Here is a 57,671-nt window from a genome sequence, read left to right as displayed (position 1 = left end):
GCAAGAATAAAAACTACAATATTTTAAATTATGTAGCATTATTCAGTGCAATTCAATGTAAGTTATTAAATATAATGTGGTTAAATCATATTTCGTCCTGCATCGATATACCAATTTTCTATAATCAGCTTACTTATACATATTATATGCTTTTTTGTTTACTACTACAAATAAAGTAGACACAGTATAAATTGCAATTACAAAAGATGAATAAGTAAATTTGATTGGTAAAAATAAAAATATCAAATTCAATTTATGATTATTATTGTAACTTAACAAAAAGCAAAAATTCTATAAGCTAGGATGTAGATATAAGCTTATGGTTTTTGTTATAATTGTTTAACTGATAATTTATGAGAGGGTGTAATATGAATCCAATAGTTGAGTTCTGCATTTCGAATTTAGCGAAGGGCGGAGATTATGTATATAATCAACTTGAAAATGATCCAGGCGTAGACGTGTTAGAATATGGATGTTTACAAAATTGTGGTATGTGTTCTAGTGGCTTGTATGCATTAGTGAATGGTGATACCGTTGAAGGTGAATCTCCAGATGATTTATTACAAAATATATATGCACATATAGAAGAAACATGGATTTTTTAAGGAGGTAAAATAATGGCTATAATTAATATGACAGAAGCTGCAGCATATGAAGTAAAAGATATGTTACAACAAAATGATATGCCAGATGGCTATCTTAAAGTTAAGGTGAATGGTGGAGGCTGTACAGGATTGACGTATGGTATGTCAGCAGAAGAAACACCTAGCGATAATGATGAAGTTTTCGAGTTTTATGGGTTAAAAGTTTTAGTAGATAAGTATGATAAGCCAGTGCTAGAAGGCACAACGATAGATTTCAAACAATCTTTAATGGGTGGCGGCTTCCAAATCGATAATCCAAATGCTATTGCAGCCTGTGGTTGTGGTAGTTCATTTAGAACAGCTAAAGTTGCTGGTTCACCAGAAGATTGTTAGAAAAAATATATTAAAATAAAAGACTATAGTGCACTCAAATATAAGTGTAAACTATAGTCTTTTAATTGTTTATGTGAAATAATAAACAATATGGTCGTTAGCGCTTGAAAATCAACCATAAAAACTTTAAAATTAGTATTGGATGAAAAATGTCTTTTTTGTGAATTACAATTTTGAATATTGGGTAACGCAAAAGACTATCGCAACAAAAAAATTATGAAAGCTTAGGTGAATGAAATGGCTCAAGATCGTAAAAAAGTATTAGTTCTAGGCGCTGGTTACGCTGGTTTACAAACTATTACAAAATTACAAAAGCAAATTTCAGCAGATGAGGCTGAGATTACATTAATTAATAAAAATGATTATCACTATGAAGCAACTTGGTTACATGAAGCTTCTGCAGGTACTATCAGCTATGAAGATTTATTATATCCAGTACAAAGTGTTGTTGACAAAGATAAAGTTAACTTTGTTAAAGCAGAAGTGACTAAAATCGATCGCAATGCTAAAAAAGTAGAAACTGATGCTGGTATTTTTGATTTTGATATATTAGTAGTTTCATTAGGCTTTGAAAGTGAAACATTCGGTATCAAAGGTATGAAAGACCATGCTTTCCAAATTGAAAACGTATTAACTGCTCGTAGATTATCTCGTCATATCGAAGATAAATTTGCTAATTATGCGTCTTCAAAACAAAAAGATGATAAAGACTTAGCGATTCTTGTTGGTGGCGCAGGGTTCACTGGTGTTGAATTCTTAGGTGAATTAACAGACCGTATCCCAGAGTTATGTAATAAATATGGCGTCGAACAAAGCAAAGTGAAAATCACTTGCGTTGAAGCTGCTCCAAAAATGTTACCAATGTTCTCTGATGAATTAGTTAACCATGCAGTAAGTTATTTAGAAGACAAAGGCGTAGAATTCAAAATTGGTACACCAATCGTTGCTGCTAATGAAAAAGGTTTCGTCGTGAAAGTAAATGATGAAGAACAACAATTAGAAGCTAATACATCTGTTTGGGCTGCGGGTGTTCGTGGTAGCAAACTAATGGAAGAATCATTTGAAGGCGTTAAACGTGGTCGTATTGTCACTAAACAAGATTTAACTATCGAAGGATATGATGATATCTTTGTTATTGGTGACTGTTCTGCGTTTATCCCAGCTGGCGAAGAGCGTCCATTACCAACTACAGCACAAATTGCTATGCAACAAGGTGAACACACTGCTAAAAATGTTAAAAATATTTTAGAAGGTCAACCAACAAGTGAGTTTGAATATGTTGATCGTGGTACCGTATGTTCATTAGGCGCTAACGACGGTGTTGGTGTTGTTTATGGTAGAGATATTCAAGGCAAAAAAGCTGCCTTTATGAAAAAAGTTATCGATACACGTGCGGTATTTAAACTTGGCGGAATCGGTTTAGCATTCAAAAAAGGTAAGTTTTAATAGATGAATCAATGACACATGGTTTATGGATGTGTTGTTAGAAACAAGGAGGCTGAGACAATTCATTTGTCCCAGCCTCCTTGTCACTTTATTAGACAGTAGTTTAACGGATTGAAAGTTAATACATCGCTTTTAATTATATTGAGTTAGTCATACTTATGCATGTGCTACGGCTCAGGTAAACCTTTATCCAAGGTGAAGACCGCGAAATTTTTTAAATAGGTTAAATTTCTGTTGCACAACCTATTTAATAACCTATAAATGCCAGAAAATTTTAAAAGTTATTAAGCATTTTAAGAAATTAGTAGAAAAGAGGAGAGATTGTATGAAAGTTCATATTCATGATAATAAAAAAATAGAAAATGATACGTTGATCATAGGTGTACCAGAGCATTTAAATCAACTTGAAACAATTGAGGTTGTAAATGAGAACATTAACGAAAAACTTAAAACGTTAAAACAAAATCACATTATTAGTACGAATATTGGCACAGTTTCTACTACCTTGTTCAGTCTGAAGGAAAAATATGTAAAATTAGTTACTGTAGGGTTAGGTAACGTGAAATTAACAAATCATAGTGATTATTTAAAAGTATTTGGCAATTTATTCCAATATTTAAAGCAGGAACGTATTACAAAAGCCTCATTATTATTTGATACTTTTCAAGCACATGAATTAACAAGAGAAGCCATTGCTGAAATATTAGGACAACAGAGCATACAATCCATTTATCAATTTGATAACTATAAAACGAACAAATCGGCGCCCTATCACATTGATTTAGATTTAAGTACTGAAAAGACAGATGATATTTTACGTTCTGTTGAACAAGGACAATCCATAGCATCGGCAATTAATTTAGCTAGAGATTTTAGTCAAATGCCACCTAATATACTGACACCAAGTTATTATGGCGAAATGGTACAAAAACATTTCGAAGGAACACAAGTAAGTGTAGATATCAAAGATAGTGAAACACTTCAGTCAGAGGGCTTTGGGTTAATACATGCAGTAGGGAAAGGTTCTCATAATGGCCCTAGTGTGATTACAATTACATATAATGGAGGAAAAGCAGAAGACGCGCCTATTGCATTAGTAGGTAAAGGTATAACTTACGATTCTGGTGGCTATTCTATTAAATCAAAAACGGGTATGCAAACGATGAAATATGATATGTGCGGTTCTGCCAATGTTATAGCTATGATAGAGGCAGCACGTAAACTTGAATTGAAAATTAATATAGTTGGTGTCATAGCTGCCGCAGAGAATATGGTTAACGAAGCAGCGATGAAACCTGATGATGTATTCACTGCACTAAGTGGAGAGTCAGTTGAAGTATTAAATACAGATGCTGAAGGACGCTTAGTTTTAGGTGATGCTGTATTTTATGCGAATCAATTTCAACCGAAGCTGATTCTTGACTTTGCTACTTTGACTGGTGCTGCAGTTGCTGCATTGGGAGATGATAAAGCGGCAGTATTTAACCATAATGCAGATACAACATTGCAACATATACTGGAATACGCACGTCAAATGGATGAATTTGTCTTTGAATTACCAATGACATCCACTGAACAAAGCTTGATTAGAAACAGTGATGTTGCGGATCTTGTTAACCATACAAATGGTCAAGGTAAAGCCTTGTTTGCTGCAACGTTTATCAATCATTTTGCAGGTGAAACACCACATATGCACTTTGATATAGCTGGTCCAGCAACGACGAACAAAGCATCACATAAAGGTCCTAAAGGGCCCACAGGTTATCTCATACCTACAATTGTGTCATGGATGCGCCATTTGAAATAGTAAGGGTCAATGACAAATAAATAGCGAAAAAAGGATAACATTCAATGTTATCCTTTTTTTGTTTTGAAGGAAGCTCAGGCAAGAAATAAAAAATTTGCTAGATGATTGGTTGTTGAAATATATAGTAAAGACGTCATGCTTTATTTTATATTTTTAAAATATAACAAATGTATTTGACAAGTGGTATAGTTATTGATATTATAATTCTCATGATGCTTTAGTTCGATAACGTGATAAAGGAGTTATGCTTTGTGATAAATGCAGTAGTTATAGCAGTTGTACTGATGATTATATTATGTTTATGTAGGTTAAACGTGGTAATCAGTTTATTTATCAGTGCGCTTGTTGGAGGGTTAATAGCGGGTATGAGTGTTTCTGAAATTGTATCCGTATTTGGTAAAAATATTGTAGATGGTGCGGAGGTTGCACTTAGCTATGCATTACTGGGTGGATTCGCAGCGCTTATTTCTTATAGTGGTATTACAGATTATTTAGTAAATAAAATTATAAACGGTATTCATGCAGAAAACAGTAAAATGTCACGAATTAAAGTGAAAGTAATTATAATTATTGCCTTACTTGTCATGAGTATCATGAGTCAGAATTTAATTCCAGTTCATATTGCATTTATTCCAATCGTCATACCGCCATTAATTAGTTTATTTAATGAACTTAATGTGGACAGAAGGCAAATTGCAATCATTATTGGATTTGGGTTATGTTGGCCATATGTTTTATTACCATTTGGTTTTGGACAAATTTTCCACCAAATCATTCAGAATGGTTTTACCAAGGCACATCATCCTATTGAGATGGGCATGATTTGGAAAGCGATGCTAATCCCATCTTTAGGCTATATTGTCGGATTAATATTAGGTATTTATTATTATAGAAAGCCTAGAAAATATATCCAACATGAAGAAATTGATAATAATACTCAAATTGTTATTAAGCCTTATGTCCTTATTGTCACTATAATTTCAATACTAGCTACATTTTTTGTGCAACTCGGCACAGATTCAATGATATTTGGCGCACTTGCAGGTGTACTTGTATTCTTTGTTTCAAGAGCTTACAAATGGACAGAATTAGATAAACAATTTGTTGATGGCATCAAGATTATGTCATTCATAGGTGTTGTGATTTTATCTGCGAATGGCTTTGCAGGTGTAATGAATGAAACTGGGGACATTGGTAATTTAGTGAATAGTTTAAGTGGTGTCGTAGGGGAAAATAAATTATTAAGTATTATTGTTATGTATATCATTGGATTAATTGTCACATTAGGTATAGGTTCGTCATTTGCAACAATTCCTATTATTGCGACGCTATTTGTACCATTAGGCGAGTCATTAGGGTTAAGTACGATGGCACTCATTGCTTTAATTGGTACTGCAAGTGCATTAGGTGATTCAGGGTCACCAGCTAGTGACTCAACGCTTGGACCAACAGCGGGATTAGATATTGATGGTCAACATGATCATATTAGAGATACATGTATACCGAACTTTGTATTCTATAATATACCATTAATCATTTTTGGAACAATTGCTGCTATGATACTATAGAAACAAATTGATGTAAGAGGGGTGTCCGTATTGGTTAATATGTTAGATGCATTAGATATTAAAGTGGAAAAGCAAGAACCTGGGTTGATGATAATGTCCATGCCAGTTACAGATAAAGTGAAACAGCCATTTGGCTATTTGCACGGTGGTGCGAGTCTTGCACTTGGAGAGTCTGCTTGTTCAATGGGAGCGGCAGATTTAATTGATACTGAAAACTTTGTCCCACTTGGTTTAGAAATGAATGGAAATCATATCGGTTCAACTACCAAGGGTACAATTTATGCAACTGCAACCATTATTCATGAAGGTAAAACGACACAAGTATGGAACATTGATATAAAAGATGATACAGATAGATTGATTTGTGTCATGCGTGGCACAATCGCCATTAAGCCGCGTAAACGTTAAGTGATATAAAGTAAAGACAGTCGAACATGGATATACGCTGTTAAAGTTTTCATTTTTAAATGTTTATTTTTAGGGTTATCGCGTCCTGTTCGACTGTCTTTTTATATGTAGTCATTTTTATGAATTATTATAGGGTCAGTTATATAAGCTTAAGTAGCTATGTCTGTATGTGTTAACACAGTGTTATATGCCACTGATATTCTTAATGCTGCTTCTCTTCCTCACGTAATATTTCTGGCAAAAGGGCTTAATTCTAAAGCAGATAGGCCGTCGCTCTTTTTAAAACATAATTAATGTAATTAAATACATCGTGAAATTGACATCATGACAGCAGCGCTGTAAAACTTTGGATAGCATGATTTAAAAGTAGCATAAAATACATAGGTATATATAAAGAAGCTGAGACAACCCATTTGTCTCAGCTTCTTAACATGTTATTGATAGTTCATGTAAACCTGTAGAACCACTTTTCAATTTATTGAGTTAGTGGGTCTTATGCGTGAACGTGAACCTATTTATAATAGACGGAACGGGGCGAGAAATTTTTTTACATAAGTTTCTCGCCCCAAAATTCTATATTCTAAATTTTATAATTTTGTATCTTTTAAATCTTTTTTGATTTCATCATGTTTTGTTCTTTTTGAAGCGGGTGTATTCAAATTATATGCAGATTTAATGATAAGGTGACTGGCTAACGGACCAGTGATTAATATGAATAAGATACCAATGATTAACTGCATATTGACGTAACCTTCACGCCCGATAAAGAATAAGAATACGCCGCTGATAAGTAACATTGCACCTAATGTTGCAGCTTTACCAGCTGCATGCGCTCTTGCATAGACATCATCCAGTCGTAAAATACCAATTGCTGCTAAGGCACTGATGAGTGAGCCTAATATAACTAAGATAAGCGCTAAACTAATGACGATCGTTGTTATCATGTTCAATCACCTTACCTTTATCCATGTATTTGGCAAATACAGCGGTACCAAGAAATGCAAGTATACCTATTAATAAAATAGCAACCATCATATATTTAGTGCCCAAGAAGATACTAAATAATGCCACAATAGCCATTAATTGAATTCCCATAGCATCAAGTGCAACAACTCTGTCAGCTAAAGAAGGGCCAATAATGACACGAACTAACATGCCTAGCATTGATAGCGCAACGATTACTAAAGCAATTACTAATATAATATTATAGTTCATTCATTTTCTCCTACCTCTCTGACTACTTTTTCAAGGGAAGACTTGATGCTTTCGACTTCTTCTTCTTTACTACTAAAATCGATACTATGAATATAAATTTTTGATCGATCATCACTAATACCTAAGACGATTGTGCCTGGTGTTAAGGTGATTAAATTTGAGAGTAATACGATTTGCCAATCTTTTTTCAAATCTGTGTTGTAGGTAAAGAATGCTGGTTCATTATCAATGTTAGGCTTTATCACAATACGAATAACATCGATATTCGCTTTTACTAGTTCTATTATAAATACGAGGAAAAGTTTAATGATTTTATATACTGTGATGATATAAAAACGGCCTGGCAATATCCCTCGCATTACATACACTAAAAGTAATGCGAACAGATAGCCTAAAATGAAGTTATTAAAATTATAACTCCCTGTGACGAATAGCCAAAACACGGATAAAATCAAATTCACTAATATTTGTATAGCCATATTATTTTCCCCCCAATACACTGTCAGTATATACACTTGGATTGTAAAATGTTTCTGCTGCATCTTTAATAATTGGTTGTAACCAATCTGCAGAAAGTCCAAATATTACAGAAATAACGACAGCAATAATGGATACTGTTAGGATCCCTTTATATTGCAACTTAGCATTTACTTGATAACCTTCTGACTTACCGAAAAATCCTTGTAAAAAGATTCTAATGACAGAATATAGTACAACAAGGCTTGATAGTAAAACAACGATACCGCTTAAATAAAATCCCTTTTCAAAAGTAGCTTGGACAATATAGTACTTACCATAAAATCCGCTAAGTGGGGGAATACCAGCTAGACTAAGTGCTGCAATAAAGAAAGTCCAACCTAATACGGGATAGTCTTTAATAAGACCGCCATATTTCCGTAAATCATGTGTTTTCGTAATTTTATACATGACACCGATAAGGAAGAATAGAGCTGCTTTGATTAACATATCATGTAGTGTGTAGTAAATAGCACCCATCATACCAGCTTGATTCATCATCGCAACACCAACTAGTATGACGCCTACTGCAATCATGATATTATATAGAATAATTTTCTTAGTATCAAAGTAACTTACAGCACCAACACAACCGAAGATAATTGTGAGTAGGGCAAGAAACAATATTGTATAGAATGAAAAGTTTGATGTATCCCTAAAGAATAGGCTAGCTGTTCTAGCTATTGCATAAATACCTACCTTTGTTAACAAGGCACCGAAAAATGCAATAATTGCAATTGGTGGCGCATAATAAGCACCAGGTAACCAAATATACATTGGAAATGCCCCAGCTTTTGTAGCAAATACAAAGATAAATAGTATGAATATAATCGTTACAATACCGCTATCTTGATGAGATAACTGACTTAGTTTCTCACTGATATCAGCAAGGTTTAAAGTCCCTACAACGGAATAGAGCATAGCTACGGCAATAACGAAGAATGCAGATGAAGTCACATTGACTAGTACGTATTTAATTGTTTCGCTCAACTGTATTTTTGTGCCGCCAATAACTAGTAAAATATAAGATGCCATCAAGAACACTTCAAAGAATACAAATAAATTAAATATATCGCCTGTAATAAATGATCCAATGACACCCGTAAGCATAAACATTACGGCGAAATAATAATAATATGTCTCACGCTCAATACCTACAGATTGATAGGAATATAAGATAATAAGCATTGTGACGATTAAACTTGTGATGACAAGTAATGCACTAAATATATCAAGTACAAAGACAATACTATATGGCGCGTCCCATGAACCAAGTTCTAAAGTTATAGGACCATCTTTTAAGACATTTTTTAAATTAATAAAAGCAAAAATCAATGTTAGTGCAGTACCTGATAAGGCAACATAGCGTTTAATCTTTGGACGCTTACCAATGAAAATGAGTGCGATAATAGTAATCATTGGTATGACGAGTAATGATATGATTAGGTTACTCTCTATCATCTTCTAGCACTCCTTTCATACTTTCTACGTTGTCTGTACCTAATTCTTTATAGCTTCTAAAAGCAAGTACTAAGAAAAAAGCTGTGACTGAAAATGAAATAACAATAGCAGTTAAAATTAAAGCCTGTGGTATAGGATCAACGTATGAAGTGATACCTTTTTCATAAATAGGTACTTCTCCTTTTTTTAATCCACCCATAGTAATTAAAAACAAGTTGGCAGTATGTGTTTGTAATGTAGTACCAATAATGATGCGTATCAAACTCTTAGAAAGAATGAGATAGACGCTCATTGCAGTGAGAATACCACATACGAAAATCATTAATATTTCCATTACTCATTCTCCCCAATCGATAAGATTATAGTCATTACAGTCCCTACAACAGCACACATAACGCCTAAATCAAAGAAAGTAGCTGTGTGCATCTCCATAGGTGATAAGATACCTAACGGGATTTCAAATGGTGTATGCGTAAAGAAGTTCTTATGATAAAACCAGCTTGCCATTGGTGTCGCTAAACAAAATAGTAAGCCAATACCAATTAATATTTTAAAGTCCCACGGGAAAATCTTTCGCATTGTTTTAATATCAAAAGCCACTGTAATAATGACTAAAGCACTTGATAATAATAGGCCACCAACGAAACCGCCACCTGGTGTATAATGTCCCGCTAAGAATAACGATAAACCAAACATGACGATAAGGAAGAAGATAACAACTGCTGAATATTGAAAAATTAAATTATTCTTCTGTCTGTTCAACGTTTTTACCTCCTTCATCATGTTTACTATTTTTTGTACGTAATTTAATCATTGTATATACACCTAAGCCAGCAATACCTAATACAGATGATTCGAATAAAGTATCGGTACCACGAAAGTCAACAAGTATGACGTTGACCATATTTGTACCATGTGCTAAATCATAAACATTTTCTTTATAAAAGGCTGCGATAGAACCGAAGTGCCTATTACCATAAGCAATTAACCCAAGCACAGTAACGACAATACCAGCACCTACAGCAATAACAACATTAACTAATTTAAATGATCGTGTTTCTTTATGTCTATTCAAATTAGGTAAATGATAGAAACATAATAAGAACAAGGCAGTAGAAATAGATTCAACTACAAATTGTGTGAGTGCTAAATCTGGTGCGCCAAAGAATATGAAGAATATAGCAACAGCATAGCCTACTGCACTAGCCATAATAATACTGAACAGTCTCGATTTAGCGAAGATAATCATTGATGCAGCTGTAATGATTAGCACCACAATAATTAATTCGAAAGGTCGAATAGCACTGACATCTTTGAAATCAATGTTAAAAGGTGTCACTAAAAGAGTGACTAACGCAATTACAATTAATGATGCAAAGATAATGACTAAATTATTACGTGTGAAGCCTGTTACATATGCATTTGTAAATTTACTTGCATAATCAGGTGAGACAGCGCCCAATTTGTTGTACCAGTAATTAATCGTCAATTTAGTCGGTTGTTTGCGTAATAAATGAATCCAATAACTAAATGTAATGATTAGTATAAGACCGACAATATAAATACCCAGTGTAGAGAAAAATGCTGGCGTAAAGCCATGGAACATGTGAAACTCTGCGGTTACATTTGTCGTTTGACTAATCGCATTGACTGCTGGTTCAATCACTGTTCCTGTTAGTATGGAAGGAAAGAACCCAAATACAATTACAAGAATGGCTAAAATGGCTGGAGATACGAGCATTAATGCTGAAACCTCATGTGCTTTCTTAGGCAATTTGTCTGATTTATGACTACCCAAGAAAATTTGTCCAATAAATCTTACAGAATAAACGAATGTAAAAATACTACCAATAATCGCAATTACAGGTATGAAAATACCTAATGTATTTAAGCTAAATAAATTTGCATTCGTAATATCAATCATGCTCTCTAAAAATTTCTCCTTAGATAAAAAACCATTAAATGGTGGTATACCTGCCATACTTAATGAAGTAATGATAGTGATGGTAAAAGAGATAGGCATGATTGTTAATAATCCACCAAGTTTATTGACGTCACGTGTGCCTGTTGAATGGTCAATAGCACCAGTAATCATAAACAATGCGCCTTTAAAGGTAGCATGGTTAATCAAATGGAAGATTGCTGCAGTAAATGCGGCGATATAAATTTGACTTTCGGAACCTTCAAAGTGATAGCTTACTGCTCCGATACCAAGCATTGACATAATCATACCTAATTGAGACACGGTAGAAAATGCTAGGATACCTTTTAAATCCTGTTGTTTTGTCGCATTGAGTGATGCCCAAAATAGTGTAATGAGACCAACAGCAGTAACTGTCCAAATCCATCCTTGAGACACCGCAAATATCGGTGTCATACGCGCTACGAGATAAAGTCCTGCTTTAACCATAGTAGCAGAATGCAAATAGGCACTGACAGGTGTTGGTGCTTCCATTGCATCAGGTAGCCAAACATAGAATGGAAACTGTGCAGATTTGGTCATTGCACCAATTAAAACAAGAATCATAGACAAAACAAAAAATGGACTTGTTTGAATCTCAGAGACATTTCTAATTAATTCTTGAATACTTGTTGATCCACCGGCGATAGAAAGTAAGATAATACCGCCTAACAATGATAGACCACCAAATACGGTAACAAGCATTGATTTTTGTGCACCGTAGATTGAGGCTTGTTTATCACGCCAAAATGAAATAAGTAGGAAACTAGAAAATGATGTTAATTCCCAGAATAAATATAAGATAATTAAATTATCTGATAATACAACACCTAACATGGCTCCCATAAATAGCAATAGGTAACAATAAAAGTTGCCTAATTGCTCTTGTCGACTTAAATAACTTATAGAATACAGTACAATTAAACTTCCAATGCCAGTGATAAGTAAACTGAATAATAAGCCTAGGCCATCCACATATAAATTGAAATTCATTCCAAAATGTGGCATCCAGTTTGCTTTTTCCATAAGGGTATTTCCTGACATGGTAGTCGAAATATATGATAGGAAATATATAAATAAGACGACGGGGATAGGTAACACAAACCATCCTAAATGTACTCGTTTAGAAAACCGATATACAAATGGAATAATGAGTGCAAATATTAACGGTAGTAAAACCGCTATATGTAACAAACTCATTATTTATCCTCCTTTTAAAATTTAGTATAAAGTCATTATACATGAATTGAGGGGTTCTGAAAAACGTGTTTAACCCTTGATTTACTTGTGATTCATGTTTTGTTAAATAAGAAGAAACACGGTATTTTTATTCAAAATTTTGTTTATATTGCCGTGAATAATCTGTTTTAAGACGCTGTAAATTATCGAGTGACAAGGTTGCGTGCAATGAATCTTGTGATTTTAATTTTTCCTCTAAATTTGTGATGGCTAGTTGTAGAGAATCAATATAAGGTAATGGTTCAACATTGAATGCTCTTAAGTGTGATTTTGTAGTGTAACGTTTTTCATATTGACTCAATGCTTTTCTTTCATGGAAAAAAACATTTTCAGTTTCTGTTGGATTATGTAAATCTCCTTGTTTAGGGTGTTTAATGACTTGCTCAACTTGAACAAGCACTTGATTTTCATCTTCTTCCTTAATCGTTACGCCATAACTGCCAGTTTTATGTGAAAAACGGTATAACATCATTCATTCCATCCCTTCTTTTATGTTAGAATACATATATCATCTTAACATGAAATGGAGAATAAAAATGACGAACTATCCTCAATTAAATACGGAAATTAACGGTAATGAAATTAAATTAGTAATGCATACGAATAAAGGCGATATGACTTTCAAACTATTTCCTGACGTAGCACCAAAAACAGTGGAGAATTTTGTAACACATGCGAGAAATGGTTATTATAATGGTGTTACATTCCATCGTGTCATCAATGACTTTATGGTACAAGGTGGCGATCCAACAGCTACAGGAATGGGTGGAGAAAGTATTTATGGTGAACCATTTGAAGATGAATTTTCAAAAGAAGCCTTTAATATTTATGGTGCATTATCAATGGCGAATTCTGGCCCACATACTAATGGTTCGCAATTCTTTATTGTGCAAATGAATGAAGTGCCTGAATCAATGCTTAGTCAATTAGCAGATGGTGGTTGGCCTGAACCGATTGTTAAAGCTTATGCTGAAACAGGTGGTACACCTTGGTTAGATCAAAAACATACAGTGTTTGGTCAATTAATAGAAGGTAAGACGACATTAGAAGATATTGCCAATACGAAAGTAGGACCGCAAGACAAACCATTACATGATGTAACAATTGATTCAATTGATATAGTTGAATAAATAATATAAAAGCTCAAGCACGCTCTATGTTGTAGAGGATGCTTGAGCTTTTCTTTTTATGTTATAAATATAACGCATATTTAGAGGGTGAATGTGTAGTTTCATATTTATAAACGAATAATCACTTGAATTATTGCTACATTTAAATAAATAGTAGAATTTTTCTACTATAATATTAGTGCCATTCTGTAATGTATGCTATTATAATATTGTTAAGTAAAACGAAATAAGGGGTTATCACGTTGAATAATCACTATAAAGTAGGTCAACATATCAAAGTTCGTGTGACTGGTATTCAACCGTATGGCGCTTTTGTAGAAACCCCTGACAATGCTGAAGGTTTAATTCATATTTCTGAAATTATGGATGATTACGTCCATAATTTGAAAAAGTTTTTATCGGAAGGGCAAATTGTAAGAGCGAAAGTGATTTCAATTGATGATGAAGGTAAACTGAATCTTTCTTTAAAAGATAATGACTATTTTAAAAATTATGAACGTAAGAAGGAAAAACAGTCAGTATTAGATGAAATTAAAGAAACCGAAAGATATGGGTTTCAAACAATTAAAGAACGCTTACCGGTTTGGATAAAGCAGTCCAAAAACGCGATTAAAGATGATTAATTTATCTTTGTGATAAAACTGACATTTCATTATTGAAATGTCAGTTTTTGTATACACATATATTTAGATGGTATTTTTATCTAATCCGATAAATTTTGTGAAAAGCCCCAACCGTATTTATTGTAAAATGTGATGTTTGGAAGTGCTTTTGTTTTAATGACATAAAAGAAGGATACACTAAAATATATGCGTGAGCATATTTATTTTAATTTGATTCTAAGATAGCTAAAATGAAAAAGTATTATAATTATTAAAACTTTTAAAAGATGTATTTAGGAGGAACAGTAAACATGAATAAGAAATTTCAGCCACTATTTGAAAAATTGAAGTTACCGAATAAAGTTGAATTAGATAATCGATTTGTATTAGCACCATTGACGCACATTTCTTCTAATGACGACGGATCTATTTCAAATGAAGAAATCGTATATATGGAACAACGTTCTAAGGACGTGGGCTTAGCTATTTCTGCAGCAAGTAATGTAACAGACTTAGGAAAAGCATTCCCTGGACAACCATCAGTCGCTCATGATTCAAATTTGGAAGGGTTAAAACGTTTAGCACAAGCAATGAAGAAAAATGGTGCTAAAGCAATTGTTCAAATTCATCATGGTGGTGCTCAAGCATTGCCTAATTTAACACCAGATGGTGATGTAGCTGGACCTAGTCCTATTTCATTGAAAAGTTTTGGTGAGCAAGAAGAACATCATGCTCGCGAAATCACAGTAGAAGAAATTGAAGAAACAATTAAAGCTTTTGGAGAGGCAACGAAAAGAGTCATTGAAGCTGGATTCGATGGTGTTGAAATTCATGGTGCCAATCACTATTTAATCCATCAATTTGTGTCGCCTTATTATAATCGTCGTGATGATGAATGGGGAGAGGACCGTTTGAAATTCGCTTTAGCGGTTGTTGATGAAGTTACTAAAACAGTGAAAAAATATGGAGACAAAGATTTTATTATTGGCTATAGATTTTCACCAGAAGAAGCAGAATCCCCTGGTATCAGCATGGAAATTACTGAAACATTAGTTAAACAATTAATTGAGAAACCGTTAGATTACCTCCATGTCTCATTAATGGATATACATTCTAAAACACGTGATGGCAAATATAAAGATCAAGAACGTGTTCAATTACTGTTAGAATGGATAGATGGACGCATGCCTTTAATCGGAATCGGTTCAATATTTACAGCCGATCAAGCCATTGAAGCGATTGAATCTACACAAGTTGAGCTTATTGCTTTAGGTAGAGAAATTCTATTGGATCATAATTTTATTAGTAAAATTAAAGATGGTAAAGAAGATGAAATCATTTCGTACTTTGATCCTGAACGAAAAGATAGACATCATTTACCACCGAAACTATGGGAACAATTTAATAGAGGCTTTTATCCATTACCAAGAACGGATAACCAATAACTCATACGTATTGGCGTGTAAATTTTCTGATGAATAAAATCAGTAGATTTATACGCCTTTTTAGTTAATTTATGCTTGAATATGCAATTATATGTAAAAATAATACTAGTCAATTTAATTTTTAATTTTAAGGAAATTTTCTTGTAATAATTACTAGAGTTATGTCATTATATATGTAAGGGCTTACATTTATTTTAGCCGCATTATTTTTGAAATAAGTGATGCAAAAATAATGCGTTATAAAGGCGTTTACAAGTTATCACTCAAGCTGTTTTAGAAAATAGTTTCAGTTAACGAGCAAATGCGTTATGCTATGGATAAGTATTGCTTAGGAGTCATTTTTACTCTTAAATAATTACAAAGGGGAGATATCATGTCAAGATCAGAAGAAATCATTGAAGTAACAAACCACTATGGAGCTCATAACTATGTACCACTGCCAATCGTTATTTCAGAAGCAGAGGGTGTATGGGTAAAAGACCCTGAAGGTAATAAATATATGGATATGTTGTCTGCATATTCAGCTGTAAATCAAGGTCACAGACACCCTAAAATTATTCAAGCTTTGAAAGAACAAGCCGATAAGGTTACATTAGTTTCACGTGCTTTCCATAGTGAAAATTTAGGTGAATGGTATGAAAAAATTTGTAAGCTCTCTGGCAAAGCGAAAGCTTTACCAATGAACACGGGTGCTGAAGCAGTTGAAACTGCTTTGAAAGCAGCACGTCGTTGGGCTTATGATGTTAAAAATATAGAGCCAGATAAAGCAGAAATTATTGCGTTCAATGGTAACTTCCACGGTCGAACAATGGCACCTGTATCCTTATCATCTGAACCTGAATATCAACGCGGATATGGTCCGTTATTAGATGGTTTTCGTAAAGTTGATTTTGGAGATATTAATGCTGTTAAAGCGGCTATTAATGAAAATACTGCAGCTATTCTAATTGAACCTATTCAAGGTGAAGCGGGTATTAACGTTCCTCCAGAAGGTTATTTAAAAGAAATTAGAGAACTATGTGATGAACATAATGTATTATTTATTGCTGATGAAATTCAAGCTGGTTTAGGCCGCTCAGGTAAATTATTCGCGACTGACTGGGATGATGTTAAACCTGATGTATATATTTTAGGCAAAGCTTTAGGTGGCGGTGTATTGCCAATTTCAGTAGTATTAGCTGATGAGGAAGTACTTGATGTATTTACACCTGGGTCTCATGGTTCAACATTTGGTGGTAACCCACTAGCTTGTGCAGTTTCAAATGCTGCTTTAGATGTAATTATCGATGAGGACTTACCAGGACGTTCTTTAGAACTAGGAAACTATTTTAAATCAGAATTAGAAAAAATTGACCATCCAGCAATTAAAGAAGTACGTGGACGTGGATTATTTATTGGTATTGAGTTGAATGAAAATGCTAGACCATACTGTGAAGCGTTAAAAGAGCAAGGATTATTATGTAAAGAAACGCATGATACTGTAATTAGATTTGCTCCGCCACTTATTATTTCAAAAGAAGAATTAGACTTTGCGTTAGACAAAGTTAGAAGCGTTTTTGAATAAATTCACAATTCTGTAACATATGTTTTGAAAACCCTTTAAAAAGGTAAATCTTATGTTACAATTATCATGAAAGCGAAATCATTAGTAACGAAAAAGAGGCGAAATGAATCATGACTGAGAATAATAATTTAGTTACTTCTACGCAACAAATTATTAAGGAAGCATTGCACAAATTGGGATTTGACGACGGGATGTATGATTTGGTAAAGGAACCTTTACGTTTTCTACAAGTTAGGATTCCTGTCCGTATGGATGATGGTACTGTACAAACATTTACTGGTTATCGTGCACAGCATAATGATGCTGTTGGACCAACAAAAGGTGGGGTGCGTTTCCATCCAGATGTAGATGAAGAGGAAGTAAAAGCGTTGTCAATGTGGATGACATTAAAATGCGGCATTGTGGATTTACCATACGGTGGTGGTAAAGGCGGTATCGTTTGTGATCCACGTCAAATGAGTATACATGAAGTAGAACGTTTATCTCGTGGATATGTTCGTTCAATTTCTCAATTCGTTGGACCAACCAAAGATATTCCAGCGCCTGACGTGTTTACAAACTCTCAAATTATGGCATGGATGATGGACGAATATAGTTCATTAGATAAATTCAATTCTCCAGGTTTTATCACTGGTAAACCGATTGTATTAGGTGGTTCACAAGGTCGTGATCGCGCTACAGCATTAGGTGTTGTTATTGCAATCGAACAAGCTGCACAAAGAAGAGGCTTAAATCTTAAAGGTTCTCGTATCGTAATCCAAGGGTTTGGTAATGCTGGGAGTTTCTTAGCTAAATTCTTGTATGATATGGGGGCAACAATTGTTGGTATCTCAGATGCTTATGGTGCATTACATGACCCAGAAGGTTTAGATATTGATTATTTATTAGATAGAAGAGACAGTTTTGGTACTGTAACAAATTTATTTGATGAAACAATCTCAAATAAAGAATTGTTCGAAATCGACTGTGATATTCTTGTTCCTGCAGCTATCGCAAATCAAATCACGGAAGAGAATGCACACGATATTAAAGCAGGTATCGTAGTCGAAGCTGCAAATGGACCAACTACACCAGCTGCGACACGTATTTTAACTGAACGTGATATTCTATTAGTACCGGATGTATTAGCTAGTGCTGGTGGCGTAACAGTTTCATATTTCGAATGGGTACAAAATAACCAAGGTTATTATTGGACGGAAGAAGAAGTTAATACAAAAATGCGTGAAAAGCTTACAACTGCATTTGATACAATTTATGAATTGTCACAAAACAGAAAAATTGATATGCGTTTAGCAGCATATATTGTAGGTATTAAACGTACTGCTGAAGCAGCACGTTACCGTGGTTGGGCATAAGTTAATATAGAAAGAAGTAAAAAGAAGTTGAGACACGTCGTCTCAACTTCTTTTTTTATTAATATTTGGTTTACATTTTGAAGAAAATGAATAAGAATTAAATTTTATTTTTTTCACCATCACTAATTACTTGTTTATATACATCAGGATAATTCGTAAATACGCCGTCGACACCGTAGTTATTTAAACGTTTCATATCTACTGAATTATTGACAGTAAATGGATGAACAAGTAAGCCTGCGTTTTTAAGATTTTTTACATTTTGTTTTGTTAAATCCGTAGCTTCAGGACCCACACCAATGGCATACTTACGAATATCATTAAAATCTTGTTGAGATAAATTCAATAGTTCACCTTTATCAAGTAAACGTATTAGTGGGACGTTTGTGTTTAAGTTTTGCATTTTAAGTAAACTCTCTTTTGAAAAAGATTGGACCAAAACGTGCCCATTTTGTAACGATTGATTAGTTAGCATATGATGCTTATTAAGTGTAGCTAGTAATTTTTCTTCCATACCTGGATACACGTCTGGAGATTTTGTTTCAATGTAATAATTGGCATCTGTGCCATAGCGTTCTAGAATCTCATCTAGCGTTGGGATTTTAGCACCTTCGTAACTTGAATTCGCATACTGTGGATTTTGGCTATTAAATTTACTACCAGCATCTAATTGTTTTAATTCCTTTAATGAGTATTGATCAACTCTGCCTGTTCCGTTTGTAGTTCGATCTACAGTTTCATCATGCATGGCAACTAAATGTCCATCCTTTGTCATTTGTAAATCAATTTCTATGTATGATGCACCAATGACATTATGACTTTTATCATATGAAAAAAAGGTGTGTTCTGGCGCATATCCGCTTGCACCTCTGTGGGCAATTGTCGTGAATTTTTCGCCTGTCAAATTATGTATTTCATTTTGATTATCAGATTGAGTACTTGTGTTAGTATTTTGTTGTTTAAGTGTAGTGTCATGATGTTCAGCATTGCTATTTCCTAATCCCGCAGCTTCAGTAAATGAAGTAGTACTTAAACTGGATAATGTTAAAGCGGCAATACTGGAAATAATTATTTTATTAGCTTGTTTCATAATGTTGTCACTCCTTAATAGGTACTATAATTTCACAGTACAGAAAAAAGGAGGGGATGAGAATATAATTTACAGTTTTATAATTCAAATTAAATAAAATTAATTTGAACCTTACAATTTTAAAAGTAATATTAAAGTCCCACTTCTCAATTTATTGAGTTAGTGGGACTTATACATGAGCAACAGCTCAGGTAAACCGCTAAAGCCACTTCTCAATTTATTGAGTTAGTGGGACTTATACATGAGCAACAGCTCAGGTAAACCGCTAAAGCCACTTCTCAATTTATTGAGTTAGTGGGACTTATACATGAGCAACAGCTCAGGTAAACCTTTATACATTTTACAATTATAGTCATTCTTGGTGGAGTAGGTAGTCGAAAGCTTTTAAATAAAATAAGGTTTCGTCATTCTAATCTCACTATATTGATTTATGTTCAGTTGTTCAGTTGTTTATGAATTACCGACAGTTGTTGTTCAACAGAAGTTTGACCTGTAGAACCATAACTAATTCTTCTGCTTACGCAATTTTCTGGTTTCAAATAATCATAGATGTCAGATTCAATAAGTTCATGTGCACTTTGATATTGTGATAAGGGTACATCTAATAAATATACGTTATGTTGAATAGACCAAAGTACCAATTTACCTACGATTTCGTGTGCGTTTCTGAAAGGCACGCCTTTATTTACTAGGTAGTCTGCTAATTCAGTAGCATTTGAGAAATCATTATATACAGTTTGTTGTAAATGCTCGACATTAATAGTCATTGAAGCAACCATGCCCTCAAATATACGTAGAGAACCTTTTAAAGTGTGAACGGCATCAAATAGTCCTTCTTTATCTTCTTGCATATCTTTATTGTATGCTAAAGGTAGGCCTTTGAGCGTCATTAACATGCTCATTAAATTGCCTGTCGTACGTCCAACCTTACCTCTTATGAGTTCTGCCATATCTGGATTCTTTTTTTGTGGCATAATCGATGAGCCAGTTGAAAATGCATCAGATAAGGTAATAAAATTTGCCTCAGCAGAAGACCAGAAAATCATTTCTTCTGCAAAACGAGATAAATGAACCATGGTTAAAGAAATATTATGCAACGTTTCTACTATATAATCTCTGTCACTAACAGCATCCATACTATTTTCATAGATTGCATTGAAACCTAATAATGATTGCGTTTCATGACGATCAATTGGATAAGTTGTACCACTTAATGCAGCTGCACCTAAAGGTGAAACGTCAATACGTTTTAAACTATCTTTAAAACGTGATTTATCTCTATCTAACATCCAATAATATGTCAAAATATGATGTGCGAATGAAATAGGTTGAGCTCTTTGCAAATGCGTGTAGCCAGGCATAATCGTGTTGACATGTGCTTCGGCCGTTTCTACAATCGTATGTTGAAAATGCGTGATTAAATCAATTAAAGCGTTAACTTCTGCTTTTGTATAGAGATGCATATCTGTAGCTACCTGATCATTTCTACTACGTCCGGTGTGTAATCTACCACCAGCATCACCAATTCGCTTAATTAATTCATGTTCTATATTTAAGTGAATATCTTCTAAAGAAGTATCTAAGTTTAAGTTGTCTTGTTCATAATCAGTTAAGATGTCTTTTAAACCTTTGATAATTTGCTCACAGTCAGAATCTGAAATGCAACCTTGTTTAGCTAACATGGTTGCATGTGCAATGCTACCTTGTATATCGTACTGAATTAATGTTTTATCAAAATGTATTGAGGCGTTGAATTCATCAACCCAATCTTCGGGTTGTTCGCTAAATCTTCCACCCCATGCTTTATTGCTCATCTATATAGCCTCCATGAAGCATGGAATTTACTTTTGTAGGTAAACCAAAGATATCAATGAAACCGACTGCTGAATCTTGATTAAATGCATCTTCTTTAGTATAAGTTGCTAATTGTTCATTATATAACGTGTAAGGTGATTTTCTACCATTAACAATAGCGTTACCTTTGTATAATTTAAGACGAACATCGCCTGTGACATGTGATTGCGTACTATCAACAAATACTTTCAAACTATCTGTAAGTGGCGAGAACCACAGTCCATTATATATTTGCTCTGAAAATTGTTTTTCAATTATAGGTTTAAAATGTGCAACATCTTTGGTCAGTGTAATTGTTTCTAGTGCTTTATGTGCGTTAACGATAACTTCAGCTGCTGGTGTTTCATATACTTCTCTTGATTTAATACCAACTAATCTATTTTCTACATGATCTATTCTACCAATACCATGCTTACCAGCGATTTTGTTTAATTCAAGAATGAGTTCATTTAATTTTAAAGGTGTGCCATTTAATGCCACTGGTATCCCTTTTTCAAAAGAAAGTAAAATTTCTTCAGCTTCATCCGGAGCATCTTCTAATTCGTTAGTTAAATCAAATGCGTCTTTTGGAGGTGCGGCATATGGATCTTCAAGAATACCACACTCATTACTTCTGCCCCATAGATTTTGATCAATTGAATAAGGAGAATCATGTTGGATAGGGACTGGAATATTATGTTTGAGTGCATAATCGATTTCTTCTTCACGACTCCATGCCCATTCTCTTACTGGTGCAAAAACCTTCAATTCAGGATCTAATGCTTTAATAGCTACTTCGAAACGAACTTGGTCATTTCCTTTACCAGTACAGCCGTGAGCAATACCAACTGAATTTGTTTTGCTAGCGATTTCAACTAATTTTTTTGAAATTAATGGTCTGGACAAGGCTGAAACTAATGGATATGTGCCTTCATACATTAAATTGCCTTTGATTGCATAAGATACATAATCTTGGCTGAATTCTTCTGTAGCATCTATAATATGGTATTCTATTGCGCCCATGTCCAATGCCTTTTGATGTACTAATTCTAAATCTTTGCCTTCACCAACGTCTAAGCAACAGGCTACAACATCATAGCCTTTATCTAATAACCATTTAACTGCAACACTTGTGTCTAAACCGCCTGAATATGCTAATACTATTTTCTCTTTCATAATGCCACCTCATTTAAGTTGATTGAATTTGTATTTTTTATGAATTTGTTATTGATAGTATAGCAGATTATAAATGAAAATAAAACCACTTTTTTACATAATTATACATAAATAATTTTGTCTCTTTATTGCTGATTCTTTTTAATGGGCTTTTAATTAGTGCTGTTAGTAATATACAAATTTAAAATTTGCATATTAAAATGAATATAAAAATTATTTTGAATCTATTAATCATAAGTAGGTTTGATTATTTTTTGATAAACTATAGGCTAGTTGTTTGAATACTCAAAATAAACTTAGTAAAATAATAATTAAATTAAAAACACTGGAGGCAATTCAATATGACTCATATTCAATTAGATTATGGTAAAACTTTAGAATTTTTTGGCGAGCATGAATTACAACAACAAAAAGATATAGTTAAATCAATTCATAATACTATCCATAAAGGTACAGGCGCTGGCAGCGACTTTCTTGGTTGGATTGATCTTCCTGTTGATTATGATAAAGAAGAATTCTCGCGCATTCTAGAAGCTTCAAAACGTGTCAAAGATAATTCAGAAGTATTTGTAGTTATTGGCATCGGTGGTTCATACCTAGGTGCTCGTGCTGCAATTGAAATGCTAACTTCTTCTTTTAGAAATAGCGATGAATTTCCAGAAATCGTGTTTGTAGGTAATCATTTATCTTCTACTTATACACAAGAATTAATTGATTATTTAGATGGTAAAGATTTCTCAGTGAATGTCATTTCTAAATCTGGTACGACTACTGAACCAGCAGTCGCATTTAGATTATTTAAACAGCTGTTAGAAAATAAATATGGTAAAGAAGAAGCGAAAAAACGTATCTTTGCAACAACAGATAAAGAAAAAGGGGCCTTGAAACAATTAGCTACGAATGAAGGTTATGAAACATTTGTTGTTCCAGATGATATTGGCGGTCGTTATTCCGTATTAACGGCAGTAGGCTTACTACCAATCGCTGTTGCAGGTATTGATGTGAAAGCGATGATGGCAGGCGCTGCAAAAGCACGTGAAGAATTGTCTTCAGAAGAACTAGAAGAAAATATTGCATATCAATATGCAACAATTCGTAACGTATTATATGCAAAAGGTTATGACACTGAAATGTTAATTAACTATGAACCGTCTATGCAATATTTCAATGAATGGTGGAAACAATTATTTGGCGAATCTGAAGGTAAAGATTACAAAGGTATTTACCCTTCAAGTGCAAACTATACAACTGATTTACATTCACTTGGTCAATATGTACAAGAAGGCCGTCGTTTCTTATTCGAAACAGTCGTTAAAGTTAATAATCCAAAACATAATATTACTATTGAAGAGGATAGTGATAATTTAGATGGCTTAAATTATTTAGCTGGAAAAACAATCGACGAAGTAAACACAAAAGCATTTGAAGGAACGTTATTAGCACATACGGATGGTGGTGTACCTAACATAGTTTTAAATATACCTCGTCTTGATGAAGAAACATTTGGCTATGTTGTTTATTTCTTTGAATTAGCTTGTTCGATGAGTGGATATCAACTAGGTGTGAATCCATTTAACCAACCTGGTGTAGAAGCCTATAAACAAAATATGTTCGCGCTATTAGGCAAACCAGGATTTGAAGATAAAAAAGAAGAATTAGAGAAACGTTTATAATTCATGAATTGATTATATAAAGTAAAAGCATTGTAGTATTTTTAAAACATATGGTTATGATTCAGACTACCAACAAAAGTTACTTTTGTTGGTAGTCTTTTTCTAGTGTATTGGCTTCAAAACTTTATACGACAGTCATATGTTATAGCATGATCGCGATAAGAAATACTAGTCTAAATAGTAGTATTTGTAGTGAAATTTACACGAAGAAAGCATATCGTTCCTAAGACTGATTTATAGTAAGTTGAACGCATTATAGTTTTAAAAAGACGCGTTTAGACTTATAATTATGTATAATAGCAATGATAAGGATGGATATGATGACGGAGGAACAAGTGCAGCATTGGTTTGATATGTTTGGTAGTTTAGGTTATATCGCAGGTTTTTTATTACCTTTTATTGAAGCATTTATTCCAATATTACCAATCATTGTATTTGTGATTGTTAATGTGAATGCATTTGGATGGTTTAACGGAACGTTATTAGCGTGGTCAGGTACTGTTGCCGGCAGTTATATAGTGTTTTTGTTTTTCAGAAGGTTAACACACACGAAATATATGAAAAAGATCCAAGAACGTAGATCTGTACAGCGCTTGATACACTATATTGATAGGAGAGGCGTTATACCAATCTTTATTTTGATGTGTTTTCCCTTTACGCCGAGTGCGCTTGTTAATATTGTAGCAAGTTTATCTCATATAAAGGCTCATGCTTATTTAATCGTACTCATTGCATCTAAATTCATCATGATTGGTCTAGTAGGATGGTTAGGTAACGATATTACAACGTTATTCACAAGCCCAACCCGACTTATTATGATAATAGCTATAATTGCGATTGTATGGTTTGCCGGTAGAACATTAGAGAAACATTTTATGCATTCGTCAGAGGAGTGACAACTTGCGAAAAATATTAAAACATTTGATTTCCATTATATTTGCGATTATTATAGTACTATTGATTCAGGCTTTTGTTGTTACAGGATCAGTGGTCAAAGATGACGCAATGTCTCCTAATCTAAAGCAAGACGATCGAATAATTGTTAATAAAATAAAGACAATATTTAATTTTTTAGACAATAATGATATGATTATGTATCGTAACGGAGATGATATTCAATTCAGTAGAATTATAGGGAAACCTGGACAGTCTATTGAATATAAGCACGGGTCATTATATAGAGATGATCATGAGATTGACGAAACGTATACAAATAATACTATCGAAAACTTGTCACTTAGAAATATTAAGGATTCTGAGGGAGATATCATTCCACCAAATGCTTATTTTGTGCTTAATGATCATCGTTCGAATAAGCAAGATTCTAGAACATTGGGCTATATTAAGAAAGAAGATATTATCGGTAATGTAAGTTTGAGATATTACCCGTTTGAAAAATTCGCAGTGAACTTCAATTAAATAGACGAGGTGTAAAAATTGAGAAAAGAGATAATCGAGTGGATTGTATCCATTGCTGTTGCAGTAGCGTTGGTATTGCTCATTGTTAACTTTGTAGCTAAACCATACACAGTTAAAGGTGATTCTATGGATCCTACATTAAAAGACGGAGAACGTGTGATTGTAAATTTGTTTGGGCATAAATTGGGCGATATTGATAAAGGTAATGTAATTGTATTCCATGCTACAAAAGAAAATGATTACGTTAAACGTGTAATAGGGACATCTGGTGATAATGTTGAATATAAAGATGACCAATTGTTTGTTAATGGTAAGAAGGTTAAAGAACCTTATTTAGATTATAATAAGAAAAACAAACAATATAATTACATTACAGGCAGTTTTAAAACAAAAGACATCAACCAAATAGATGAAAAAAATAAAATTCCTAAAGGTAAATTATTAGTATTAGGCGATAATCGTGAAGTAAGTAAAGATAGCCGTTCATTTGGTTTAATTGATGAAGATCAAGTTGTTGGTAAAGTATCATTCAGTTTCTGGCCGCTAAATGAAATGAAATTTGGATTTAATCCGGATACAGACTATGGAAAATAAAATAGTACTGAGATAGCACAGTATGCTTTCACAGTCTCATATAAAATTCAAAAAAATGAACCGAAGCACAATGTGTCTTCGGTTCATTTTATTTTAAAGTTGAAACATATTAATTATAAATTTTCTGGAAAGAAAATTGGCATTTATATATATGGTATATTTGTGTCCAAAATATTGTGAAAGTCATCATAAAAGTAATCTTTCCAATTAATAAATAATGGTAGGTATATGGATACTATAACAAGCTACTTTATATGTTAAAATGTGGGTCAAAGGAGTTGGCGCGAATGATGGAATTAAATGCTTATATCGGTAGAGCTGGTACTGGAAAATCAAAAGCGATTATAGAAGAAATTAAAGATAAAATGAAACAAGATCCATTAGGAAATCCTATTGTACTAATTGCGCCTACGCAGAATACTTTCCAACTTGAGCAAGCATTTGTAAACGACAAAGAGTTAAATGGTAGTTTGAGAACAGAAGTACTTCATTTTGAACGATTAAGCTATCGTATATTTCAAGAAGTTGGCGGTTTGATTGAGCAACAATTATCTAAAGCAGGCACTGAAATGATGATATACGATATCATACAACAACATCAATCTGAGTTGAAGTTATATCGTTCTCAGGTGAAATATTATGGCTTTAGTGAGAAACTATATGAACAAATACAAGATTTTAAAAAATATGCTGTATCACCCCAACAATTAGAATCATATATCGCGGAAAATGATTTACAAACTAGAACAAAACATAAGTTACAAGATATCGCACTAGTATATAAACATTTAGAAGATAGAATCAATGGAGAATATGTATCAACAGAAGATAGTTTACAACGTTTTATAACAATGATGGATCGATCAGAATGGCTTAAACACGCAGAAATTTACATAGATGGCTTCCACAACTTTTCAACGTTAGAATATCAAATTATCCAAAGTCTAGTAAAATACGCGAAACGTGTAACAGTTGTATTAACGACTGATGGTGATAAAGATCTTTTTAGTTTATTTAGAAAACCATCAGAATCACTTACACATATAGAAGAAATTGCGGATAATTTAAATATACAACTACATACGAAACAATTTAAGGAAGTACAACGTTTCACTCACTCTGACTTAAAGCATTTGGAGAAAAATTTTAATGCATTACAATTTGAACCAGTTCCGACAGAAGGAAATATTGAGATTTTAGAAGCTTCAGGCATGCGTGAGGAAATTAATGAAATTGCCCGACGCATTTTAAGAGAAAATCGAGAGCTAGGTCGCCGTTTTCAAGATATTGCCATTTTATATAGAGATGAAACCTATGCTTATTTGATGGAATCGATACTACCTCAATACGATATTCCCTATAGCATAGATGTGAAGTCGTCCATGACACACCATCCCATCATGGAAATGATACGTTCATTAATAGAAGTGATTCAAACAGGGTGGCAATTTGATCCATTAATGCGGTTGTTTAAAACCAATATATTGTCCCAAAAATTTAAAGATAGTCAGTATCTTATTGATATATTAGAAAATTTTGTTTTAGAGCGTGGTATTTACGGTAAACGATGGATTGATGACAAATATTTCGATATAGAGCAATTTAGAAAAATGGGCTTAAAACGTCAACCCTTAACAGATGAAGAGCGAGAAACTTTTGAACGTGTTATTCAAATGAAATCAGATGTTATTGCTAAAGTGATGCGATTTGAAGAACGAATGAACCATGCTGAAACAGCGAGAGCATTTGCCACGGCATTTTATGAAGCTATAGAATCATTTGATTTACCAAGTAAATTGATGACAGATAGAGACACGTTAGATGTTAATGGTCAACATAGAAAAGCAGAAGAAATAGATCAAATATGGAATGGTTTCATCCAAACTCTGGATGATTTGGTGACAGTGTTTGGTGATCAATCAATGTCTCAAACGCGTTTCTTAGAACTTTTTGATATTGGCTTGGAACAACTTGAATTTGTCATGATTCCACAAACCCTTGATCAAGTAAGCGTTGGAACAATGGATTTAGCGAAGGTAGACAATAAGCAACATGTTTACCTCGTAGGGGTCAATGATGGCGTTATTCCACAAACAGTTTCTGCTTCTAGTTTAATAACAGATGAAGAGAAGAAATATTTTCAACAACAGTCGGCCATTGAATTAAGTCCAACTGCTGATATATTACAAATGGATGAAGCTTTTGTTTGTTATATCGCTATGACAAGAAGTCGGTCAAATGTAACATTTTCTTACTCATTAATGGGAACTAATGGTGATGTGAAAGAACCGAGTCCATTTTTAAATCAAATTCAGCAATTGTATACGAATTTGGAAATACAAAATATTCATCACCAACACCAAGCTGAGCCTTTGAGGTTGATGGAACATCCACACCAAACTAAAATTGCGCTATTTGAATCTTTGAAGGCATGGTTAGATGATGAATTGGTAGCTGAGACATGGTTGGATACGTATCAAGTGATAAGGGATGATGAGCAATTAAACGATGGATTAACTTATTTACTTTCCGCACTCACATATGATAATGAAACGGTTCAACTGAGTGAATCATTGTCTAAAGATTTATATGGCTCAACAATTAACGCAAGTGTATCAAGATTTGAAGGGTATCAAGCGTGTCCGTTCAAACACTTTGCTTCACATGGTTTAAGGCTGAATGAGCGTACAAAATATAAATTAGAGAACTTTGATCTCGGAGATATATTCCACCGTGTTTTAAAATTCATTTCAGAAAAAGTTAACGGTGATTTTAAAAATTTGAATCCTAAAACAATCCATAAATTAACGGCAGAAGCCTTGAGCGAAATACTGCCAGAAGTACAATTTAATTTACTAGATTCAACAGCGTATTATCGCTATTTGTCACAACGTATTGGTGCGATTGTAGAAACGACATTGACAGCACTCAAATACCAAGGTAGCCATACTAAGTTTACACCACAACGATTTGAAGCAAGCTTCAGAAGAAAACCAAAAGATCAAAGTGAGTTATTGGCAGCGCCTTTACAAACGAAGCAAGGTATCCCAATCAATATTCGTGGTCAAATAGATCGCATAGATACCTATCAACATGGCGAAGAAAGCTTTGTAAATATAATTGATTATAAGTCTTCAAAGTATAGTGGAACATTAGATTTAACTAAGGTTTATTATGGTATGCAAATGCAAATGATGACATATATGGATATCGTTTTACAGAATAAATCACGACTAGGATTAACAGATATGACCAAACCTGGTGGATTACTGTATTTTCATGTACATGAGCCAAGAATTAAATTAGCTTGGAATCAATTAAGTGAAGAGAAAAGAGACACTGAATTTATTAATTCATTTAAGCTCAGCGGCTTATTAAATAGCGATAAATCTGTATTAGATGCTTTTGATACACGATTAGAACCAAGTTACAATTCAGATATTGTGCCGCTTGGATTGAAAAAAGATAGTGAAATTAAAAGCAATAGTAATGTTGCTGATGAAAACACTATTTATAAATTAATTAAGCATAACAAACAGAATTTTATTGAAACTGCCTCAAATATTATGGATGGTCATACAGAAGTTGCGCCAATGAAATATAATCAAACATTGCCATGTGATTTTTGCAGTTATAAACCGGTATGTCATGTAGATGGCATGATTGATAGCAAAAGGTATCGAACAGTTGATGAATCTATTAATCCTATAGAGTCAATTCAAGATGTGGATTTAGAAAGTGAGGGGGATGAGTGATGAGTGAAATTCCAGTGAAACCAATAGATACGAGATGGACAGATAATCAGTGGAAGAGTATCTATGCAAAAGGTCAAGACGTGCTTGTTGCAGCTGCTGCCGGTTCAGGCAAAACAGCAGTACTAGTTGAGCGTATTATTCAGCGCATCATCAACGATGAAATTGATGTAGATAAATTATTAGTCGTGACTTTCACGAATGCAAGTGCACGTGAAATGAAACATCGTGTAGACCAACGGATACAAGAAGCTTCAATAGAAGATCCCGAAAATGCACATTTGAAAAACCAACGTGTGAAGATTCATCAGGCACAGATATCTACGTTACATAGTTTTTGTTTGAAATTGATTCAACAACATTATGATGTCTTGGATATTGACCCTAATTTTAGAACAAGTAGTGAAGCGGAGAATATCTTATTACTGGAACAGACAATAGATGAAGTATTAGAACAGCATTATGATATTTTAGATCCTCATTTTGTAGATTTAACGGAACAATTATCGTCAGACCGTAATGATGATAAATTAAGAAATACGATTAAAGCAATGTATTACTTTAGTATAGCGAATCCAGATCCTTTAAACTGGTTACAATACTTGTCGAAGCCTTACCGTGAAGAATCGCAACAAGAAGTGTTATTAACGTTACTCAATGATTTAGCAATGATATTTATGAATTCAGCGCTAGAAGCTTTAAATAAAAGTTACGATTTATTTATGATGCTTGATGAAGTGGACAAACAAGTTGCCGTATTAGATAAAGAGCGGCGATTTTTAGAAGAAGCGATGGATGGCGGTTTATTAAATACTCAAAAAATTGCAGAGCATCAATTTGAAGCACGTTTCCCAGCTAAAAACAAAAAGATTAAAGAAGCGAATGAAATGATGATGGATGCATATGATGATGGTAAAAAGCATTATGATCATTACAAATCATTAGTTACAAAAGTGCAAGAGGATTATTTTTCACGCGAAGCCAATGATTTGAAAGCAGACATGCAACGCTTAGCGCCAAGAGTAGCTTATTTGGCACAGGTAACGGCAGATGTTATTGCGCAATTTAATCAAAAAAAACGAGGGCGCAACCTATTAGATTTCTCTGATTATGAACATTTTGCATTAAGTGTATTAATGGATTCGGAAGGTAATCCTTCAGATATTGCAGATATGTACCGCAATCAATTTGAAGAAATACTTGTTGATGAATATCAAGACACCAATCGTGTTCAAGAAAAAATCATATCTTGTATTAAACGAGGCAGTGAAGCTGATGGCAATCTATTTATGGTTGGGGATGTGAAACAGTCTATATACAAATTTAGGCAAGCTGATCCAAGTCTATTTATAGAGAAATATAATCGTTTTACACTTGATGGAACAGAAAGTGGTATGCGCATTGATTTATCTCAGAATTTTCGCTCAAGAGCAGAAATACTAACAACAACTAATTATTTGTTTAAACATATGATGGACGAAGCTGTGGGAGAAATTGTCTACGATGATGCAGCTCAGTTGTACTATGGCGCTCCCTTTGATAATAAACCGCATGATGTACAGATGAACATGTTAATTGAAGACCCTTCTTCAGATTTAAACGGTTCCGAGCAAGAGGCCGAATATATTGTGCAACAGGTTGAAACAATAATGTCTGAGCATGAAATTTATGATGTTAAATCCGAGCAATATCGCAAACCGAGCTATAAAGATATTGTTATTTTAGAAAGGTCGTATGGACAAGCACGTAAAATGCAACAAGCGTTTAAGGATCATAATATTCCATTTCATGTCAATAGCAAAGAAGGGTATTTTGAACAAACTGAAGTACAGTTAATCTTATCATTTTTAAGAACGGTAGATAATCCTTTACAAGATATTTATTTAGTTGGATTGATGCGCTCAGTTATCTATCAATTTACTGAGGTAGAGTTGTCTAATATACGTGTGTTTAGCCCTAATGATGATTACTTTTACCAATCTATTAAGCACTACATGGCAAATGAGGTTGCTAATAAAAAATTAGTTGCCAAACTTGCATCATTTTTAGAAGATATTGAACAATATCAGGATTATAGTCAAAGGCATCCAGTCTATCAACTCATTGATAAATTTTATAATGATCACTATGTAATTCAATACTTTAGTGGCATTATTGGTGGAAAAGGTCGTCGAGCAAATTTATATGGATTATTTAATAAAGCAGTTGAATTTGAAAATTCAAGTTTTCGTGGGTTGTATCAATTTATTCGTTTTATTGATGAACTTATTGAACGTGGTAAGGATTTTGGTGAAGAGAATATAGTAGGTCCTAATGATGATGTAGTAAGAATGATGACCATTCATAGTAGTAAAGGCTTAGAGTTTCCATTTGTTATTTATTCAGGACTTTCGCGTAAATTTAGACGCGATGATTTACATAGACCGGTTATTCTAAATCAAAATTATGGTCTAGGTATGATGTATTACGATGTAGAGAGCAACTTAACCTATCCCTCTTTATCTTCTGTAACCTATAAGGCTATCGCTGAAAAAGAAATGGTTTCAGAGGAAATGCGTCTCATTTATGTTGCATTAACACGTGCGAAAGAGCAATTATTTTTAATTGGCAGAGTTAAAGATGAGCAAGCACTTTCACAGTTAGAACAAGTGTCAGTATCGGAAACACATTTGCCGGTGAGCTACCGGATTACAGCGCAGCGTCCAATTGACATGATTTACCCTATTCTAGCTAAATATCAATCGTCTTCCTTACCGACTGAATTGCGATTTGAGCGCTCGTTGGACGATGTTGATCAAACGATGCGACCATATGTACAATTAAATACAGCCTTTTATGAAGATATTGCATCAGAAGCGGTTGTTGATGTAGGTGAGCAACGGAGATTATCGGATATTGAAGTGAGTAATTCGAATAATGAGGCACTTAAAGCTCAAATTCATAAGCAATTAAGTTACGAATACCCATATAAAGTTGCTATTGCTAAGCCGTCGAAACAATCTGTTTCAGAGTTAAAACGTCAACATGAAACGGAACAATCAGATACGAATTACGATAGGGTCAGACAATATCGTATTGGTTCTACTTCGTATGAAAGGCCTTCATTTTTAAGTCAGAGTAAGCAAAGAAAAGCGAATGAAATAGGTACACTCATGCATACTGTAATGCAACACTTACCTTTTTATAAAGAAGGACTATCTCAAGGTGATGTAAATGAACTCGTTGATCATTTAATTACACAGCATATTATCTCAGAAGACGCTAAACAAGATATCAGATTCGATGATATATATCATTTTATAGAAAGTGATTTATACCAATTTATTGCTGAAAGTGATGAAATATATCGTGAATTGCCATTTGTCGTTAATCAAAATGAAGTCGATAGGAAACAGAATATGGAAGAAGATACTTCAATTATTCAAGGAATGATCGACCTTATCTTTGTAAAGGATGGACAATATTATTTTGTAGATTATAAAACGGATGCCTTTAATAGACGTAGAAATATGTCTGATGAAGCGATAGGTGCCCAATTAAGGGACCGCTATAAGATTCAAATGGAATATTACCGTAATACACTGGAAACAATATTGAAGAAAGATGTTAAAGGATACTTATATTTCTTCAAATTTGGTCAATTGTCTATTGATGATTAAGCATACTAATTAGGAGGTTCAGTTGTGTCATCACAGCAAAGATTATTTGAATTAGATGCACTGAGAGGTTTGAGTTTATTAGGTATTATATTGATGAATATCCTGGAATTTAGCTTTCCATACGAACAAGTTAATTTATCTGAAGTCTTAGTAGGTTCAAATGCTGCTATTTTACATGTGGTTACCTTATTTGTTATAGGCTCGTTTTATCCAATTTTTGCATTTTTATTTGGATATGGTTTGCGTATTATGTACGACAATAGTCAGAGGAAAGGGCTTAACTATTACCCACTCATATATCGAAGATTAACGTTTTTAATGGTACTTGGATTGATACATGGTATGTTTATCTTTTCTGGCGATATTTTATTTGGTTATGCATTGACCGGCATGATCGCTGTATTATTTATTCAGTCAAAAACAAAATCTTTGGTAAAAGGTGCGCTGATATTATTTAGTTTGAAAATCATATTATTAGTAGCGCCATTTGCCATATCTTCATTATTAAACGATCCATACGAACAAATAAATTATACGGGCATACCATTATCAACATTAATAGAATATAATCAGAATGGAAATTACCTAGAATTTTTAAAAGTAAATGTAATAGAAAGCATATATAGCATAATAGATGTTATTTTTGGATCTGCTTATTTTGAATATTTACCATATATTTTAATTGGGATGACAGCACAAAAATTAAATCTTGTAAGAAAAATACAGCAACAGAATCAAGCTGCGATAAAATGGGGAATCATCTGTCTTTCAGTAGGTTACTTAATTAAATTACCATATGCATTAGATTATGCTAATCATTCCTATCAACTTATAAGTACTATTGGTGGTCCTATTGTGGCAGCTGGTTATATATTATTGTTTATTGCAGTGTATCAATATACAAAGGCAGCACGTTTACTTAAGGTTTTTACATATCTAGGAAAATTAAGCCTTAGTGTGTATTTATCGCAAAGTGTGATTTTAACTTTCATTTTTATGGGAGTAGGTCTAGGATTATATGATAAATTGCCATTGTATCAGTCGTATGCAATTGCTTTAACGTTGTATGTAGTGCAAATTTTTGCTTGTTATGGCTATTTGAAATATTTTAAACTTGGTCCAATGGAGTGGATTTGGCGAAAATTCACTTATCTAAAGTGAGGCTGGGGTAGGATAAATGCGTTTCTCTCCCATAATGCGCCACATTAGGCTATGAGATTTCAAAAAATGATGGCGTAGCGCTTGTTAACTTACTGTCGGAATTTTCTGCACATGCCAGTGATTTATTTGTTATTTGGTAGTAATTATAGTTATAATATGTAATAAGATATAGATGAGGAGCTGATATTGAATGAAATTCCTATCATTCAGACATGAAGGAAATACATCTTATGGTGTGAAAGTGAAACGTGAAGAAGCTGCATGGGACTTGAAAAAAGTATTTGCAGATTTTGCTGAAGGTTCATTTCATCCTAAAACGCTATTAAATGGATTGCAACAAAATCAAGTCGTAGATTTTCAAGAACAAGTTCGTAAAGCAGTTGTTGCCGCGGAAGATAGCGGTAAGGGTGAAGATTATAAAGTTCAATTTACTGATATTGAATTTTTACCACCTGTCACACCGACGAATAATGTGATTGCTTTTGGACGTAATTATCAAGACCATGCTAACGAATTAAATCACGAAGTACAACGTTTATATGTGTTTACAAAAGCTGCTTCGTCATTAACAGGTGATAATAGTACAATTCCTAATCATAAAGATATTACGGATCAACTTGACTACGAAGGTGAGCTAGGAATTGTCATTGGTAAATCTGGTGAAAAAATACCGAAAGGCCTGGCATTAGATTATGTTTATGGTTATACAATTATCAATGATATAACAGACCGTAAAGCTCAAAATGAACAGGACCAAGCATTCTTATCTAAAAGTTTAACAGGCGGTTGCCCTGTGGGACCATATATTGTTACCAAAGATGAACTACCTACGCCTGAAGATGTAAATATCGTTACAAAAGTAAACAACGATATCCGTCAAGATGGTAATACAGGTCAAATGATTCTTAAAATAGATGAATTAATTGAAGAAATTTCAAAATTCGTAGCATTACATCCAGGTGATATAATTGCGACAGGTACACCAGCAGGTGTTGGTGCGGGTATGAATCCACCTCAATTCTTACAACCTGGTGATGAAGTTAAAGTAACGATAGATAATATTGGCACATTAACAAACTATATTGCTGATAAGTAGTATATCATTTCGAACAACTGGTTAATCTTTGATAGATTAGCCAGTTTTTTATCTATTTTAGTGTATTAATGTAGTTTTTTTGAAATGTTTTGATATATTGAGTATGATAAGTAGTGTAATCTTTTGATATTAAAGTTAAAAGAGTACAATATACTTCTGTTTTTATATTTTTTGAAGTAAAAATTGTGTGGGGGGTATACCATGTTACATATGCATATCGCAAGCTGGGTTTTATTAATTATCTTGTTTTTTGCAGCTTATTTTAATTTCTCTGAAAAACAAGGAGCATCACCTTATTTTAAGCCACTTCATATGTTATTAAGATTATTTATGTTATTAGTCTTAATTTCTGGTTTTTGGGTTTGGATACAAGCATTTTCATCAGGTGACGCGGGTAGTCACATGTTACTAACGTTGAAAATGATTTGTGGTGTAGCTGTAGTTGCTTTAATGGAAGTTACAATGACTAAACGTAAAAAAGGTCAACCTAGTAATGGTTTAATGTGGACTACAGTTTTAATTATTATCTTAACAATGATTATTGGTATTATTTTACCAATGGGACCAATCACGCAAATGTTTGGTTTATAAACCGTATAGTTTATGAAAAATAAGCCGTACATTTCTATGATTAGAAATGTACGGCTTATACTTATTTATTGCGTGCTTTATAACCAATCATATTGATAATGTCTTTTGGTCTACTGTAAGGAGGGGCATAAGCTACTTCAAATTCAACAAGTTCATCAATTGTGAGTTGATGCATCATGGCCATTGAAAGTACATCGATACGTTTATCTGCCCCTTTCTTACCTACTGCTGCAGCACGTATAATACGCCGATTTGTTTTATCAAAGTAAACACGCAAATGAAGTTTAGTATTTCCTGGGTAATAACCAGCATGTTCACCTTGATTTGCTTCGACCATAGAATAATCAAAATGTTTAAGCTCTTGTGGTGAAACGCCGACGCTAGCAAAGGTATAATCGAAGAATTTTACAATGTTTGATCCCAAATAACCTTTGAAGTGTATAGTTCGATCACCAGCCAATTGCTCAGCGATGACACTTGCGCCTCTGTGTGCGCCCCAAGCTAATGGTACATGTGCACTTAAATTAACATGACGATAATGGGAGGTAATGATATCACCTAGTGCGTAAATATTTGAAATATTTGTTTGAAATTGGTCATTTACTGGTACGTAGCCTTTATCATCTAAAGTCACATTAGAATTTTTAATGAATTCTGAGTTTGGTTTGACACCAACGCCTTCAATGATTAAATCATAGTGTTCAACTTTACCTGATTCAAAATGGACTTCATTGCCTATAACTTTTGAAACTTGTTCATTGAATCTATAAGCAATGTTTCGCTTATCCATTTCATCAATAATTGCTTGATTCATATCTTGATCCATCAATTTATTAATATGAGTGGAACGATGAATGAGTGTAGGCGTGATACCGCGCTCATATAAGTTATCTAAAATTTCAAGTCCAATATAACCAGTACCTATTACAAGTGCATTTTTGACTTGATTCTTTTCAATGAAAGACTCAATGGCATCTGTATCTTCCATATTTCTTAAAGTGAACGCAATTGGACTATCTAAATTTAAAGCATTTGCACTACAGCCAGGACTTAATATTAATGTGTCATACTGTGCTTCAAAAGTCGTTTCATGTACGCGATCGTAAACCGTAATTGTATTTTTAGAATCATTAATGGATGTTACTTCATGATAAGGTTTTACGACTATGTGTTTAGATTCATAAAACGACTCGGGCGTTGCTTCGAGTACTTTATCACGAGCATCTACAACGTTACCTAAATAATAAGGCAAGGCACAATTAGCAAAACTCATATCACGATCTTTTTCAAAGACGACAATTTCACTTTCTTGATCAAGTCTTCTAATTTGGCTAGCTACTGTTGCGCCACCGGCAACTGCACCAACAACTACAATTTTATTCATAATGAATGGATGCCTCCTCAGGTGTTTATGTATCTATATTCTAGATTTTACTGTTTCTTCATAAGGTATATTTAGTTGGAAATACGCATTTAAATAACGTCCAATTCCGTCCTCGTTATTAGAATGAGTAATTTGATTTGCAACATGTTTTAGTTCATCTAAACCGTTGCCCATGGCAATACCATGCTTCGCATATTTAATCATTTCTAAATCATTATCTTCGTCACCAAAAGCAATAATATGGTTTCTATCAATACCTAAATGTGACTTAACATAGTCAATGCCACGTGCTTTACTAATGCCTTGCTTAACAATTTCTATCACTGGAAATGGTGAGCCCCATCTACGATGTTCAATATTTTCAGCATAAAAACGTGTGAGCATTTGTTTTACTCTGGGAATCATAAATTCTTCCGCTTCAACTAATATTGAAGTAGGCGATTCAGTTAATGAATGAAGCAAGTTACCTGTTTCGACCTTTGGATTTCCCATTGAGAAACCATCAAATAATTTTTGGTCGAAATTATTGATAAATACATAATCTTTTACTTCAGCAATGATATTAGTTACCCCATAATCATTTAATGATTCAATGATGTTTTTAGATAAATCTATATCTAATACTTCGTGCATTGGTTCGAAATGCGCATCTTTTGGATGATGAACAAATGCACCATTAAAGTTAACTACGGGTGTATCCATATTAAGTTCATGATAATAAATTTGACTCGCTCTATAAGGTCTCCCAGTAGCTATCATTAATTGATGGCCTTGTTGTTGTAAGTGAGTTAAAACCTCTTTTGTATAAGGTGATATTACTTTTTCATCTGTTAATAAAGTGCCGTCTAAATCTAGACAAATTAAATAAGGTTCCATTTAATTCTCCTTAATGTTTTATAATTGACGTATGAATATCATAGCATTTTATTGGCGTTTTGTAAGATATTTGATATATTGTTAGTATCATTAAATTCGAAGAGGTGAGATGAATGGATGAAGGATTAAAAGATAGCATATTAAATGCATTAGAAATGGTTATTGATCCTGAGTTAGGTATCGATATTGTTAACTTAGGTTTAGTATATAATGTGGATGTGAATGACGAAGGCTTATGTACCGTAGAAATGACATTAACTTCAATGGGGTGCCCAATGGGACCACAAATCGTCAATCAAGTAAAAATGGTTTTAGCTGAAATTCCTGAAATTTCAGATACAGAAGTGAATATTGTTTGGAGTCCACCATGGGGCAAAGATATGATGTCTCGTTATGCTAAAATCGCATTAGGTATCGGATAATTTAATCTAAAATAAATTCAACAAATACTAGTCTAATGGCCTAGAACGGCAATAGACTAGTATTTTTTATGAACTGTAAAATGCGATACAGCAATTTTAAAATTATATTTTTTTATAGTGCAATTCATTAAAATAATTGCAGTTATATTACATAAGTATTACAATGGCTTGGTATATAAAAAAACTAAACAAGTAAAAGTAATATATTTGGGGATGAAAGTATGATAGAAAATGAACAAACATTCAAATAATAGTAATCAATCTAATAGACGTATACGCTACATGCCAGGTTTAGATGGTCTTAGAGCTATTGCAGTCATGGGAATCATTATATATCATCTAAATAAGCTTTGGTTAACGGGTGGTTTTCTTGGCGTGGATACATTCTTTGTGATTTCTGGTTATTTAATTACAAGTTTGCTTTTGTATGAATATGAAAATACTGGCATTATTAATTTGAAACGTTTTTGGTTACGTCGAATTAAACGTTTGATTCCAGCAATGTTGGTGCTCGTTGTCACGGTGACCTTAGCGACACTTATTTTTAAACCAGAACAAGTTGTAAGTATTAAGCATGACGCATTTGCAGCCATTTTTTATGTATCAAATTGGTGGTATATCGCAACAGATGTAAATTATTTTGAACAATTCGCTTTTATGCCATTAAAACATCTATGGTCTTTGGCAATTGAAGAACAATTTTATATCATTTTTCCAATCGTATTAATAACATTATTATTAACTGTTAAGAAATACCGGAATGTAACACTCATTTTTTGGGTTATTTCATTGATTTCATTACTGTTAATGGTGGTGATATCACAACCACATATGCAACATTCTCGTGTGTATTTCGGAACAGATACAAGGTTACAAACGATGTTGTTAGGAGTCATATTAGCTTTTGTATGGCCACCTTTTAAATTGAAACATAATCCAAATCATATACTTAGAAATATAATTGACGTTATAGGTACGATGGGTCTTTTTGTGCTCTTATTACTTTTTATTTATGTCGACGATAATAGTGATTGGATATATAATGGTGGATTTTATCTTATTTCAGGCTTAACCTTATTTGTCATTATTAGTGCAGTCCATCCATCCGGTTATTTTGCCAAATTAATGGGTAATGCGCTCTTTGTTTGTATTGGTAAACGCTCCTATAGTTTATATTTATGGCATTTCCCGATCATTAGCTTTATGCATTCATATTATGTCGACGGCCAAATTCCAATCTTTGTCTATGTGATAGATATCGTATTGACTATTGTCTTTGCTGAAATTTCTTATAAGTTTGTTGAGACACCATTTAGAAAACAAGGTATCAAAGCCTTTAGTTTGAATAAGTATAGAAAGTCAGCCTTGATAAGAACAGTATTATTATTAGCTATCACTATACCAACTATTTTTATTTTGGCAGGCGCATTTGATCGGTTCGGAAAGGAACAAATTAATAATAAATCAACATCTTATAATACGGAAGATATTGATAAATATTTGGTGAGACCCATACCAGTCGATAATATAAACTTTTTAGGGAATTCTAATTTTAAAAAAGATAAAGACAGCGACGTTTATACCGATTTGAAACCGTTACTTATAGGAGATTCGGTTATGGTTGACATCGGTGACACGTTTAAAATGCATGTACCTAATGCAACGATTGATGGTAAGGTCGGACGAAATCTATACGAAGCTATACCATTGTCAGATGATAAGTATAAAGCTTATAATAATAAATCCAAACAAGTAGTTCTAGAATTAGGAACGAATGGTGATTTTTCTAAAGCACAGTTAGAAGAGTTGATTAGTAAATATGGTAAAGCAAATGTTTATCTGATTAACACACGCGTACCAAGAAATTATGAAAGTCATGTCAATCAACTTATGGCAGATGCAGCTAAAAAACACGACAACGTAACATTAATAGATTGGTATAAACGTTCAGAAGGGCATAGTGAATACTTTGCACCGGATGGCATTCATTTAGAACAGTCAGGTGTCAAAGCGTTAACGGATGAAATATTAAAACATATTGCCTCGAAGGAAACCTCTAAATAATGTCACATCATTAGTGATAAAAAATTAAAAGCATAATCTTATCGATAGATAGGGTTATGCTTTTATTATTGTGAACGTGAATAGTGAATAATTTTGAATATAAACATGGCCGTAATAATGATATTAAAATTGTTTCAATAGCCGTTAGATTTGAATAAGGCATGGGCAAAACAGAGGTATATTACACACATAATAATAGTAAGAAAAATTACGAAAATATAGTCATATAGGTTGATAATAATGAAGGAAAGGTCTATAATTAAGTTAAGGTCAAAGAAAGTCAAAGTCAAACTTACTTTGCTTTTGATCAAGACTAAATGGTGAGGTGAATCAGTTTGGATATTAATCAAATGACCTATGCAGTTCAAGGTGCTTTACAAAAAGCAATTGAGCTAGCAAAAGACAATGAAAACCAAAATATCGAAATAGAAGCTATATTAAAAGCAGCACTTGAAGAAAATGATAGCTTATTTAAGAGTGTATTGGATAGAGCAAACGTTGATACAGCACTATTAAATGAGAAATATAACGAAAAATTAAAAAATTATCCATCGGTACAAGGGGATAATGTGCAATATGGACAATATATTAGTCAAAAAGCAAATGACTTAATTAATAAAGCAGAAACTTATATGAACACATATGAAGATGAATATATTTCTATGGAGCACATCATACTTGCTGCGATGGACATAGATGAAACAACGATTAAATTTATTGATAATAAAAAAGAAGTTATCGAAGAAATCATTAAAAAAATTAGAGGAGGAAATCATGTGACATCACAAAATCCAGAAGCAAATTATGAAGCTTTAGAAAAATATGGTAGAGATTTAGTTGAAGAAGTTCGTCAAGGTAATATGGATCCTGTAATCGGACGAGATGAAGAAATTAGAAATACTGTAAGAATATTAAGTAGAAAAACTAAAAACAACCCAGTACTCATCGGTGAACCAGGTGTAGGTAAAACAGCTATCGTTGAAGGACTTGCGCAGCGTATTGTACGTAAAGATGTGCCTGAGTCACTGTTAGATAAAACAATATTCGAATTAGACTTAAGCGCACTTGTTGCTGGTGCTAAATATCGTGGTGAATTCGAAGAACGCTTAAAAGCGGTGCTAAAAGAAGTAAAAGACTCAGATGGTAGAATTATACTATTCATTGACGAAATTCACATGCTTGTTGGTGCCGGTAAGACAGAAGGCGCTATGGATGCTGGTAATATGTTAAAACCAATGCTCGCACGCGGGGAGTTGCACTGTATTGGTGCGACAACGCTCAATGAATATAGAGAATATATTGAAAAAGATTCGGCATTAGAGCGTCGTTTCCAAAAAGTAAATGTATCTGAACCTGATGTAGAAGACACAATATCTATTTTACGTGGTCTTAAAGAGCGTTATGAAGTTTATCATGGCGTACGTATTCAAGATAAAGCATTAGTAGCTGCTGCAGAACTTTCAGACCGTTATATTACTGATCGTTTCTTACCAGATAAAGCAATAGATTTAGTGGATCAAGCGTGTGCGACAATTCGTACGGAAATGGGTTCAAACCCAACTGAGTTAGACCAAGTTAACCGTCGAGTTATGCAATTAGAAATTGAAGAAAGTGCATTGAAAAATGAATCTGATAACGCAAGTAAGCAACGCTTACAAGAACTACAACAAGAATTAACTAATGAAAAAGAAAAACAAAATGCTATTCAATCTCGTGTAGAAGAAGAAAAAGGTAAAATTGCTAAACTCCAAGAAAAACGAACAGAATTGGACGAAAGTCGAAAAGCCTTAGAAGATGCAGAAAATAATTATAATTTAGAAAAAGCTGCAGAACTACAACATGGTAAAATTCCGGAATTAGAAAAAGAGTTGCGTGATTTAGAAGATGCGTTTCAAAATGAACAAAATGGAGACACTGATCGTATCATACGTGAAATTGTTTCGGATGAAGAAATTGGAGATATCGTAAGCTCATGGACAGGCATTCCTGTTTCTAAACTGGTAGAAACAGAAAGAGAAAAATTATTAAATCTTTCAGACATTCTTCACGAACGTGTTGTTGGTCAAGATAAAGCTGTTGATTTAGTAGCAGATGCCGTTGTAAGAGCACGAGCAGGCATTAAAGATCCCAATAGACCAATTGGTAGTTTCTTATTCTTAGGGCCTACTGGTGTAGGTAAAACTGAATTAGCGAAATCGTTAGCCTCAACTTTATTTGATTCAGAAAAACATATGATACGCATTGATATGAGTGAATATATGGAAAAACATTCAGTTTCTCGTTTGATTGGTGCACCTCCAGGCTATGTAGGCCATGATGAAGGTGGTCAACTAACTGAAGCTGTGCGTCGTAACCCTTATTCAGTCATATTATTAGATGAAATTGAAAAGGCACATTCTGATGTATTTAACGTATTATTACAAATACTAGAAGAGGGTCGCCTTACAGATTCTAAAGGACGCGAAGTTGATTTTAAAAATACGATTATTATCATGACAAGTAATATTGGTTCACAAATCTTATTAGAAAATGTAAAAGATGCTGGTGTGATTACTGAAAACACAGAAAAAGCAGTAATGAATAGTTTGAATCAGTACTTTAAACCAGAAATCATAAATCGTATGGATGATATTGTATTGTTTAAACCATTAACAATTAATGACATGAGTGCTATTGTAGATAAAATATTAACTGAATTGAATATTAGATTAATGGCACAACGTATTTCTATTCAAGTGTCAGATGAAGCTAAAGCGTGGTTGGGCGAAGAAGCTTATGAACCACAATTCGGTGCAAGACCATTAAAACGTTTTGTACAAAGACAAATAGAAACACCGTTGGCACGTAAAATGATTAAAGAAAATTTACCAGAAGGTACATCAATCGATATAAACTTGACTGATGATGGTTTAACATTTTCTGAAAACAAACCAAATATTGATTAAAATAGCATCATTTAAAACAACTAAAGTGAGTGGCGCAGAAATCATTATAGAAGATATGATTTCTGCGCCACTCCTTTTTTATGACATATGTATTTTATTATAATAAACCAAGCTATTAATAGAGAATAAAAAAACTGTCACCAATGGTCATAAGACATTGGTAACAGTTCGAAATAAATCTAAGATTGTATTAATGCTGTTCTTTTGTGTCATTATTGTTAGGTTTAATTACGAAATCAAATAATACAACAATAATTGTAATGACGACAGCGCCTATGATTGGTGTAACGAAATTAAGCGCGCCACCACCATTCAAGCTGTTAAGTACGAAATTTATCATCTGCAATAAGACAATAGACCAAAATAAAACTGCGAGGTATTTCATTATGTAATGCCTCCAATATCATATATATAAGTTCATTATAAATAATAAAGTGTAGTTTGTATAGTATAGAAGTGATAATCTTAGTTATACTTTGTGATAATATGTGAAGTAATTTATAATTGTTTATGGAAATCACACAATGAAATATGTGTAGTTCTTGTATTTGAAATATGTATTATGTTAAATTAATACCTGGTATTAAAATTAAATTTAAGAAGGTGTACAACCATGGACGTGGGTATTAAAGGTTTTGGTGCATACGCACCTGAAAAAGTTGTAGAAAATACCTATTTTGAATCATTTTTAGAAACTTCAGATGAATGGATTTCTCAAATGACTGGTATTAAAGAACGTAGATGGGCAAATGAAGATGAAGAAACTTCTGACATGGCTTATCAAGCAAGTGTAAAAGCAATTAAAGATGCAGGTATAGAAGCATCAGAAATAGATATGATTATCGTTGCAACATCAACAGGGGATTTCCCATTCCCAACGGTTGCCAACATATTACAAGAAAGATTAGGCGTAGGCAAAGTTGCCTCTATGGATCAACTTGCAGCGTGTAGCGGTTTTATGTATGCAATGATTAATGCTAAGCAATTCATTCAATCTGGCGATTATAAAAACATACTGGTAGTAGGCGTTGACAAATTATCTAAAATCACTGATTTTACAGACCGTTCAACAGCAATCTTATTTGGTGATGGCGCTGGCGCCGTTGTAATAAGTGAAGTATCTGAAGGTCGTGGCATCTTAAGTTATGAATTAGGTTCAGACGGTTCAGGTGCCAAACATTTATACTTAAATCCAGATAATGGAAAAATATTTATGAACGGTCGTGAAGTGTTTAAATTTGCAGTGAGAATCATGGGTGAAGCTTCCACAAATGCAGTAGCAAAGGCTAATTTAACCCCAGATGATGTGGACATGTTTGTACCGCATCAAGCAAATATAAGAATTATGGAATCAGCAAGAGAGCGTTTAGGTATTCCAAAAGAAAAAATGAGCGTATCGGTTGATCGTTTTGGTAATACTTCAGCAGCATCAATTCCGTTAAGCATAGGCCAAGAGTTAGAAAATGGCAGGATTAAAGATGATGATGTCTTAGTGTTAGTTGGCTTTGGCGGCGGCTTAACATGGGGCGCAGTTACACTAAGATGGGGAAAATAGGAGGATAAAATATGAGCAAAGAACAACGTGTTGTTATTACAGGAATAGGCGCATTGTCACCTATAGGCAATGATGCCAAGTCAACATGGGATAATGCATTAAAAGGTGTCAGCGGTATCGATTCAATTACACGAATTGATACAACAGAGTACAATGTCCATTTAGCTGGTGAATTAAAGGATTTCAATATAGAAGACCATATACCTAAAAAAGAAGCAAGACGTATGGATCGTTTTACGCAATACGCAGTCGTAGCTGCTAGAGAAGCGGTTAATGATGCTAAGCTTGAAATTAATGATCGTACTGCTGATAGAATAGGTGTTTGGATCGGTTCAGGTATCGGTGGTATGGAAACGTTTGAAATTTCACATAGTCAATTATTAAATCGCGGTCCACGCCGTGTCAGCCCGTTCTTTGTACCTATGCTTATCCCTGACATGGCAACAGGACAAGTTTCAATTGATATTGGTGCTAAAGGTCCTAATGGTTCAACAGTTACTGCGTGTGCAACAGGTACGAATTCTATAGGTGAAGCATTCAAAATTATTCAACGTGGCGATGCTGACGCAATGGTTACAGGCGGTACAGAAGCACCCATTACACACATGGCATTAGCAGGTTTTAGTGCGAGCCGAGCATTGTCTACAAATGATGATAAAGAAACAGCATGCCGTCCATTCCAGGAAGGTCGTGATGGATTCATCATGGGTGAAGGTGCAGGTATTGTTGTTTTAGAATCACTTGATTCTGCTCAAGCGCGTGGTGCTCAAATTTATGCAGAAGTAGTAGGTTATGGTTCAACTGGAGATGCATATCATATTACAGCACCTGCCCCTGAAGGCGAAGGCGGTTCACGTGCTATGCAAGCAGCAATAGATGATGCAGGTATTGAAGCTAAAGATATTCAATATTTAAATGCCCACGGTACAAGTACGCCAGTTGGGGATTTAACTGAGATTCAAGCAATAAAGAATACTTTCGGTGATGCTGCAGCCACATTGAAAGTGAGTTCAACTAAATCAATGACAGGCCATTTACTTGGTGCAACAGGTGGATTAGAGGCTATATTCTCTGCACTTTCTATTAGAGATAGTCGTATCGCGCCTACAATTCATGCTAAGTCTCCGGACCCAGAATGTGATTTGGACATAGTTCCAAATAAAGCGGAAGATTTAGACATCACTTATGCAATGAGTAACAGTCTAGGATTCGGTGGACACAATGCTGTTCTCGTTCTGAAAAAATTCGCTGACTAAGGCATGACATGTTACGCATAGATATAGATACTTAAGTAAAAGCAAGGTTACCTGATAAGGTAATCTTGTTTTTTTTGATTTTGACATTATCATGTTGAAGTTCGAATAAGTCAAAGCGAATTGATAAGATGGCAATTGTACATAGCACAACTAATTATTCTAAAATTTTTAAATATTTTTTAAAAGAAACAATGGAATTATATTGTAAATTGATAAAAAGTAGATAAAATAAAAGCAAAAGAGGATTATTAATTTGTACAAATGTCTGTTCAAGATATACAAACAGTGTATAATGTAAACTATTGAAAAATAAAAAGGATGTGATTAAGATGAAACAGTTTCTAACATTATCTACAACATTAAAAACAAGAATCGTCGCAGATTTCATCTTAATTGTAGCGAGCCAAGCAATAATGCCATTTATGGCATTATATTTAACAAGTAAAGTCAATGCTATATTCGCAGGTACTTTTTTAATTGCTAATATTATCGTGAGTTTTATAGTGTCCTTCATAGGTGGATATTTAGGCGACAATTATAATAGGAAGAAAGTCGTCAATTATATACATTTTTTCTATGCAGTAAGTCTTATTATTTTAAGTATTACGGTGACTATGGATGGCTTAGGTTTAATTATATTTTGTATAACAGTATTTATCTTTGAACTATTATTTGCAGCAAGTGAACCTATTTTTGAAGCAGCCATCATGGATGCAATTTATGAGGATGTTCGTGAGTATGTATATCAATTAAATTATTGGATGTTTAATATCAGCACTGCTGTTGGTATGGCATTAGGTGCCTTACTATATTTAGGCCATAAACATGTATTATTTGTAATGTTTTTCTTTGCGATGCTCATAAGTTGGTATTTATTTGAAAAATACTATGACGTAGAACAAGTTATCACACAAAGAGAGGATCTAACTTCAAGATTCAAACATTTTTTTGACAGTTATCATACGGTCGTTAAAGATAAATATTATATGGTGCTTAATTTAGGTTTCATGATGGTAATAATGGCAGAATTAAGTTTAAATTCTTATGTGGTTGTTAGATTGAAGGCTGATTTTGAACCATTATACTTTTTAGGTTTTTATATAGACGGTGTAAGAATGTTCACGGTGATTATGATTATTAATACACTTGTTGTGGCAACATTAACTTTTTCGGTAAATAGGATGGTTGCTTCAACGTCTAAAAAGATTGCTTTTATGATAGGTATTGTATTATATACTCTGGGGTACAGTATCATGACTTCAGCTACTTCGTTTTGGGTATTATGTCTGTTTTCTATAATCGCTACATTAGGTGAATTGATTTATTCTCCTATTCAAAATGCACAACGATTTTTGATGATTCCTGAAGATAAACGTAGCACGTATAATACCTTTGGAATGATTTCATTTTATGGTGGGAATATCTTAGCGCGATTCGGATTAATCATTGGTTCGCTTATACTACCGTGGATGATGTCAGTATATGTTGGCGTAACTGTTCTTATAGGTTTTGCCCTGTTATATTACGCATTGTTTCATAACCCACAATATTGACACAAAATAAAGAAAAGACTGTATTAGCGTATGAGTGATAGTCACAATTAGCTAATACAGTCTTTTTATATCATGAATGAAAAAGCAATAGAAAATATGAAGTATAATAAATTAAGATTGAATCCTGCTTTAATCCATGTATTTACAAAATAATGGTCTTTTTTCGCTTGTGTAGGCTTGAAAAACGTATCATGTTCTAATGTGTCTTGATGTTTTTTCTTTGACAGTTGATACTTAAGTCTTCTAAAGCCATAACTCGTTGGATCCAATATACCTTCTTGTATAATCAATATAATAAAAAAAATAATAAGCAACGCGATGGATACATAGAAAATGATATTTATATACTGAATCAAATGATGTGAACTAAAGAGCCAAAATACGAATGAAATTAAAGGTGTAAATAGTAACCAAAATAAATAAGTGGTTAAATTTTTCATATTTATTGCCTCCTTTATTTAATAAATTTATTGTAACTTAAAATAACAAAAAAATGAATAAAACACCTTATAAATTCTTTTATATCAGTACTTTTAAAGAAAAAGAAAATTTAATAAAAATAAATCTCTTTAATAAAGTAAAGCAAAACAATATTGATTAAAATATGAAGTATAAGTATACTGTTATTAAATATTTCTGAATATTTCGAAGGGAATGTTTATTCTGAAAACAAAGGGGGACAATATATGTTTAATTATGTTTTGAAGCGATTAGGGTACATGATTTTATCATTATTCATTATCATTACGATTACATTTTTCTTGATGAAGTTAATGCCAGGTTCACCATTTAATGATGAAAAGTTAAATGAAGAGCAAAAGCAAATTTTAAATGAGAAATATGGTCTTAATGATCCAGTGCCTGTCCAATATGCGAGTTATTTAAAGAATGTTGTTACGGGGGACTTTGGTAACTCATTCCAATATGATAACCAACCAGTATGGGATTTGATTAAGCCAAGACTTTTACCATCATTTGAAATGGGATTAACAGCTATGGTAATTGGGGTAATACTAGGGCTGATATTAGGGGTAATAGCAGCGGTCCGGCAGAATACCTGGGTCGATTACTCAGCTACTGTTATATCAGTTATAGCTGTTTCAGTACCATCATTTGTATTAGCGGTATTATTACAATATGTTTTTTCAGTAAGATTACAATGGTTTCCCGTTGCTGGTTGGGAAGGAATTTCAACAGCAGTGTTACCATCATTAGCGTTATCAGCGGGGGTATTAGCAACGGTAACGAGATACATAAGAGCTGAAATGATTGAAGTGTTAAGTTCCGATTATATCTTGCTAGCTCGTGCCAAAGGTAATTCTACAATGAGAGTATTGTTTGGTCATGCGTTGAGAAATGCATTAATTCCAGTTATAACGATTATTGTACCGATGTTGGCAGGGATTTTAACAGGTACTTTGACAATTGAGAATATTTTCGGTGTTCCTGGTTTAGGGGATCAATTCGTACGATCTATTACGACAAATGACTTCCCGGTAATCATGGCGACTACGATTTTATTTAGTACACTTTTTATTGTTTCTATTTTCCTTGTAGATATTTTATATGGTTTGATTGACCCACGTATTCGTGTACAAGGAGGTAAAAAATAATGACTGATAAAAGAGATAAAAATTTAACAGATGACCATTCGAATGCAGTGATGACACACACATCAGAAGCAATTCCAGCGTCTGATTTTATAAGAAGTAAAAATGATATTGAAAAAGAACCAGAAATGCAAAGAGAAAGTAAAAACTTTTGGCAAGATGCTTGGACTCAGTTGAAGCGCAATAAACTTGCAGTAGTTGGTATGATTGGTTTAATTATTATTATACTTTTAGCGCTTATCGGTCCACTCTTTAGTTCACATGATTATGCAGAGCAAGATGTAGAGAGACGTAATTTGCCAGCTAAAATTCCAGTGTTAGATCAAATTCCTTTCTTACCTTTTGATGGCGAAGGGGCGCAGGGCGTGGATGCTTACAAAGAAGCAGGCGTAAACGAGAATTTCTGGTTTGGTACTGATCAGCTGGGCAGAGATTTATGGTCTAGATCTTGGCAAGGTGCGCAAGTGTCGTTATTTATTGGTGTTGTAGCAGCCTTATTAGATATATTCATAGGTGTCGTATATGGTGCTATATCCGGTTTCTTTGGAGGACGGATAGATAATGTCATGCAGCGTATTATAGAAGTTGTGGCTTCTATTCCTACGCTTATCGTCGTAATTTTATTTGTACTTATTTTTGAACCATCTATATGGACCATCATATTAGCGATGGCGATCACTGGTTGGATAGGCATGAGCCGTGTGGTTCGTGGTGAATTTTTAAAATTAAAAAACCAAGAGTTTGTGTTAGCATCTAAAACTTTAGGTGCCTCTAAATTTAAGTTGATTTTTAAACATATATTACCAAATACACTTGGTGTTATCGTTGTTACTTCAATGTTTACAGTACCTAACGCGATATTCTTCGAAGCCTTTTTAAGCTTTATTGGTATTGGGGTACCAGCACCAAGAACATCATTAGGTTCTCTAGTAAATGAAGGTAGAGCCATGTTGTTGATTCATCCACATGAATTGTTTATACCGGCTTTAATTCTAAGTCTATTAATTTTATTCTTTTATCTATTTAGTGATGGATTACGCGATGCATTTGATCCGAAAATGCGTAAATAACAAAGGGGGCGACGTTTATGTCAGAAAAAGTATTGGAAGTTAGTGATTTGCATGTTTCCTTTGATATTGACGCAGGGGAAGTGCAAGCGGTAAGAGGTGTTGATTTCTTTATCGATAAGGGGGAAACACTGGCAATTGTAGGTGAATCTGGTTCAGGTAAATCAGTAACAACAAAAGCCATTACGAAATTATTTCAAGGTGATGCTGGAAGAATTAAAAAAGGGGAAATCAACTTCTTAGGAGAAGACTTAGCTAAGAAGTCAGAACAAGAACTAATAAAATTACGTGGTAAAGATATTTCTATGATCTTTCAAGATCCGATGACTTCGTTAAATCCAACAATGAAAATCGGTAAACAAGTCATGGAACCACTGATTAAACATAAAAATTATAATAAAACAGATGCTAAAAAAAGAGCGTTGGAAATACTTAATTTAGTAGGACTGCCAAATGCAGAAAAACGTTTTAACGCTTATCCACATCAATTTTCAGGTGGACAACGACAAAGGATTGTTATCGCTACGGCATTAGCTTGTGAACCTAAAGTGCTTATTGCAGATGAGCCAACGACAGCCTTAGATGTAACGATGCAAGCCCAAATATTAGAATTAATGAAAGAACTACAGGATAAGATTAGCACGTCAATTATTTTTATCACACATGATTTAGGCGTAGTTGCAAATATTGCAGACAGAGTTGCAGTTATGTATGGCGGACAAATGGTTGAAACTGGTGATGTGGATGAAATATTCTATGATCCGAAACATCCTTATACATGGGGATTATTATCTTCTATGCCTGATTTATCGACCGGTACAGAAACTGAATTACTTGCTATTCCTGGCACACCGCCAGATTTATTACATCCACCTAAAGGTGATTCGTTTGCGGAACGAAGTCAATTTGCTTTAGACGTAGATTTCAAAACACCGCCACCATGGTATCAAGTATCGCCAACACATTTTGTAAAATCATGGTTGTTAGATGAACGTGCACCACACGTTGAACCACCAGAAATGGTTAAAAAACGTCTGCGTGATATGCCGAATAATTATGATAAACCACAACAGGTAGAGAGGGTGTCGTTCGATGGAAAAGCATAATGAGCTGTTATTACAAGTTAAAAATCTAAAGCAATATTTTAACGAAGGTAAACGTAACGAAGTTAGAGCCATCGAAAATATTTCTTTTGATGTATATAAAGGGGAAACTTTTGGTCTTGTTGGTGAGTCTGGTTGTGGTAAATCAACTACAGGTAAGGCGATTATCAAATTAAATGATATTACAGACGGCGAAATTTTATATGAAGATGTAGATATTCAAAAAATTAAAAATCGAAAAGATTCTTTGAAATTTAACAAAAAGATTCAAATGATTTTTCAGGATCCATATGCGTCCCTTAATCCGAGATTAAAAGTTATGGATATTGTTGCCGAAGGTATTGATATTCATAAATTGTCAACAGGAGTTAAAGACCGTAAACGGCGTGTATATGATTTATTAGAAACAGTTGGATTAAGCAAAGAACATGCGAATCGTTATCCTCATGAATTCTCAGGTGGTCAACGTCAACGTATTGGTATCGCACGTGCATTAGCTGTTGAACCTGAATTTATTATTGCAGATGAACCTATTTCTGCACTTGATGTTTCCATTCAGGCACAAGTTGTCAATTTACTGTTGAAATTGCAAAAAGAGCGCGGCATTACATTTCTATTTATTGCGCATGACCTTTCTATGGTGAAATATATTTCTGACAGAATTGCAGTTATGCATTTTGGTAAGATTGTTGAAATAGGCAGTGCGGATGAAATTTATAATCATGCAATGCATCCATACACTAAATCGTTACTTTCTGCAGTGCCTCAGCCAGATCCAGAAAGTGAGCGAGTAAGAAAGAGAACTGTATTTAAAGAAGACGAATCTAAAAATAGCCAACGTACTTTACATGAAATCCGTCAAAATCACTATGTATTTACAACAGATGAAGAAGCGGAAGAATTGAAATCACAAATTCAAGAAGCATCACTATAAAGGGGAAAGGGGGATTACAATGAAAAAATTAAAGTTATTTATTATATTGGTCGCGTTATCTGTAGTGTTGGCCGGATGTGGTAATGCTGAAGGCGTGTATTCAGACAAGGGACAAGTTTATAGAAAAGTAGTTAGTTCAGATATTTCTTCTCTTGATACTGCATTAGTCACTGATACAGTTTCCTTTAATTTATTTAACCAAGTATACGAAGGTTTGTATAGTTTAGATAAGAATGATAAAGCTGTACCAGGTGTAGCCAAAGAAATGCCGGAAGAAAGTAATGGCGGAAAGACTTTAACGATTAAGTTACGTAAAGACGCCAAATGGTCTAATGGCGACCCAGTTACTGCAAAGGATTTTGAGTTTGCATGGAAACGTGTCATCAACCCTGATACAGCCTCTGAATATGCCTATATCATGTATGATTTGAAAAATGCTGAAGCAATCAATATGGGTAAAAAAGATGTTGATGAATTAGGGGTGAAAGCAGTTGATGATCATACACTTAAAGTGGAACTCACAAAACCAATACCATATATTAATGAAATGTTCGCATTTGGTACGTTTATGCCACAAAATGAAAAAATGGTAAAAAAATATGGTGACCAGTATGGTACAACTGCAAATAAAACAACTTATAATGGGCCATTTAAAGTTAAAGACTGGAAAGTGGAAGACAAAATCCAGATGGTTAAAAATGAAGATTATTGGGATAAAAAAGCAGTTCACTTAGATCGTATTAATTTCAAAGTATTAAAAGATCAGCAAGCTGGTGCATCACTCTATGATACGGGTTCAGTAGATGATGCAGGTATCACAGCAGAGCAAGTAGATAAATATAAAGACGATCCTGGTTTAATGAAACGCTTATTAGCAAGCACATTCTATATTAAGATGAATCAAAAAAATGTGCCTGAATTTAAAAATAAAGACTTAAGAATGGCCATCTCACAATCCATTGATAAAGAGGGATATGTCAATTCTGTTAAAAACAATGGTTCGAAAGCGATGGATGGCTTTACTTCTAGCTTAACTGCCAAAACGCCAGATGGTAAAGATTTTGCGTCTACTATTAATTCACCATTGGAATATAATCCAAAAGCCGCTAAAAAGAATCTAGAAAAAGCGAAAAAAGAATTAGGCATTAAGGAATTGACTTTCACTATGAATACAGAAGATACACCGGATGCAAAAATTTCGGCAGAATATATTAAATCTCAAGTTGAAAGTAACCTTCCAGGTGTAACGATGAAAATTAAACAATTGCCATTTAAGCAACGTTTAAATCAAGAAAATAAAGAAACATTTGAGGCCTCGTTATCAGGATGGGGACCAGATTTCCCGGATCCATTATCTTATCTAAATATCATGACAAAAGATTCATCTCAAAATAACACGGGATGGGGCAGTGAAAAATATGATAACTTAGTTAAAGAAGCAAATGGAAGCTTACTACAAAAACCGAAAGAACGTAACGCTGCCATGCAAGAAGCCGAAGAATTAATGCTCAAAGATGCACCGGTGGCTCCAGTTTATCAGAAGGGGGAAGCACATCTTATTAATCCTCAAGTTAAAGGTATTGTCTATCATCAAGTTGGTGGAGACACATCACTGAAACATGTGAAGATAGATAAGCACATTGATCCAAAAACAGGTAAAAAGAAAAAAGAGTAACTAAATCAATAATGATTACCGTACTCAGTTGAATTATCATAATGAAATCAATTACGCTTGATTTCATTATTGATAAAAAAAAGAGAATCCAATTTTTGGATTCTCTTTTTTATTTTATTGACTCGTTACCTTTTACGTCCAAGCCCCATAGCTTTTTCCATTTTTTTCAATGTTTTGTATGAAACTTGTTGTGCTTTATCTCTACCATTGTCTAATATTTCATCTAGTTCTTCAGAATTGAAATAGTATTCATATTTTTCTTGGAAGTTAGTTAAGAAGTTTTTTACGATTTCAGCTAAATCCGTTTTGAATACACCGTAGTTTGAATCTTTATATTTTTCTTGAAGAGTATCGATAGATTCATTTGTTAAACTTGAGTAAATAGATAATAAATTTGAAATACCAGGTTTATTGTCACGATCAAATTTAATAATACCATCTGAGTCTGTAACGGCACTTTTGATTTTTTTAGCAGCAACACTAGGTTGATCAAGTAATGAAATGTAATTTTTTTGGTTATCATCACTCTTACTCATTTTTTTCGTTGGATCTTGAAGACTCATTACACGTCCACCGACTTTTGGCATACGAATTTCTGGTTTGACTAAAATATCATTGAAGCGAGAATTAAATCTATCAACTAAATTTCTTGTTAATTCGATATGTTGCTTTTGGTCATCACCGACTGGAACAATATTTGTATTATAGATAACGATATCCGCAGCCATTAAAGGTGGGTATGTTAATAAACCAGCAGGGACACCTTCTGTTTGTTTCACTGCCTTATCTTTGAATTGCGTCATACGCTCTAACTCACCGATAGAAGAAATTGTAGTTAACATCCAACTTGCTTGGATATGTGCTGGAACTTCTGATTGGATAAATAAGGTTGATTTTTCTGGATCAATTCCAGAAGCTAAATAAATTGCAGCTAATTGTCTTGTCTGTTTACGTAACTTTAATCGATCTTGTGGCACTGTGATAGCATGTTGATCCACAATACAGAAGAAGCAATTGTAATCATCTTGAACTTCACCAAATTGTTTCAAAGCTCCGATATAATTACCAATTGTGGGAATACCACTAGGCTGTATACCTGAAAATAATGTTTCCATGTTATGATGCCTACTTTCTTAAATTTAATTTTTTACATAATACGTTTATTATAACAGTATTTCAATCATTTGTAAGTTATGTTAGACTATAGACATATCAATATTTTTAATTGAATTTATTGAGAAATACTTTTATTTTAAATTTTTTGAAAAAATTAGAGAATTCTCATTTAATTTTAATGTTGAAAGGGTATACTTTCATTGTAAGGTTAAGGAAGATGAAATTACTTAAGCATTTCTTAATCATATAAATATTGAAATCAAATGAATTTACATTCATGAAAAATAGGAGAGTGAGATGTATGGTAACATTATTTACTTCACCAAGTTGCACATCTTGCCGTAAAGCGAAAGCATGGTTACAAGAACATGACATTCCGTATACGGAGCGTAACATTTTTTCAGAACACTTAACAATAGACGAAATTAAACAAATTTTAAAAATGACTGAAGACGGTACAGATGAAATTATATCTACACGTTCTAAAACTTATCAAAAATTAAATGTAGATATTGATGCATTACCACTTCAAGATTTATATTCAATTATTCAAGACAATCCTGGTTTATTACGTCGTCCAATTATTTTAGACGAAAAACGTCTACAAGTTGGTTATAATGAAGATGAGATTAGACGTTTCTTACCAAGAAAAGTGCGTACGTTCCAATTGCAAGAAGCACAACGTTTGGTTGACTAATATAATAAATTAATGAATAAAACAAGCCATAAAGCGATATAACTCATATTGTTTTGTGGTTTTGTTACTTTAAATATAACAAACAATTAGGCGCTTAGGTCAAATGATTAGATTATTTTATTGTATTGTATGCGTCGGCTAATTGTGAATAATTAATGCAATAATTGCAACAGCACTTTATAGGTTAGTGCTGTTTTTTTGGCTAAAACAAAGGTATATGTTAATATTAATTATCAAATAGGATTTAGTAAAAATTAATCAAACAAATCAATTGTAATTCTTACTACGTTCTAATACAATATGATTACTATTCATCGACTGTAAGGAGTGAGATGATATGAGAATAGAGCGCGTTGACGATACAACTGTTAAATTATTTATAACATATAGTGATATTGAGGCTAGAGGATTTAAACGGGAAGACTTATGGACAAATCGCAAACGTGGAGAAGAATTCTTTTGGAATATGATGGAAGAAATCAACGAAGAAGAAGATTTTGTAGTAGAAGGTCCGTTATGGATACAAGTTCATGCTTTTGAAAAAGGTGTTGAAGTTACAATATCTAAATCTAAAAATGAAGATCTTATTAATATGTCAGATGAGGACAATGAACAACTTGATTACCAAGTGAATGATTTATTGTCACAAACATTTGATCAAGATGATAGTTTAGAAG

At 33.6% G+C, this 57,671-nt stretch carries 49 protein-coding genes (1 of these 49 only partly in view); 33 read left to right on the top strand and 16 right to left on the bottom strand.

Features of this window, described 5'->3' with window-relative positions; genetic code table 11:
- Positions 1 to 368 precede the first annotated feature (368 nt).
- The 6 genes from BTJ66_RS06385 (at position 369) to BTJ66_RS06360 (ending at position 6,206) form a co-directional block, all read left to right on the top strand.
- Positions 369 to 605, top strand: coding sequence for a YuzB family protein (locus BTJ66_RS06385; protein WP_099090136.1), 237 nt, complete (start codon positions 369 to 371; stop codon positions 603 to 605).
- 12 nt (positions 606 to 617) lie between these two features.
- Positions 618 to 977, top strand: coding sequence for a HesB/IscA family protein (locus tag BTJ66_RS06380; protein WP_099090135.1), 360 nt, complete (start codon positions 618 to 620; stop codon positions 975 to 977).
- A gap of 237 nt (positions 978 to 1,214) precedes the next feature.
- Positions 1,215 to 2,423: an NAD(P)/FAD-dependent oxidoreductase gene (locus BTJ66_RS06375; protein WP_099090134.1), complete on the top strand. Its 1,209-nt coding sequence runs from the start codon at positions 1,215 to 1,217 to the stop codon at positions 2,421 to 2,423.
- A 325-nt stretch (positions 2,424 to 2,748) separates the two neighbouring features.
- On the top strand, positions 2,749 to 4,230 hold the full coding sequence (locus tag BTJ66_RS06370) for a M17 family metallopeptidase (protein ID WP_099090133.1): 1,482 nt from the start codon (positions 2,749 to 2,751) through the stop codon (positions 4,228 to 4,230).
- Positions 4,231 to 4,481: 251 nt separating this feature from the next.
- On the top strand, positions 4,482 to 5,798 hold the full coding sequence (locus tag BTJ66_RS06365; protein WP_099090132.1) for a Na+/H+ antiporter family protein: 1,317 nt from the start codon (positions 4,482 to 4,484) through the stop codon (positions 5,796 to 5,798).
- A gap of 39 nt (positions 5,799 to 5,837) precedes the next feature.
- A complete protein-coding gene (locus BTJ66_RS06360; RefSeq protein ID WP_420801876.1) occupies positions 5,838 to 6,206 on the top strand; it encodes a PaaI family thioesterase in 369 nt (122 codons plus the stop codon).
- Positions 6,207 to 6,793: 587 nt separating this feature from the next.
- Here BTJ66_RS06360 and BTJ66_RS06355 read toward each other — a convergent pair.
- From BTJ66_RS06355 to kapB, 8 genes are all read right to left on the bottom strand, one after another.
- Positions 6,794 to 7,150, bottom strand: coding sequence for a Na+/H+ antiporter subunit G1 (locus BTJ66_RS06355; RefSeq protein WP_099090130.1), 357 nt, complete (start codon positions 7,148 to 7,150; stop codon positions 6,794 to 6,796).
- On the bottom strand, positions 7,128 to 7,421 hold the full coding sequence (locus BTJ66_RS06350; protein ID WP_002483805.1) for a Na(+)/H(+) antiporter subunit F1: 294 nt from the start codon (positions 7,419 to 7,421) through the stop codon (positions 7,128 to 7,130). Before BTJ66_RS06350 ends, BTJ66_RS06355 begins: the two co-directional genes overlap by 23 nt.
- The gene (locus BTJ66_RS06345; protein ID WP_099090129.1) at positions 7,418 to 7,900 is read right to left on the bottom strand and encodes a Na+/H+ antiporter subunit E; all 483 of its coding nucleotides are present in this window, start codon (positions 7,898 to 7,900) and stop codon (positions 7,418 to 7,420) included. Before BTJ66_RS06345 ends, BTJ66_RS06350 begins: the two co-directional genes overlap by 4 nt.
- 1 nt (position 7,901) lies before the next feature.
- The gene (gene mnhD1, locus BTJ66_RS06340; protein WP_099090128.1) at positions 7,902 to 9,398 is read right to left on the bottom strand and encodes a Na+/H+ antiporter Mnh1 subunit D; all 1,497 of its coding nucleotides are present in this window, start codon (positions 9,396 to 9,398) and stop codon (positions 7,902 to 7,904) included.
- Positions 9,385 to 9,732 (bottom strand): Na+/H+ antiporter Mnh1 subunit C, encoded by a 348-nt coding sequence (mnhC1, locus tag BTJ66_RS06335; RefSeq protein ID WP_002483802.1) that lies wholly within the window; start codon positions 9,730 to 9,732, stop codon positions 9,385 to 9,387. Before mnhC1 ends, mnhD1 begins: the two co-directional genes overlap by 14 nt.
- Positions 9,732 to 10,160: a Na+/H+ antiporter Mnh1 subunit B gene (gene mnhB1, locus BTJ66_RS06330; RefSeq protein WP_099090127.1), complete on the bottom strand. Its 429-nt coding sequence runs from the start codon at positions 10,158 to 10,160 to the stop codon at positions 9,732 to 9,734. Before mnhB1 ends, mnhC1 begins: the two co-directional genes overlap by 1 nt.
- Positions 10,141 to 12,558 carry a Na+/H+ antiporter subunit A gene (locus tag BTJ66_RS06325; protein WP_099090126.1) on the bottom strand — a complete coding sequence of 806 codons (2,418 nt, stop codon included), beginning with the start codon at positions 12,556 to 12,558 and terminating at the stop codon, positions 10,141 to 10,143. Before BTJ66_RS06325 ends, mnhB1 begins: the two co-directional genes overlap by 20 nt.
- A 127-nt stretch (positions 12,559 to 12,685) precedes the next feature.
- Positions 12,686 to 13,066 carry a sporulation phosphorelay system protein KapB gene (gene kapB, locus BTJ66_RS06320; RefSeq protein ID WP_099090140.1) on the bottom strand — a complete coding sequence of 127 codons (381 nt, stop codon included), beginning with the start codon at positions 13,064 to 13,066 and terminating at the stop codon, positions 12,686 to 12,688.
- A 67-nt stretch (positions 13,067 to 13,133) separates the two neighbouring features.
- On the opposite strand from kapB, the gene BTJ66_RS06315 reads away from it, so the two are divergent.
- The 5 genes from BTJ66_RS06315 (at position 13,134) to BTJ66_RS06295 (ending at position 18,693) form a co-directional block, all read left to right on the top strand.
- On the top strand, positions 13,134 to 13,727 hold the full coding sequence (locus BTJ66_RS06315) for a peptidylprolyl isomerase (RefSeq protein ID WP_099090125.1): 594 nt from the start codon (positions 13,134 to 13,136) through the stop codon (positions 13,725 to 13,727).
- Between the two features lie 242 nt (positions 13,728 to 13,969).
- On the top strand, positions 13,970 to 14,350 hold the full coding sequence (gene ygs / locus BTJ66_RS06310) for a S1 domain-containing post-transcriptional regulator Ygs (protein WP_099090124.1): 381 nt from the start codon (positions 13,970 to 13,972) through the stop codon (positions 14,348 to 14,350).
- Between the two features lie 290 nt (positions 14,351 to 14,640).
- Positions 14,641 to 15,774, top strand: coding sequence for an NADH-dependent flavin oxidoreductase (locus BTJ66_RS06305; RefSeq protein WP_099090123.1), 1,134 nt, complete (start codon positions 14,641 to 14,643; stop codon positions 15,772 to 15,774).
- Positions 15,775 to 16,147: 373 nt separating this feature from the next.
- Positions 16,148 to 17,338: an ornithine--oxo-acid transaminase gene (locus BTJ66_RS06300; protein ID WP_099090122.1), complete on the top strand. Its 1,191-nt coding sequence runs from the start codon at positions 16,148 to 16,150 to the stop codon at positions 17,336 to 17,338.
- A gap of 110 nt (positions 17,339 to 17,448) precedes the next feature.
- Positions 17,449 to 18,693 (top strand): Glu/Leu/Phe/Val family dehydrogenase, encoded by a 1,245-nt coding sequence (locus BTJ66_RS06295; RefSeq protein WP_099090121.1) that lies wholly within the window; start codon positions 17,449 to 17,451, stop codon positions 18,691 to 18,693.
- 97 nt (positions 18,694 to 18,790) lie between these two features.
- Here BTJ66_RS06295 and BTJ66_RS06290 read toward each other — a convergent pair whose 3' ends face one another.
- The 3 genes from BTJ66_RS06290 to BTJ66_RS06280 all read right to left on the bottom strand — a co-directional run bounded on the left by BTJ66_RS06290 (position 18,791) and on the right by BTJ66_RS06280 (position 22,792).
- Positions 18,791 to 19,783, bottom strand: a complete 993-nt coding sequence (locus BTJ66_RS06290; protein ID WP_099090120.1) for a glycerophosphodiester phosphodiesterase — start codon at positions 19,781 to 19,783, stop codon at positions 18,791 to 18,793.
- Positions 19,784 to 20,217: 434 nt separating this feature from the next.
- Complete coding sequence (gene argH / locus BTJ66_RS06285) at positions 20,218 to 21,597, bottom strand: argininosuccinate lyase (protein WP_099090119.1); 1,380 nt, start codon at positions 21,595 to 21,597, stop codon at positions 20,218 to 20,220.
- Positions 21,587 to 22,792 (bottom strand): argininosuccinate synthase, encoded by a 1,206-nt coding sequence (locus tag BTJ66_RS06280; RefSeq protein WP_099090118.1) that lies wholly within the window; start codon positions 22,790 to 22,792, stop codon positions 21,587 to 21,589. Before BTJ66_RS06280 ends, argH begins: the two co-directional genes overlap by 11 nt.
- A 341-nt stretch (positions 22,793 to 23,133) precedes the next feature.
- Here BTJ66_RS06280 and BTJ66_RS06275 point away from each other — a divergent pair, with 341 nt between their 5' ends.
- From BTJ66_RS06275 to BTJ66_RS06235, 9 genes are all read left to right on the top strand, one after another.
- Positions 23,134 to 24,465 (top strand): glucose-6-phosphate isomerase, encoded by a 1,332-nt coding sequence (locus tag BTJ66_RS06275; RefSeq protein ID WP_099090117.1) that lies wholly within the window; start codon positions 23,134 to 23,136, stop codon positions 24,463 to 24,465.
- 320 nt (positions 24,466 to 24,785) lie between these two features.
- Positions 24,786 to 25,361 carry a TVP38/TMEM64 family protein gene (locus tag BTJ66_RS06270; protein ID WP_099090116.1) on the top strand — a complete coding sequence of 192 codons (576 nt, stop codon included), beginning with the start codon at positions 24,786 to 24,788 and terminating at the stop codon, positions 25,359 to 25,361.
- A gap of 4 nt (positions 25,362 to 25,365) precedes the next feature.
- Positions 25,366 to 25,884, top strand: coding sequence for a signal peptidase I (gene lepB / locus BTJ66_RS06265; protein WP_099090115.1), 519 nt, complete (start codon positions 25,366 to 25,368; stop codon positions 25,882 to 25,884).
- 18 nt (positions 25,885 to 25,902) lie between these two features.
- A complete protein-coding gene (gene lepB, locus BTJ66_RS06260; RefSeq protein ID WP_099090114.1) occupies positions 25,903 to 26,478 on the top strand; it encodes a signal peptidase I in 576 nt (191 codons plus the stop codon).
- Between the two features lie 290 nt (positions 26,479 to 26,768).
- Positions 26,769 to 30,233: a helicase-exonuclease AddAB subunit AddB gene (addB, locus tag BTJ66_RS06255; RefSeq protein ID WP_099090139.1), complete on the top strand. Its 3,465-nt coding sequence runs from the start codon at positions 26,769 to 26,771 to the stop codon at positions 30,231 to 30,233.
- Positions 30,230 to 33,889 carry a helicase-exonuclease AddAB subunit AddA gene (addA, locus tag BTJ66_RS06250; protein ID WP_193433019.1) on the top strand — a complete coding sequence of 1,220 codons (3,660 nt, stop codon included), beginning with the start codon at positions 30,230 to 30,232 and terminating at the stop codon, positions 33,887 to 33,889. Before addB ends, addA begins: the two co-directional genes overlap by 4 nt.
- 24 nt (positions 33,890 to 33,913) lie before the next feature.
- Positions 33,914 to 35,050 (top strand): DUF418 domain-containing protein, encoded by a 1,137-nt coding sequence (locus BTJ66_RS06245; RefSeq protein ID WP_099090112.1) that lies wholly within the window; start codon positions 33,914 to 33,916, stop codon positions 35,048 to 35,050.
- 190 nt (positions 35,051 to 35,240) lie between these two features.
- Positions 35,241 to 36,146, top strand: coding sequence for a fumarylacetoacetate hydrolase family protein (locus BTJ66_RS06240; RefSeq protein WP_099090111.1), 906 nt, complete (start codon positions 35,241 to 35,243; stop codon positions 36,144 to 36,146).
- A 201-nt stretch (positions 36,147 to 36,347) separates the two neighbouring features.
- The gene (locus BTJ66_RS06235; RefSeq protein WP_099090110.1) at positions 36,348 to 36,737 is read left to right on the top strand and encodes a YisL family protein; all 390 of its coding nucleotides are present in this window, start codon (positions 36,348 to 36,350) and stop codon (positions 36,735 to 36,737) included.
- Positions 36,738 to 36,798: 61 nt separating this feature from the next.
- Here BTJ66_RS06235 and BTJ66_RS06230 read toward each other — a convergent pair whose 3' ends face one another.
- Both BTJ66_RS06230 and BTJ66_RS06225 read right to left on the bottom strand, forming a co-directional pair.
- Entirely contained in the window at positions 36,799 to 38,121 is a 1,323-nt protein-coding gene (locus BTJ66_RS06230) for a CoA-disulfide reductase (protein WP_099090109.1), read from the bottom strand.
- 33 nt (positions 38,122 to 38,154) lie between these two features.
- Complete coding sequence (locus tag BTJ66_RS06225) at positions 38,155 to 38,997, bottom strand: Cof-type HAD-IIB family hydrolase (RefSeq protein ID WP_099090108.1); 843 nt, start codon at positions 38,995 to 38,997, stop codon at positions 38,155 to 38,157.
- Between the two features lie 113 nt (positions 38,998 to 39,110).
- Between BTJ66_RS06225 and BTJ66_RS06220 the strand changes: the two genes are divergently transcribed.
- The 3 genes from BTJ66_RS06220 (at position 39,111) to clpB (ending at position 44,428) form a co-directional block, all read left to right on the top strand.
- Positions 39,111 to 39,419: a metal-sulfur cluster assembly factor gene (locus BTJ66_RS06220; RefSeq protein ID WP_099090107.1), complete on the top strand. Its 309-nt coding sequence runs from the start codon at positions 39,111 to 39,113 to the stop codon at positions 39,417 to 39,419.
- A gap of 231 nt (positions 39,420 to 39,650) precedes the next feature.
- The gene (locus BTJ66_RS06215; RefSeq protein WP_099090106.1) at positions 39,651 to 41,483 is read left to right on the top strand and encodes an acyltransferase family protein; all 1,833 of its coding nucleotides are present in this window, start codon (positions 39,651 to 39,653) and stop codon (positions 41,481 to 41,483) included.
- A 335-nt stretch (positions 41,484 to 41,818) separates the two neighbouring features.
- Positions 41,819 to 44,428, top strand: a complete 2,610-nt coding sequence (clpB, locus tag BTJ66_RS06210; protein ID WP_099090105.1) for an ATP-dependent chaperone ClpB — start codon at positions 41,819 to 41,821, stop codon at positions 44,426 to 44,428.
- A 190-nt stretch (positions 44,429 to 44,618) separates the two neighbouring features.
- Here the strand turns inward: clpB and BTJ66_RS06205 are convergent, their stop codons facing one another.
- Entirely contained in the window at positions 44,619 to 44,813 is a 195-nt protein-coding gene (locus BTJ66_RS06205) for a YjzD family protein (RefSeq protein WP_099090104.1), read from the bottom strand.
- Positions 44,814 to 45,041: 228 nt separating this feature from the next.
- Between BTJ66_RS06205 and BTJ66_RS06200 the strand changes: the two genes are divergently transcribed.
- The 3 genes from BTJ66_RS06200 (at position 45,042) to BTJ66_RS06190 (ending at position 48,792) form a co-directional block, all read left to right on the top strand.
- Entirely contained in the window at positions 45,042 to 45,983 is a 942-nt protein-coding gene (locus BTJ66_RS06200; protein ID WP_099090103.1) for a beta-ketoacyl-ACP synthase III, read from the top strand.
- Positions 45,984 to 45,994: 11 nt separating this feature from the next.
- Positions 45,995 to 47,239 (top strand): beta-ketoacyl-ACP synthase II, encoded by a 1,245-nt coding sequence (fabF, locus tag BTJ66_RS06195; RefSeq protein ID WP_099090102.1) that lies wholly within the window; start codon positions 45,995 to 45,997, stop codon positions 47,237 to 47,239.
- A gap of 329 nt (positions 47,240 to 47,568) precedes the next feature.
- On the top strand, positions 47,569 to 48,792 hold the full coding sequence (locus BTJ66_RS06190; protein WP_099090101.1) for an MFS transporter: 1,224 nt from the start codon (positions 47,569 to 47,571) through the stop codon (positions 48,790 to 48,792).
- A 65-nt stretch (positions 48,793 to 48,857) separates the two neighbouring features.
- Here BTJ66_RS06190 and BTJ66_RS06185 read toward each other — a convergent pair whose 3' ends face one another.
- On the bottom strand, positions 48,858 to 49,232 hold the full coding sequence (locus tag BTJ66_RS06185) for a DUF3899 domain-containing protein (protein WP_099090100.1): 375 nt from the start codon (positions 49,230 to 49,232) through the stop codon (positions 48,858 to 48,860).
- Between the two features lie 246 nt (positions 49,233 to 49,478).
- Here BTJ66_RS06185 and opp3b point away from each other — a divergent pair, with 246 nt between their 5' ends.
- From opp3b to BTJ66_RS06160, 5 genes are read left to right on the top strand one after another with little or no spacing between them, the layout of a single operon-like run.
- Entirely contained in the window at positions 49,479 to 50,405 is a 927-nt protein-coding gene (gene opp3b / locus BTJ66_RS06180; protein ID WP_099090099.1) for an oligopeptide ABC transporter permease, read from the top strand.
- Positions 50,405 to 51,472, top strand: coding sequence for an oligopeptide ABC transporter permease (gene opp3C / locus BTJ66_RS06175; RefSeq protein WP_099090098.1), 1,068 nt, complete (start codon positions 50,405 to 50,407; stop codon positions 51,470 to 51,472). The genes opp3b and opp3C overlap by 1 nt, the downstream gene beginning before the upstream one ends.
- 17 nt (positions 51,473 to 51,489) lie before the next feature.
- Entirely contained in the window at positions 51,490 to 52,575 is a 1,086-nt protein-coding gene (locus BTJ66_RS06170) for an ABC transporter ATP-binding protein (RefSeq protein WP_099090097.1), read from the top strand.
- On the top strand, positions 52,562 to 53,506 hold the full coding sequence (locus tag BTJ66_RS06165; RefSeq protein WP_099090096.1) for an ABC transporter ATP-binding protein: 945 nt from the start codon (positions 52,562 to 52,564) through the stop codon (positions 53,504 to 53,506). The genes BTJ66_RS06170 and BTJ66_RS06165 overlap by 14 nt, the downstream gene beginning before the upstream one ends.
- Positions 53,507 to 53,525: 19 nt before the next feature.
- Positions 53,526 to 55,181, top strand: coding sequence for a peptide ABC transporter substrate-binding protein (locus tag BTJ66_RS06160; RefSeq protein ID WP_099090095.1), 1,656 nt, complete (start codon positions 53,526 to 53,528; stop codon positions 55,179 to 55,181).
- 125 nt (positions 55,182 to 55,306) lie between these two features.
- On the opposite strand, the gene trpS is transcribed toward BTJ66_RS06160, so the two are convergent.
- Entirely contained in the window at positions 55,307 to 56,296 is a 990-nt protein-coding gene (gene trpS / locus BTJ66_RS06155) for a tryptophan--tRNA ligase (protein WP_099090094.1), read from the bottom strand.
- A gap of 302 nt (positions 56,297 to 56,598) precedes the next feature.
- On the opposite strand from trpS, the gene spxA reads away from it, so the two are divergent.
- Together spxA and mecA are read left to right on the top strand one after the other, a co-directional pair.
- Positions 56,599 to 56,994: a transcriptional regulator SpxA gene (gene spxA / locus BTJ66_RS06150; protein WP_099090093.1), complete on the top strand. Its 396-nt coding sequence runs from the start codon at positions 56,599 to 56,601 to the stop codon at positions 56,992 to 56,994.
- A gap of 337 nt (positions 56,995 to 57,331) precedes the next feature.
- On the top strand, positions 57,332 to 57,671 hold the 5' end (the start) of the coding sequence (gene mecA, locus BTJ66_RS06145; protein WP_099090092.1) for an adaptor protein MecA. The gene runs 377 nt beyond the window's last position; only the first 340 of its 717 coding nucleotides appear in the window; its start codon is at positions 57,332 to 57,334; its stop codon lies off the right edge, out of view.

This window comes from Staphylococcus edaphicus (assembly GCF_002614725.1).
Lineage (GTDB): Bacteria > Bacillota > Bacilli > Staphylococcales > Staphylococcaceae > Staphylococcus > Staphylococcus edaphicus.
Note: the sequence above shows the minus strand (reverse complement) of the source record. Positions and strands in the feature narration are given on the sequence as shown.

What these genes read in the sequence shown, in the direction of transcription:
- BTJ66_RS06385 (WP_099090136.1), top strand. Translation starts at nt 369, where the DNA reads ATGAATCCAATAGTTGAGTTCTGCATTTCGAATTTAGCGAAGGGCGGA.
- BTJ66_RS06380 (WP_099090135.1), top strand. Translation starts at nt 618, where the DNA reads ATGGCTATAATTAATATGACAGAAGCTGCAGCATATGAAGTAAAAGAT.
- BTJ66_RS06375 (WP_099090134.1), top strand. Translation starts at nt 1,215, where the DNA reads ATGGCTCAAGATCGTAAAAAAGTATTAGTTCTAGGCGCTGGTTACGCT.
- BTJ66_RS06370 (WP_099090133.1), top strand. Translation starts at nt 2,749, where the DNA reads ATGAAAGTTCATATTCATGATAATAAAAAAATAGAAAATGATACGTTG.
- BTJ66_RS06360 (WP_420801876.1), top strand. Translation starts at nt 5,838, where the DNA reads ATGTTAGATGCATTAGATATTAAAGTGGAAAAGCAAGAACCTGGGTTG.
- BTJ66_RS06355 (WP_099090130.1), bottom strand. Translation starts at nt 7,150, where the DNA reads ATGATAACAACGATCGTCATTAGTTTAGCGCTTATCTTAGTTATATTA.
- BTJ66_RS06350 (WP_002483805.1), bottom strand. Translation starts at nt 7,421, where the DNA reads ATGAACTATAATATTATATTAGTAATTGCTTTAGTAATCGTTGCGCTA.
- BTJ66_RS06345 (WP_099090129.1), bottom strand. Translation starts at nt 7,900, where the DNA reads ATGGCTATACAAATATTAGTGAATTTGATTTTATCCGTGTTTTGGCTA.
- mnhD1 (WP_099090128.1), bottom strand. Translation starts at nt 9,398, where the DNA reads ATGATAGAGAGTAACCTAATCATATCATTACTCGTCATACCAATGATT.
- mnhC1 (WP_002483802.1), bottom strand. Translation starts at nt 9,732, where the DNA reads ATGGAAATATTAATGATTTTCGTATGTGGTATTCTCACTGCAATGAGC.
- BTJ66_RS06325 (WP_099090126.1), bottom strand. Translation starts at nt 12,558, where the DNA reads ATGAGTTTGTTACATATAGCGGTTTTACTACCGTTAATATTTGCACTC.
- kapB (WP_099090140.1), bottom strand. Translation starts at nt 13,066, where the DNA reads ATGTTATACCGTTTTTCACATAAAACTGGCAGTTATGGCGTAACGATT.
- BTJ66_RS06315 (WP_099090125.1), top strand. Translation starts at nt 13,134, where the DNA reads ATGACGAACTATCCTCAATTAAATACGGAAATTAACGGTAATGAAATT.
- BTJ66_RS06305 (WP_099090123.1), top strand. Translation starts at nt 14,641, where the DNA reads ATGAATAAGAAATTTCAGCCACTATTTGAAAAATTGAAGTTACCGAAT.
- BTJ66_RS06300 (WP_099090122.1), top strand. Translation starts at nt 16,148, where the DNA reads ATGTCAAGATCAGAAGAAATCATTGAAGTAACAAACCACTATGGAGCT.
- BTJ66_RS06295 (WP_099090121.1), top strand. Translation starts at nt 17,449, where the DNA reads ATGACTGAGAATAATAATTTAGTTACTTCTACGCAACAAATTATTAAG.
- BTJ66_RS06290 (WP_099090120.1), bottom strand. Translation starts at nt 19,783, where the DNA reads ATGAAACAAGCTAATAAAATAATTATTTCCAGTATTGCCGCTTTAACA.
- argH (WP_099090119.1), bottom strand. Translation starts at nt 21,597, where the DNA reads ATGAGCAATAAAGCATGGGGTGGAAGATTTAGCGAACAACCCGAAGAT.
- BTJ66_RS06280 (WP_099090118.1), bottom strand. Translation starts at nt 22,792, where the DNA reads ATGAAAGAGAAAATAGTATTAGCATATTCAGGCGGTTTAGACACAAGT.
- BTJ66_RS06275 (WP_099090117.1), top strand. Translation starts at nt 23,134, where the DNA reads ATGACTCATATTCAATTAGATTATGGTAAAACTTTAGAATTTTTTGGC.
- BTJ66_RS06270 (WP_099090116.1), top strand. Translation starts at nt 24,786, where the DNA reads ATGACGGAGGAACAAGTGCAGCATTGGTTTGATATGTTTGGTAGTTTA.
- addB (WP_099090139.1), top strand. Translation starts at nt 26,769, where the DNA reads ATGGAATTAAATGCTTATATCGGTAGAGCTGGTACTGGAAAATCAAAA.
- BTJ66_RS06240 (WP_099090111.1), top strand. Translation starts at nt 35,241, where the DNA reads ATGAAATTCCTATCATTCAGACATGAAGGAAATACATCTTATGGTGTG.
- BTJ66_RS06235 (WP_099090110.1), top strand. Translation starts at nt 36,348, where the DNA reads ATGTTACATATGCATATCGCAAGCTGGGTTTTATTAATTATCTTGTTT.
- BTJ66_RS06230 (WP_099090109.1), bottom strand. Translation starts at nt 38,121, where the DNA reads ATGAATAAAATTGTAGTTGTTGGTGCAGTTGCCGGTGGCGCAACAGTA.
- BTJ66_RS06225 (WP_099090108.1), bottom strand. Translation starts at nt 38,997, where the DNA reads ATGGAACCTTATTTAATTTGTCTAGATTTAGACGGCACTTTATTAACA.
- BTJ66_RS06220 (WP_099090107.1), top strand. Translation starts at nt 39,111, where the DNA reads ATGGATGAAGGATTAAAAGATAGCATATTAAATGCATTAGAAATGGTT.
- BTJ66_RS06215 (WP_099090106.1), top strand. Translation starts at nt 39,651, where the DNA reads ATGAACAAACATTCAAATAATAGTAATCAATCTAATAGACGTATACGC.
- BTJ66_RS06205 (WP_099090104.1), bottom strand. Translation starts at nt 44,813, where the DNA reads ATGAAATACCTCGCAGTTTTATTTTGGTCTATTGTCTTATTGCAGATG.
- BTJ66_RS06200 (WP_099090103.1), top strand. Translation starts at nt 45,042, where the DNA reads ATGGACGTGGGTATTAAAGGTTTTGGTGCATACGCACCTGAAAAAGTT.
- fabF (WP_099090102.1), top strand. Translation starts at nt 45,995, where the DNA reads ATGAGCAAAGAACAACGTGTTGTTATTACAGGAATAGGCGCATTGTCA.
- BTJ66_RS06190 (WP_099090101.1), top strand. Translation starts at nt 47,569, where the DNA reads ATGAAACAGTTTCTAACATTATCTACAACATTAAAAACAAGAATCGTC.
- BTJ66_RS06185 (WP_099090100.1), bottom strand. Translation starts at nt 49,232, where the DNA reads ATGAAAAATTTAACCACTTATTTATTTTGGTTACTATTTACACCTTTA.
- opp3b (WP_099090099.1), top strand. Translation starts at nt 49,479, where the DNA reads ATGTTTAATTATGTTTTGAAGCGATTAGGGTACATGATTTTATCATTA.
- opp3C (WP_099090098.1), top strand. Translation starts at nt 50,405, where the DNA reads ATGACTGATAAAAGAGATAAAAATTTAACAGATGACCATTCGAATGCA.
- BTJ66_RS06170 (WP_099090097.1), top strand. Translation starts at nt 51,490, where the DNA reads ATGTCAGAAAAAGTATTGGAAGTTAGTGATTTGCATGTTTCCTTTGAT.
- BTJ66_RS06165 (WP_099090096.1), top strand. Translation starts at nt 52,562, where the DNA reads ATGGAAAAGCATAATGAGCTGTTATTACAAGTTAAAAATCTAAAGCAA.
- BTJ66_RS06160 (WP_099090095.1), top strand. Translation starts at nt 53,526, where the DNA reads ATGAAAAAATTAAAGTTATTTATTATATTGGTCGCGTTATCTGTAGTG.
- trpS (WP_099090094.1), bottom strand. Translation starts at nt 56,296, where the DNA reads ATGGAAACATTATTTTCAGGTATACAGCCTAGTGGTATTCCCACAATT.
- spxA (WP_099090093.1), top strand. Translation starts at nt 56,599, where the DNA reads ATGGTAACATTATTTACTTCACCAAGTTGCACATCTTGCCGTAAAGCG.